At 41.8% G+C, this 46,845-nt stretch carries 40 protein-coding genes; 17 read left to right on the forward strand and 23 right to left on the reverse strand.

What is annotated here, in order from left to right:
- A partial coding sequence (locus tag V7K97_RS08345) for a right-handed parallel beta-helix repeat-containing protein (RefSeq protein WP_334800398.1) occupies window positions 1-614 on the forward strand: 614 nt, incomplete at its 5' end.
- Between the two features lie 18 nt (window positions 615-632).
- On the opposite strand, the gene V7K97_RS08350 is transcribed toward V7K97_RS08345, so the two are convergent.
- On the reverse strand, window positions 633-2,876 hold the full coding sequence (locus V7K97_RS08350) for a DUF1796 family putative cysteine peptidase (protein WP_334800399.1): 2,244 nt from the start codon (window positions 2,874-2,876) through the stop codon (window positions 633-635).
- 870 nt (window positions 2,877-3,746) lie between these two features.
- Between V7K97_RS08350 and V7K97_RS08355 the strand changes: the two genes are divergently transcribed.
- The 5 genes from V7K97_RS08355 (at window position 3,747) to V7K97_RS08375 (ending at window position 9,438) form a co-directional block, all read left to right on the forward strand.
- Entirely contained in the window at window positions 3,747-4,454 is a 708-nt protein-coding gene (locus tag V7K97_RS08355; RefSeq protein ID WP_334800400.1) for a biliverdin-producing heme oxygenase, read from the forward strand.
- Window positions 4,455-4,590: 136 nt separating this feature from the next.
- Window positions 4,591-5,973, forward strand: a complete 1,383-nt coding sequence (hemN, locus tag V7K97_RS08360; protein WP_334800401.1) for an oxygen-independent coproporphyrinogen III oxidase — start codon at window positions 4,591-4,593, stop codon at window positions 5,971-5,973.
- Between the two features lie 721 nt (window positions 5,974-6,694).
- Window positions 6,695-6,973, forward strand: coding sequence for a GlsB/YeaQ/YmgE family stress response membrane protein (locus V7K97_RS08365; protein ID WP_334800402.1), 279 nt, complete (start codon window positions 6,695-6,697; stop codon window positions 6,971-6,973).
- 156 nt (window positions 6,974-7,129) lie between these two features.
- On the forward strand, window positions 7,130-7,822 hold the full coding sequence (locus V7K97_RS08370; RefSeq protein WP_334800403.1) for a manganese catalase family protein: 693 nt from the start codon (window positions 7,130-7,132) through the stop codon (window positions 7,820-7,822).
- Window positions 7,823-8,496: 674 nt separating this feature from the next.
- Entirely contained in the window at window positions 8,497-9,438 is a 942-nt protein-coding gene (locus V7K97_RS08375; RefSeq protein ID WP_334800437.1) for a glycosyltransferase family 2 protein, read from the forward strand.
- A gap of 45 nt (window positions 9,439-9,483) precedes the next feature.
- Here V7K97_RS08375 and V7K97_RS08380 read toward each other — a convergent pair whose 3' ends face one another.
- The 9 genes from V7K97_RS08380 to V7K97_RS08420 form a co-directional block, all read right to left on the reverse strand.
- On the reverse strand, window positions 9,484-12,264 hold the full coding sequence (locus tag V7K97_RS08380) for a ParA family protein (protein ID WP_334800404.1): 2,781 nt from the start codon (window positions 12,262-12,264) through the stop codon (window positions 9,484-9,486).
- On the reverse strand, window positions 12,261-12,725 hold the full coding sequence (locus V7K97_RS08385) for a hypothetical protein (RefSeq protein WP_334800405.1): 465 nt from the start codon (window positions 12,723-12,725) through the stop codon (window positions 12,261-12,263). Before V7K97_RS08385 ends, V7K97_RS08380 begins: the two co-directional genes overlap by 4 nt.
- A 44-nt stretch (window positions 12,726-12,769) precedes the next feature.
- Window positions 12,770-15,298 (reverse strand): ATP-dependent DNA helicase RecG, encoded by a 2,529-nt coding sequence (recG, locus tag V7K97_RS08390; protein WP_334800406.1) that lies wholly within the window; start codon window positions 15,296-15,298, stop codon window positions 12,770-12,772.
- 77 nt (window positions 15,299-15,375) lie between these two features.
- Window positions 15,376-16,230, reverse strand: coding sequence for a hypothetical protein (locus V7K97_RS08395; protein WP_334800407.1), 855 nt, complete (start codon window positions 16,228-16,230; stop codon window positions 15,376-15,378).
- Window positions 16,231-16,463: 233 nt separating this feature from the next.
- Window positions 16,464-17,408 (reverse strand): translation elongation factor Ts, encoded by a 945-nt coding sequence (gene tsf / locus V7K97_RS08400; RefSeq protein WP_334800408.1) that lies wholly within the window; start codon window positions 17,406-17,408, stop codon window positions 16,464-16,466.
- A gap of 620 nt (window positions 17,409-18,028) precedes the next feature.
- Complete coding sequence (gene rpsB, locus V7K97_RS08405) at window positions 18,029-18,823, reverse strand: 30S ribosomal protein S2 (RefSeq protein WP_334800409.1); 795 nt, start codon at window positions 18,821-18,823, stop codon at window positions 18,029-18,031.
- A 223-nt stretch (window positions 18,824-19,046) separates the two neighbouring features.
- A complete protein-coding gene (locus V7K97_RS08410; RefSeq protein WP_334800410.1) occupies window positions 19,047-19,214 on the reverse strand; it encodes a hypothetical protein in 168 nt (55 codons plus the stop codon).
- A gap of 408 nt (window positions 19,215-19,622) precedes the next feature.
- The gene (locus V7K97_RS08415; protein WP_334800411.1) at window positions 19,623-20,384 is read right to left on the reverse strand and encodes a Uma2 family endonuclease; all 762 of its coding nucleotides are present in this window, start codon (window positions 20,382-20,384) and stop codon (window positions 19,623-19,625) included.
- A 185-nt stretch (window positions 20,385-20,569) separates the two neighbouring features.
- On the reverse strand, window positions 20,570-21,382 hold the full coding sequence (locus V7K97_RS08420) for an HAD family hydrolase (protein ID WP_334800412.1): 813 nt from the start codon (window positions 21,380-21,382) through the stop codon (window positions 20,570-20,572).
- Window positions 21,383-21,487: 105 nt separating this feature from the next.
- Between V7K97_RS08420 and V7K97_RS08425 the strand changes: the two genes are divergently transcribed.
- Window positions 21,488-22,309, forward strand: a complete 822-nt coding sequence (locus tag V7K97_RS08425) for a hypothetical protein (protein WP_334800413.1) — start codon at window positions 21,488-21,490, stop codon at window positions 22,307-22,309.
- Window positions 22,310-22,501: 192 nt separating this feature from the next.
- Here V7K97_RS08425 and V7K97_RS08430 read toward each other — a convergent pair whose 3' ends face one another.
- The 6 genes from V7K97_RS08430 to V7K97_RS08455 form a co-directional block, all read right to left on the reverse strand.
- Window positions 22,502-23,212, reverse strand: a complete 711-nt coding sequence (locus V7K97_RS08430; protein ID WP_334800414.1) for a DevA family ABC transporter ATP-binding protein — start codon at window positions 23,210-23,212, stop codon at window positions 22,502-22,504.
- A gap of 126 nt (window positions 23,213-23,338) precedes the next feature.
- Window positions 23,339-24,493 carry an ABC transporter permease DevC gene (gene devC, locus V7K97_RS08435; RefSeq protein WP_334800415.1) on the reverse strand — a complete coding sequence of 385 codons (1,155 nt, stop codon included), beginning with the start codon at window positions 24,491-24,493 and terminating at the stop codon, window positions 23,339-23,341.
- Between the two features lie 51 nt (window positions 24,494-24,544).
- Entirely contained in the window at window positions 24,545-25,969 is a 1,425-nt protein-coding gene (locus V7K97_RS08440; RefSeq protein ID WP_334800416.1) for an HlyD family efflux transporter periplasmic adaptor subunit, read from the reverse strand.
- Window positions 25,970-27,231: 1,262 nt separating this feature from the next.
- Complete coding sequence (locus V7K97_RS08445; protein WP_334800417.1) at window positions 27,232-27,495, reverse strand: type II toxin-antitoxin system ParD family antitoxin; 264 nt, start codon at window positions 27,493-27,495, stop codon at window positions 27,232-27,234.
- Window positions 27,496-27,782: 287 nt separating this feature from the next.
- Window positions 27,783-28,184 carry a type II toxin-antitoxin system VapC family toxin gene (locus V7K97_RS08450; protein WP_334800418.1) on the reverse strand — a complete coding sequence of 134 codons (402 nt, stop codon included), beginning with the start codon at window positions 28,182-28,184 and terminating at the stop codon, window positions 27,783-27,785.
- Window positions 28,181-28,540, reverse strand: coding sequence for a CopG family transcriptional regulator (locus V7K97_RS08455; protein ID WP_334800419.1), 360 nt, complete (start codon window positions 28,538-28,540; stop codon window positions 28,181-28,183). The genes V7K97_RS08450 and V7K97_RS08455 overlap by 4 nt, the downstream gene beginning before the upstream one ends.
- Before the next feature lie 204 nt (window positions 28,541-28,744).
- Between V7K97_RS08455 and V7K97_RS08460 the strand changes: the two genes are divergently transcribed.
- On the forward strand, window positions 28,745-28,903 hold the full coding sequence (locus tag V7K97_RS08460; protein ID WP_334800420.1) for a DUF4926 domain-containing protein: 159 nt from the start codon (window positions 28,745-28,747) through the stop codon (window positions 28,901-28,903).
- 150 nt (window positions 28,904-29,053) lie between these two features.
- Here the strand turns inward: V7K97_RS08460 and V7K97_RS08465 are convergent, their stop codons facing one another.
- Together V7K97_RS08465 and V7K97_RS08470 are read right to left on the reverse strand one after the other, a co-directional pair.
- Window positions 29,054-29,290 carry a hypothetical protein gene (locus tag V7K97_RS08465; protein ID WP_334800421.1) on the reverse strand — a complete coding sequence of 79 codons (237 nt, stop codon included), beginning with the start codon at window positions 29,288-29,290 and terminating at the stop codon, window positions 29,054-29,056.
- 600 nt (window positions 29,291-29,890) lie between these two features.
- A complete protein-coding gene (locus V7K97_RS08470) occupies window positions 29,891-32,104 on the reverse strand; it encodes a phosphoketolase (protein ID WP_334800422.1) in 2,214 nt (737 codons plus the stop codon).
- A gap of 189 nt (window positions 32,105-32,293) precedes the next feature.
- Here V7K97_RS08470 and V7K97_RS08475 point away from each other — a divergent pair, with 189 nt between their 5' ends.
- The 4 genes from V7K97_RS08475 (at window position 32,294) to crtO (ending at window position 36,905) form a co-directional block, all read left to right on the forward strand.
- The gene (locus tag V7K97_RS08475; protein ID WP_334800423.1) at window positions 32,294-33,676 is read left to right on the forward strand and encodes a cytochrome P450; all 1,383 of its coding nucleotides are present in this window, start codon (window positions 32,294-32,296) and stop codon (window positions 33,674-33,676) included.
- A gap of 101 nt (window positions 33,677-33,777) precedes the next feature.
- Window positions 33,778-34,074, forward strand: a complete 297-nt coding sequence (locus V7K97_RS08480) for a hypothetical protein (protein WP_334800425.1) — start codon at window positions 33,778-33,780, stop codon at window positions 34,072-34,074.
- A 276-nt stretch (window positions 34,075-34,350) separates the two neighbouring features.
- Window positions 34,351-35,106, forward strand: a complete 756-nt coding sequence (locus tag V7K97_RS08485; protein WP_334800426.1) for an LmeA family phospholipid-binding protein — start codon at window positions 34,351-34,353, stop codon at window positions 35,104-35,106.
- A 104-nt stretch (window positions 35,107-35,210) separates the two neighbouring features.
- A complete protein-coding gene (crtO, locus tag V7K97_RS08490) occupies window positions 35,211-36,905 on the forward strand; it encodes a beta-carotene ketolase CrtO (protein WP_334800427.1) in 1,695 nt (564 codons plus the stop codon).
- Between the two features lie 172 nt (window positions 36,906-37,077).
- Here crtO and V7K97_RS08495 read toward each other — a convergent pair whose 3' ends face one another.
- Window positions 37,078-37,323, reverse strand: a complete 246-nt coding sequence (locus V7K97_RS08495; RefSeq protein WP_334800428.1) for a DUF3891 family protein — start codon at window positions 37,321-37,323, stop codon at window positions 37,078-37,080.
- A gap of 315 nt (window positions 37,324-37,638) precedes the next feature.
- On the opposite strand from V7K97_RS08495, the gene V7K97_RS08500 reads away from it, so the two are divergent.
- The 3 genes from V7K97_RS08500 (at window position 37,639) to V7K97_RS08510 (ending at window position 39,567) form a co-directional block, all read left to right on the forward strand.
- Entirely contained in the window at window positions 37,639-38,382 is a 744-nt protein-coding gene (locus V7K97_RS08500; RefSeq protein WP_334800429.1) for a tetratricopeptide repeat protein, read from the forward strand.
- A gap of 78 nt (window positions 38,383-38,460) precedes the next feature.
- Window positions 38,461-39,336, forward strand: coding sequence for an SDR family oxidoreductase (locus tag V7K97_RS08505; RefSeq protein ID WP_334800430.1), 876 nt, complete (start codon window positions 38,461-38,463; stop codon window positions 39,334-39,336).
- 45 nt (window positions 39,337-39,381) lie between these two features.
- Window positions 39,382-39,567 (forward strand): hypothetical protein, encoded by a 186-nt coding sequence (locus V7K97_RS08510; RefSeq protein WP_334800431.1) that lies wholly within the window; start codon window positions 39,382-39,384, stop codon window positions 39,565-39,567.
- On the opposite strand, the gene V7K97_RS08515 is transcribed toward V7K97_RS08510, so the two are convergent.
- Window positions 39,564-40,484, reverse strand: coding sequence for an alpha/beta hydrolase (locus V7K97_RS08515; protein ID WP_334800432.1), 921 nt, complete (start codon window positions 40,482-40,484; stop codon window positions 39,564-39,566). The two genes, V7K97_RS08510 and V7K97_RS08515, sit on opposite strands and share 4 nt — an antisense overlap.
- Window positions 40,485-41,229: 745 nt before the next feature.
- Here V7K97_RS08515 and V7K97_RS08520 point away from each other — a divergent pair.
- A complete protein-coding gene (locus V7K97_RS08520) occupies window positions 41,230-42,864 on the forward strand; it encodes an alpha-D-glucose phosphate-specific phosphoglucomutase (RefSeq protein ID WP_334800433.1) in 1,635 nt (544 codons plus the stop codon).
- A 105-nt stretch (window positions 42,865-42,969) separates the two neighbouring features.
- Here the strand turns inward: V7K97_RS08520 and V7K97_RS08525 are convergent, their stop codons facing one another.
- Both V7K97_RS08525 and ctpB read right to left on the reverse strand, forming a co-directional pair.
- Window positions 42,970-43,959 (reverse strand): glycosyltransferase, encoded by a 990-nt coding sequence (locus V7K97_RS08525; protein WP_334800434.1) that lies wholly within the window; start codon window positions 43,957-43,959, stop codon window positions 42,970-42,972.
- Between the two features lie 257 nt (window positions 43,960-44,216).
- On the reverse strand, window positions 44,217-45,557 hold the full coding sequence (gene ctpB / locus V7K97_RS08530) for a carboxyl-terminal processing protease CtpB (RefSeq protein ID WP_334800435.1): 1,341 nt from the start codon (window positions 45,555-45,557) through the stop codon (window positions 44,217-44,219).
- A gap of 312 nt (window positions 45,558-45,869) precedes the next feature.
- Between ctpB and V7K97_RS08535 the strand changes: the two genes are divergently transcribed.
- A complete protein-coding gene (locus tag V7K97_RS08535; protein ID WP_334800436.1) occupies window positions 45,870-46,568 on the forward strand; it encodes a YdcF family protein in 699 nt (232 codons plus the stop codon).
- Between the two features lies 1 nt (window position 46,569).
- On the opposite strand, the gene V7K97_RS08540 is transcribed toward V7K97_RS08535, so the two are convergent.
- Window positions 46,570-46,731, reverse strand: a complete 162-nt coding sequence (locus V7K97_RS08540) for a Txe/YoeB family addiction module toxin (RefSeq protein WP_334800438.1) — start codon at window positions 46,729-46,731, stop codon at window positions 46,570-46,572.
- Window positions 46,732-46,845: the final 114 nt, after the last annotated feature.

Consider the following 46,845-nt stretch of genomic DNA (forward strand, 5'->3'; position numbering starts at 1 on the left):
ACAACAAGACCTACAACAATCGGATGTACATCCCTTGGATTGCAGTTGGAAAGATCACAGACGGGAATGGGATTATTATCGATAGTTCAAGAAATGAGAACAACCCAAAATTGGGTGCATATAAAGGACGGACTTTAGTTAAAAACAATCTGACATTTAATAATGGTGGATCGGGTATTCATGCATTTATAAGCGATCATGTTGATATTGTAAATAACACAGCCGTTTTAAATAATCAAAGTCCAGAAATTCAAGGAGGGCAAATATTTGCTCGGATGTCATCTGATGTAAAAATTCTAAATAACATTCTCTATGCTTTTCCTGGTAAGGATATTAATATTAATACTAGAAACCAAAACGTTACTTATGATTATAATATCTACATGAATACTTCTAAGATAAGTGTTAAGGGTCCTCACGATATTGTTGCAGACTCAGAGTTTTTAAGTAAGCATCCCACTCTACAAAAAATGTCTGGTGATTGGAAATCGCGGCTAGATAAACAAAATCCGCCAACGCGGACTTATGTAGAGCCTAAGTCAGCAGGTTTTGTTTGTGGGACACTGACTTATCGTTTGCAAGGGAAACTCATCAAAGTGGGATGTTCTCGTTAGCAAGAAGGCGATCGCCTCTCACTCCTTCGGTATTTTCGGTGGACACCAGAAGAGGTTTTTGCTGGACACCCCAAGGGATTCCAAAATTCCTCGCATCACCTCTGTACAGTACAGCCAGTGTCCCAAATCGTCATACATCCGATCGGGATTAAACTCGACATCGTAGTGCAGCACGTTGGGAAGGTCTAAAAACTCATCATCGCTTTGGGGAGAAAGAAGCAAGAGATTAAATGGTTTCCCCTGGCATTGTTTTTGCAGCTTGTTGAGCAGATCAATCACACCATTGCGATCGCTAATTCCTGTACGGACGAAAAGCACTTTGTCACAGTGTCGCAGTGCGTACCAAAACCTTTGGGAGCGTGCCGTGTACCGAACGCGCATCCGTTCATAGACGGGAGACATATCGCTCGTGGGGTCGTCTGTCTCTTCGACTTCATGGGCAAAAGATAAGCCTGACCACTGACTGTGGTAAATTCTACCTTCATCGGGACTGTAGTGTAGAAAAGCAGGGTTCCACATATCATCAAAACCGTGTTCGATGGCATCGGCAACATCTGCAATATTGGTGGTACGGGTTAGATCAAAGGGAAAGGCGGGTCCATCATACTCCATTTTATATAGCATCATGCGGATGGCACAGCGATCGCCAAGGGGAAGAATGGCCACGCGGCTGATATCCGATAATTTGCATTTGTATTGGAAAAACAGCGCAGATTTAGGTGGTGCTTTCACCCGACTTTCTAGCCCATTGTTACCAATCATCATGGTGTGAAAGGGGGCATTGGGATGAAACATATCTTCATAGACACCCGATGGCATAGCTTTAAGTGCGTTGCAAACCTCCGTCCACATTGGTTGGATGTTGTACTCGTTGTCTGATTCGTTGATCGCCCAGAGTTGGCGTTCACCCCCTTGTAAAATCCCCAGATCCCCGTCATAGAACAAAACTTGTGAGTTTTTCGGCGAAAAGAGATTGAAGGCGGTGTTATATTCTAGGTCGGCACCAGGGGGGATTTTTACTGTCGTTGCGATCGCGCCATCCTCTTGCACCGCAAAAAAGGGGAGCGTTCCTGGCTGGGTATCCTTGGCAATATAGATACCCGGTATCAATCCAGCCTGACTTTGCAGTACAGTTTGTAGTTCCTGCCAATCGGGAGCGATGGTGTAGCTGTATTGTGATGGATTAATGATTCGTAAACGCTTCTCTTCCATCCCGACAGAGATCCGAAAGCCGGCATTGTCAAAGTAGATGGGGAATTCATTCGGTTGTCGGCAGCGTTGTTTTTCTTTTGCTAATGCCTCTTTGTTGATGTCGAAGAGATTGTGGTCAATCTGTTGATACATCAGGCTATGACCGAGGGTGTTCGGGTGAGCCGGATCGAAGGATATCCCCGCTTTCCATCGTCCTTGACCATCATCTACAGCTGCCAACCAATCTAATATAGTCACGCCCCAAGTTAGCATCCGGTTGTGTGTGTTTCGGATCAGCGAGTAATGTTCTTGGGAATAGTCGCTATTGGGATAGACTCCGCCCAAAATGGCAATAGCTCCCATGTCTCGCGTCATTTTCACAAGCTGCTGCAAGCCACTTTCAAACCGTCGTTGTACTGCTCGCCGTTCGTGAGGGGGACAGTAGGCTAGCCCTTCGTTGCCCAGGGATAGGGCAATGATTACCACATCTGGTTGTTCTGGAGTGACAACTAAAGGAAATCGGGCGATGGTTCTGGTGACATTCGCCCCCACTTCCGACACATTCACCAGTTTATGCCCATATTTTTGCTGCAAAGCTTGCCCCAACAGCCAGACCCAACCTTTCAAAAACCAGGCTTTATGACCTAATGCGACGGAACTACCAATGACCATAATTTTGAGCCTCTCCCTCCCTTCATCCAGGGGCATCTTGACAGCAGGCTCCTCAATGTATCCAAAGGGGTAAGGTTGTAAATAACCGAATGCGCCATCATCCACAATAATCGTGCTGGAATGATTGTTAGCCTCAATGGGAATCCAGCGATTGGTATCTAGTAAGCTTTCCCATTTGGCGTTACCGTTTGCATCGAGACGCACGTATTTATACTCAAATCTTTGGCGATCGCCTGACTCTTGAATATCTATATCTGTCCACCATAAGGGATAGCGATCGGCACTTGTACGCAGGTGGACACATTTGGTAATGTCCCACAATCCCAACTCTGGAGTCGAACCGACAAGACCGATAGATTCACCCGTTTGCGTGTATGCACTGATATGGAATCGATACATAGAGTTTATCCTGATTTCGTGATGACGATACCAAACAGTCAGGCTGAATCCTTAAACCTACTTTGACGATATCACATAGAACTCTTAAGAATCCGGTATGAATCTTGTTAAGTATACTGAAGCTCTAATTTACATCACCCAAAGCTACCAGCACTCAGGCTTTTCCAAAAAATCAGATTTTTATAGAAGATTTAATACTAATTTAGTAAAATATATTGTATTAAAAGTCTTGGCACAACTAAGAACAAATCAAAAAAAGGATAAGATTAAGTTAAATTTTTCCTTCAATAGCACGGAATACTATTGAGGACATCGGTTAAGTTATTAAAAATAAATTGCGAGAAATAAGCTTGTATATAATAGACATCTCCAGAAATTAAATATCCGTTACGCAGAACCCTTGTAGAGACGTAGCACTGCTACGTCTCTACATTCTTTTTCACCAGATGTCTAAGAGGTTGTTTGAAAAGTCCTCTTCTTGGTAGCAAAACGTTCTAGATCCCCTTAAATCCCCCTTGAAAAGGGGGACTTTGATTCCGGTTCCCCCCTTTTTAAGGGGGGTTAGGGGGGATCAGTAAGTGCCTAAAATTACAGCCAACCACTTTTCAAACAACCTCTAATGTGCGTGAACATCAGCATCAGGAAAACATAAATAAATATTAATATCTTCATAGTTATATATAACTTAATAGTTAAATAATCTTAGGAGAAATAAAAATAGCTGGGATTTGCATCGACAGTAGTACTTGCTCGATAGAGCAATGCAGATCCTCTCTAAACCTAGAATAACAATTTTTTAACTGGTCTTGGCAGGCATAGTGAGTCGGTGACTGCCCAGAAACCTTGCGCTTGAACATTAAGGAAGCAACAATGAGTAGCAATCTAGCCATCAAACTGCGCTCTGGAACTCAACAAGCCCACACGTCGGCGGAAAATGTGGGATTTATGAAATGTTTTCTGCAAGGGGTTGTGGATAGAGACTGCTTCGCCAAGTTCTTAAGCAACTTGTATTACGTCTACAGCGAACTAGAAGCGACATTAGAGAGCCACAGAGATCATCCTGTGATTAGTGCAGTTTACTTTACCGAACTTAATCGCCAATCCTCACTCGAAAAAGACATGGTGTTCTATTATGGGGATAATTGGAGAGAGCAACTTACACCCTCACCTGCTGCCCAGAGCTACATTGACCGCATTCGGGAAATTTCTGCTACTGAACCAGCCTTATTGTTAGGTCATGCCTACACTCGCTACATGGGCGATCTCTCAGGGGGTCAAATGCTACAAAAAGTTGCTCAGTCAGCCTTGAAGCTTTCTGGCTATGAAGGCACATCCTTTTATAACTTTGAGCAAATTCCTGATAAAAAGGCATTTAAGGATAAGTATCGTCAGGCATTAAATGCCTTACCCATTGATGATATAACAGCAGAACGGATTGTTGCAGAAGCTAATAATGCCTTTGGGTTCAATTTACAAATGGCTCAGGAGTTAGAGGGAAGTTTAATTAAAGCACTTGGTCAAGTTCTGTTTAATAGCCTCACTCATTCTCAGAATTCAGGTAGCACTGAAATAGCTTAGTCATTTGTCATTGGTCATTTGTCATTGGTCATTGGTCATTTGTCATTTGCTCCCTCATCTCCCTCATCTCCCTCATCCCCCCCTACTCCCCACTCCCCACTCCCCCCTCCCCCCTCATTCATTGGAAAGCAACTCAATGGTTTTTCTATTACCTGGTGTCAAGTTTGATCTGGATTTGATTCAAAAGTACGACACTCGCGCACCCAGATATACCAGTTACCCGCCCGCTACAGAGTTAAGAGAAACATTCACCGAAACTGATTTTAAGGCCGCGATCGCAGCATCAAATCAACGCAAAACCCCTATTAGTTTATATTTCCACATTCCCTTCTGCCAAAGTGCTTGCTACTTCTGTGGTTGTAACACGGTAATTTCCAACAACAAGAATATAGCTAAACCTTATGTGGAGTCTTTGGTTCAAGACATCAAAAACACCGCAGCCTTAATCGATCCAGATAGAAAAGTGCTGCAAATCCATTGGGGAGGTGGTACTCCTAATTACTTGGAGCCTCACCAAGTAGAATTTTTATGGAAAAACATTAATCGCTATTTCAACATCGATCCACAAGCAGAAATCTCAATTGAAATTAATCCCCGCTATATCGATAAAAACTACATTTTCTTTCTGAGACAGATTGGGTTTAACCGCATTAGTTTTGGCATTCAGGATTTTAATCGCCAAGTTCAAGTAGCTGTAAATCGTGTCCAGCCAGAAGAAATGCTCTTTGATGTCATGAGTTGGGTCAAAGAAGCTAAGTTTGAAAGTGTGAATGTAGACCTAATTTATGGTTTACCCTATCAAACCCGCGAGACATTTCAAGATACACTAAAAAAGACTATTGAATTAGACCCCGATCGAATTGTAGTCTTTAACTTTGCCTATGTACCTTGGCTCAAACCTACACAAAAGAATATTCCTGAAGAGGCGCTACCCCCAGCAGAGGAAAAGTTAGAGATTCTGAAAATGACCATTGAAGAATTAACGAATAACCAATATCTATTTATTGGGATGGATCATTTTGCTAAAACTAATGACGAACTAGCGATCGCTCAACGTAATGGCACTCTAAAACGCAATTTCCAGGGCTACACTACCCACGCCGAGACAGAATTATTTGGCTTCGGTGCCACATCTATCAGTATGCTAGAAGATGCTTATGCCCAAAACCACAAAGAATTAAAGGATTATTACCAGACACTTGCATCGGGTGCTTTACCTGTTAGTAAAGGTATAAAGCTTACTCAGAATGACATCATTAGACGCGATGTGATTATGGGCATTATGTCTCACTTTCAGTTGCATAAACAAGACATTGAAAATAAATATCATATCAGTTTTGATGAATATTTCTCCGAGGAATTAGAGGCGTTAAAACCCCTAGAAGCCGATGGTCTAGTCAGTTTATCAAAAAATCAAATCCAGATTACAGACATCGGTAGATTACTAGTAAGAAATATTGCCGTTATATTTGATACTCATACAAGAACGCGAGAGACAAAATTTTCCCGCGCCATTTGATTTCACTCCTCCAAATGTTGCTGCCCAGATCCCCGACTTCTTAAAGAAGTCTGGGATCTAAATTAATCTGATATTTTTATTAACCAATATTTTGACGCATCTCCAAAAAGTTAGATAACGTTTTAAATCTTCAGATGGATATAAAAAACATACATAACATATATATAGGAATTGTATTTGATTTTTGAAATTATCTACGTAGGTGGGGAGTAGGGAATAAGGAATTAGGCTTTTCGAGTTGTACCGAGCTTTTTCAGAAATCAAATATTAGTCCTATACATATAGAAATCCGATTTGATTTCTGAAAAAATCTAAGTATATATAGGGTGTGTTATCGACAAGAGTACGGCACCAAAACATAAAGGATGGTGCGTTAGCTAGTGGCGTGGCGAGCAAAAAAATTGTGCATTAGACGTAGGTTGGGTGGAGCGGAGCGCAACCCAACATCGTGATATATGTTGGCTTTGGCAAAGCCTCCACCCAACTGACAATTTTTTTTGCAACATTTTAGCCTTGTCACGCCACTAGGTATATTTAAAAAATCAAATATGAGTCGTATATCTATACATAGATGTTCTATTACATCTAAAGTTTTCATAGTAGAAATATAAATTCTTATCCAATTTGTCTAACTTTTGGATTTAGCATTTATCCCATCTGGTAGAAAGAATTTTGAATCTGAGTTGATAACTTAGATACAAGTGAGATTGATGAGGCAGTTATGAGTATTATTGCTTGGGTAGTTTTAGGACTTTTGGCAGGTGCATTCGCTAAAGCTATTTATCCTGGTTATCAAGGCGGTGGAATTCTCTCCACAATGATTTTGGGTATCATTGGTGCTTTTGTCGGTGGAACTCTGTTTACCTTGCTACGAACAGGAACTCTGCAAATTACTGCGGCTGGCGCTGGTTTAACTATTCCTGGTATTTTAGTGGCTGTGCTTGGCGCAATTGTTGCTATTTATCTATGGGGATTAATCAGAAGAAGCAGCAATGCTTAATTGCGGATCAACAGTTATCAACCCACTCAATTTTATTACTCCTTTAGTTTACCAGTTTGAGAAGCTATCAAACATCAAATTAGCTCTATCTGGAAAAAATAGTAGGAGACAACTCAATCCATTCTCTAACATCATAATTTTTGGAAGTGTAAATCTATGTTTTTCCACAAGAAAGAGCCTATTCATGCAGTTAACGTTAGTGAAGCAAATCCTCGTTTTGCTCAGTTGCTTCTAGAGCAGTTTGGCGGAGCTACTGGCGAACTTAGTGCAGCTTTGCAATATTGGGTTCAATCATTCCATGTCGAAAATGCTGGAATTAAAGATATGCTCCAAGATATTGCGATCGAGGAATTCAGCCATTTAGAAATGGTTGGTAAGCTCATTGAAGCTCATACCAAAAATGTGGATCAAACAGAAGCTTATAAAAGTACCCTATTTGCAGTCCGAGGGATGGGGCCTCATTTTCTAGATAGCCAGGGTAGTGCTTGGACTGCAAGTTACTTGAATGAGGGGGGAGATGTAGTGCGTGATCTAAGAGCTAACATTGCAGCTGAAGCTGGCGCTCGTCAGACTTACGAAGCATTGATTAAGTTAGCAACTGACAAAGGAACCCAAGAAACTTTAGTCCATCTGTTAACACGAGAAATTTCTCATACCCAGATGTTTATGAAAGCTCTAGATTCGCTGGATAAGTTGACAGATCCATTCTTTGGTAATATTAAGCCAGATGAAACTGTTGCTCTCTACTACAACTTATCTACAAACGGTGATGGTAAAGATGAGCGTGGCCCTTGGAATTCTGAGCCAGCATTCAAATATATTGCTAATCCCCTAGAAAGCCACTCTTAATTGCATAAATTGCAGTTAGAGTATAGGTTGATTTGAAGCAAAGAGATTTTTGGCAGGTTCTGAAAAACTCCCAATTACCCGGTGAGTAAATAGGCTATCTTCTTTAGATATTGCTGGGCTGTTTAGCTACATCTTGTGAACAAAAATATTCCCGACTTATTATAAAAGTCGGGAATTTTGGCTAAGGGACTGACAAATAAAAAAATGTCCCAAAACTGACCCAAAAACCCTCTCTATTTCTCCTTTCTCTGTGTTGCGCCAGTTGCTTCTCCCGGGGGGAGACGGTACGCGTAGCAAGATCCCCGGAGGGGTACAAGTCTCTTAACCGCAAGAGCGCACTGGCAACTCTATTGTCTCTGTGCTAGCCTGCGGCAAGCCGCTATCGCGTCTACGTTTATTTGGATAATTTATTTCTTGTCAGTCCCTAAGTATTTGGTTATTACACTTAATTGACAGGGCTGGTGTAAAAACCTATTATTTTTAAATAAAAGCTGAGTTAATTAGTTTTTATCGATAAAACTTCTGAGTTGACAATAATTAAGCTTAGATTATATATTAATTAACTCAAAATTATTATCCCTTGCTATTTTCTCAACCAGAATCAAGTAAGGAACAGTGTCGGCGTCCCATCTGTCCTATCCTGGAGATGGGTAAATAGTGTTGTGGGTGAGACTGTGTTTTTCAGCGTTGTGATACCGACTTATAATCGCCAACCGATTTTAGAAAAATGCCTCCGCGCCTTGGAGGTGCAGAAGTTAAGTCAGCCAAGTTCGGTTACTGATTACGAGATTGTCTTAGTGGATGATGGTTCTACTGATGGCACATTGGAGTGGTTAGCAGTACACAAAGACGAGTTTCTCCATGTGCGATGGTTTCAGCAAGATCATGCAGGCCCTGCTGCGGCTCGGAATTTGGGGGTAAAACAGGCGCAGGGAGATACAATTATCTTTATCGATAGTGATTTAGTAGTGCTGGATAATTTCTTGCAAGCTCATGCTAATGCATTATTGCAGGGACAAGAGAAATTAGGGAGCGATCGCTTTTTCACTTACGGTGCAGTTATTAATACTTGTAATTTCGACAACCCAACGGCTGAACCCTACAAAGTCACAGATTTTTCAGCCGCTTTTTTTGCTACGGGGAATGTAGCAATTCCTAAACATTGGCTAGAGAAAGCCGGACTTTTTGATACCAGTTTTCAACTCTATGGCTGGGAAGATTTAGAACTAGGTGTGCGCCTGAAAAAACTAGGTTTGACACTAATTAAATGTCCCGAAGCCGTAGGATATCACTGGCATCCAGCATTTAACTTAGAGCAAATTCCTCGATTAATTGACCAAGAAATTCAACGCGGACGTATGGGAGTTTTGTTTTATCAAAAGCATCCTATATGGGAAGTGCGAATGATGATTCAAATGACTTGGCTGCATCGCTTACTTTGGGGAATTTTGTCACTTAACGGCGCACTAAATGAACGGACAATGGCTCCGTTATTGCAATGGCTAATTAACTTAGGTAAACCGCAATTAGCTTTAGAAATTGCCCGGATTTTTCTTAACTGGTACAACGTGAAGGGTGTTTATGAAGCCTATGCTCAAATGCAGCAAACATTGTGATTGAAAAGTGAGGAGTGCAGAGTTAGGTATAACACACAAATAAAATTAAAAAATCCCTTTTCCTAATACCTTACGCTTCAACACTACTATCCGAGGTCTTGCCCCTTTACCTGAAAAGCCTAGACCTTCGCGGAAGATTTCTGGCATATAAAATCGTCTTTCGTTATCCTTTTCCTTATCTTCGTAAATAACCCCCATTTCCTCTAGCATTCTGACTGTTAGCTGATCCATCTCAAACTGTTCCACTGCAAAAGGAATTTTTCGTTCAGAAGTGGGATATTTAGGTAGTATTTCCTCAACCCAAATTTTGAAAGATGGATATTCTTCCTTGGCTTCTTCCACTTTCTGTTCACTACACGGTTTAAGGGCACGGCGGATTGCTTCAGGAGGTAAAAGGCGGCTATTAGACCACTTTTCAAATTGCACTTCTTTAGCTCTATTTACTGTAATTTCTGCTGCGTGGTACAAGAAGCGGACAATATCTCTTGCTTGAAGCCTTCCATTAAAATCTGTTAAAGCTGCAAATATCCAGAAAGCTGTGTAAGCTTCTTTAGCATTATCTGATCCCAGTCTTTTACCCCATAAATTTTGTAGTTGTTCTGTAATATCCTCTCGACTTAAATTGTCAATACTAGATTTTTCTGCACCTATTACTTCAGACTCACTGCATATCCAAAAAACTAACCGTACAAAAGAATCTTGATCCCAAGATAAATCATAAGAACGGTAAAGGTTCTCAAACTGCCTCAAGTTTTGCGTAATTGTGTAGCGCAGAAAATCACGGCGCAGGAAAATTATCACTCCCAAATTAGATTCCCTGATTTCCGAAAGTTTATTTGGCAAGTCTTCAATCAAAGCTTTTAAGGCTATCTTCTCTTGATTACTAGAGGCAATATTCTGAAAAATATCTTCTAAACCATCAAAAAGAAAGACTATACGTAATGCTTTATGTTTTAACTCACGATTTATGCTGCTAAGACTCTTAGCAGTTTCTGTGTTGGAGTCAATACCTACAGTTCTAGCAATTTCTTTAATCCAAAATTCCGTCCATTGCGGCTCACTCCAGTTTTCTTCTGCAAGTACCCTTTTAATCCTATCTACATACTCAGAATGTATAAATTCATGAACACTATGAGATAAGGTTGCTCTAACCTCACTTCTAGCTTCATTAATAACACGCCTAGCATTATCACCCAGTTTTCCTGATTGAAGGAGAGGAAAAATATATATTTCTGGTTCTAATTCTGGATCTTTCCTATGTATACGATTTAAAAAACTTTCCCAATATTTAAAGCGTGATAATTGAATGTAATTAAAAGTTTTGCCTGCTCCCTTGGCACCAATGGATACTACACGAGGCAATTCCTCTCGAAAATTAGTTGCTAAATTTCTCAGGGGTTCTGTGACTAATAAATCTTCCCCTTGCCCTTCTTCAGCATATTCGTAACGCTGGCATACATCCCTAAGTTCCCGAGCTTCTGCAAGTATATCTTTTTCTTCAGTAGGTTTTAACCTTGAGTCCCCACTCATAGTAGTTACCAACTGTCCTTCTGCCCACTCTCTGGCAATTCTCATAAGTGAAGTTGAACTTAGTTTTGATCGTGCCTCATCCCACTTATTTATATAAAGTAATTCCTCAGCAAAAAAAGTTTCTTTTATCTGCAATCTTGTAGAATCTACACTATCTTTTTCTGACTGCAAATAAACCGATTCCAATCGCTCCAATTCATATTCAAATGCAGGTGATAATCTCAACTCTTCCGTTAGCATACTAACGATCAAAGATGGATCGTAATATCTTTCATCATCTACACTTGCCTCTGACGGTGCTACTCTAGCAATTTGTTCCAGAACTAAGCTTGTACCTCTTACAGATTGATCGTTGATTGTGGTGACAATAAAACGTTGAATTCTTGAATCAAAAATGATAGGACTTGATATTTCACTTAAACCTGCTCTCAAATCAATTAATACATAGTCAGCACCAACAGCCTTACCTAAACTATGAATAGCATTACCATATTCCCAAGCTCCATCTGGACTTCTTACCAAGTGTTCAGGCAGAATAGGTGTATCTAGTAGTTCTTCATCTTCAATACAAGCAGGTAGAAAATAAACTGTTGATTTCCCTTCGTACTTAGCAGATTTTTCAACTTCCCGTGCAAATAATGAAAGCGCTTGTTCTCTTTCAATAGGAGAATAGTGGTAAACTTCGAGAAAATCAATGAAAGAAACTGCTGGTTGTTGTTTTTCAAAAGCGTTCCAATAAGTAAGCCCAGGAGCTTCTAAATCAGCATCAATAACTAATACAGTTGTAGACCTATCTATTTCTTTAGCTCTATCTAGTAAGGCAAAAAGATGCGCTGATAAATTCAGTGTTCTACCAACACCACCTTTAAAGGAATAGAAGGCTACTACACTAGGTTTTCCAATATATGGTTCTGGAAGTTTAACTTGTTTTACTCTTACCGCTTCTACCTCTGATTCACTATCTAAATAAGCAATTTCCTCCCAGAATGGACGCACATCCACATCACTTTGGTAAACTTCTTCTCCAGAAAAAAATTCTACTGGCAATGTAGCATTGCTAAGTGTAAAATAAATAACAGACGATTCTTCCTGATACCAATCCTTGAACCATTCCTTTAAAGCATTGTCAGCATTTTTTCTGTTTTCTTCACTAAGAAGATATATTTCTAAAGCATCTGAGTAACAGCGAATTTTTACTACCCCTTCTGGTAATTTAGTACCATAATTAGTTTTATGTCCAATAGTTCTCTTTACATCAAGCCATGTGAGTAGTTTTGGCGATTTTGGTGCATTCATAGTCTTTCAATTTCTCCCACAATCCATTTTGATATTGCTAATAGCTTATTCTCTATATCTTCATCGCTTGCTTTTTGTTTTTGAGTAACTATAGAAATTACTTTTCCTCCATACCGCCACATTTGGTTAATCTGTCCACTATTTAATTTTCTCTCTTCCTTATTATTCCTAGTATCGAATACTTCACTAATAAATATTTCAGGTAGATTTAAAGACCCTCCTGCGCCTAAACAGTCTAATAACTTATTTATATTATGTTGACATTCAGAAATATCTTTACACGAATCACTACGCTTATGCCCTTTCCTCTTCATTAAGATTGCCTTAAGACCACATTCAACGGCATAAAATAAGAGCAATCGATGGGCGTTAGTTCGAGATGTTTCCTGAGAATTTTTATAAGCACACAGATTTTGAGACCATGCTTTTTCCATTTCCCGATCTGTAAAAGGTATTGCCATTAAGGTATTTTTACTTCGCTTAAATACAAAGTTACTTAGATATATTATGTCAAAATCGCCCCACCCATTAACCGCTCATACCGATACTTCAACTCTTCTTTCATCAAATACCAGCGCTCTAAAGTAACATCCATCTCTATTATTTTCTCCGCCGCTTGCCGCGCTAAAAGTAAAACTTCCTCATCCTCAACCAAACTCGCTAAGGTAAAATCTGGCACTCCCGATTGACGAGTTCCCAGTACTTGCCCTGGCCCACGAAAACGCATATCCATCTCAGAGATGAAAAAACCATCTTGCGAGTGTTCCAATACCTTCAACCGTTGTTGAGCATCAGGACTTCTGGAACTGCTCATCAACAAACAGTAGGACTGAGCCGCGCCACGACCAACACGCCCTCGCAGTTGGTGCAGTTGTGATAAGCCAAATCGCTCCGCGTTTTCAATGAGCATAACTGTGGCATTAGGTACATCTACGCCTACCTCAATAACAGTAGTAGAAACCAAAATTTGCGTTTGGTTATCACGAAATTTGCTAATCGCTTCATCCTTCTCGGCTGAACTCATGCGACCGTGCAGTAACCCCACTTGAAAGTCGGGAAAAATGCTTTCTTGTAGCTTTTGATGCTCCTCCACAGCCGATCGCAGATCCAGTTTTTCTGATTCTTCGACTAAAGGCAAAACTACATACACTTGTCTACCTTGGGCAATTTCTCGGCGGATCAAGTCGTAAGCATGGTTGCGTTGCTGACCTGACAATGCTGTTGTCTGAATCTTTTGTCGTCCTGGTGGTAACTCATCAATTTGGCTGACATCCAAATCCCCGTGTATTGTCAGTGCCAAGGTTCGGGGAATCGGGGTAGCTGTCATCGTTAACACATGGGGTTGTTCGCCTTTTTGCTGTAAACGCGCCCGTTGTTCTACCCCAAAGCGATGCTGCTCATCTATCACCACTAACCCAAGTTGATGGAAGTTTACAGGGTCTTGAATCAATGCATGGGTTCCCACTAACAGAGGTAATTCACCAGTTCCTAACTGAGAATGTATTTGTCTTCGTTTAGCAGCTTTTGTGGAACCTGTCAGTAATTCCACTGGTAAATGCAAGAGGTTAAACCAACTAACCAACTTACGATAATGTTGTTCTGCTAAAACTTCTGTGGGAGCCATCAGCGCCGCTTGATAGCCAGATTGAATTGCTGCGAGGATAGCCAGCACAGCGACAACCGTTTTACCGGAACCGACATCACCTTGCACCAAACGATTCATTGGTGCAGGTTTTTGTAAATCGTTGAGGATGTCGTTGAGGACTCGTTGTTGTGCGCCAGTGAGTTGAAAAGGTAGTATTTCGTAGAATTTCTCTACAAGTTGACCTCGTGGGACAAGAATGGCGCTGGTTTGAATCGCTCTTGCTTGCTGTTGACGTTGCAGTAACCCAAGTTGGAGGTAGAAAAACTCGTCAAAGACTAGGCGACGACGGGCAACTTTCAAAGCGTCACTATCGCTGGGAAAATGGATGTTAGCGATCGCATCTTTCAATTCCATCAAATCATACTTCTTCCGCAAACCACTTGGTAGAGGGTCTTTCAGGTTAGCCGCAGCAGGTAAAGCCGCAATTACCGCCTGTCGCACTGTATTCGCCACCACACCCTCTGTCAGTCCATAAATTGGCACCACTCGCCCAATATTCAGTGACTCAATGGAATCTCCTGGATTTGCCAAAACTTCTAGTTCGGGATTATCCAATGTCAAGCCGTATTTACTTTCTTTCACCAACCCACACGCCGCTAGAATACTACCTACTGCATAACGGCGTTTTAAACTTTCTTGCCAAGCGCGACTACTAAAGCGCGTACCTGCGTAAAACCGACCAATTTTGATTTCACCGCTATTATCTTTTACAACTAATTCTAAAATTGATAATTTCTGATTTTTAGGACTGGTAAAGCAGTTGCAACGCTTTACTGTCGCCACTATTGTCACCGTATCACCCGCCTGTAACTCGCGGATATTCACCTGACGTGCATAATCAATGTGGTCACGGGGATAGTAAAAAAGCAAGTCGCGGACGGTGTGTAAACCAAGCCTGGCCAAATTATCAGCTTTTTTAAAACCTATTTCTGGCAAATCACTGAGTTTTTGCTCAATGTTCGGTGCCAGCCTCCGACTCACCTCAGCAACAATTGGAGATTTTGGGTCGCGCCTTTGGTGCGCTGGAAGCGCAACTTGAATTTTGAACTGATTAATTCTCCCCTGCTCCTCTGCTCCCTGGTCACTGAGCGCAGTCGAAGTGCTGCTCCCCTGCTCTTCTTGCTGTAGTTGTGAGAGATACCTGCGAGTTTCTGCTACTAAATGTTGTCTTTCTTCAAGTGCTAGATGTGGGTAACTGGCAAATTGCACCGCTAGTCCTTGCCAACGGCGGCGTTCAGTTTGGGGCAAGCCTGTTGGGAATTTGCCCAAAGTTAGGCTGAGAAATTCACTGAAGCGGTATTGTTTACCCACCAAGTCTGTAAAGCCACGTTCGGCTTCTATGGCCAAGGCTTTTTGCAATCGTATCCAATCTGGTTTTTCATTAGTCATTGGTCAGCAGAGTGAGGAGTGAGGAGTTAGCAGTTAGGAATAAATAACTCATAACTCATAATTCATAACTCATAACTTCATTCAAACCAACTAGCACGCCATGCTGCTTCAGCTTCAGCGATCGCTCTTTCCCGATGTTTCTTTTGATACTCTCGTCCCAGCTTGTTTAGCTGAACTAAGATATTGCGGATTTGCCTGCGCTCAGACGAGAGTTTTACATCAGCAAATTCAATTTCCCCTAGCCGTAGGTTAATAGCCATAATTTGCGTCAGTCTAGAATCTTCTGACTGCTGCTCATTTTCAATTTCAATTACTAAGTTTAATAAATTGGGTGGTCCCGGCATTACCTCCCCAGATGCTTCTGATGCCGCAGCCGCCGCAGCTGCTAAAATCGGTTCTGGTAATTTTTTGGGTAATACCCCAGCTTTTTGTAACAAAAGATTAGCATCATGGGAAAGTTTTTTCAGTATCTCTTGCGTCACCTCTTCTAAATTCTGTTGCCATTTTGCCAGTTCTATAGGATTAGATGTGTCGGCGCTAAGAGTTTGAGAATTAGAGGTGTCCATAAGTCCAGAAGATGAAGAGGATGTTTCTACCTCATCCCCCTCATCCCCCTGATTCCCCTCATCTCCCTCATCTCTCCCAACTTCCTCATTTTTAATACAAACGAGCAATTGCTCCGCTCCCACTTGACCTAACTTGCGGATGCCTTGTTGCAATTGCTGGCGCTGATTCAATGACAGATACAGAAACTTTTCGGGATACCCATGTGTACAAAGGTGGTAACTCGCCAAAATCAACTGTTTTCGTACAGCTATACCCAAAGTGTCTAGATAACTAGCATAAGCGCTTTGTAATTCTACTGCGATCGCGCGGATCGCTTCTTTCAGTGCTGCAATATCCTGCTCAATTCGCTCAATTGCTCTTGCCATATCTTCTCGTTATTGCCCATGTGAACTATTACATAGTACAAATGTACGAATTTATTTGAGGATAACTTTCCAAAGAATTTTATATTTTAAATTAAATGCGATGTTTCGCGTCTGTACTAAATAAAATACAGGTCAGGCTATTTGCTTGACCTGTTTTGTAAAGAGTCATTAGTCATTAGTCATTAGTCGTTGGTAAAGACTAATGACTAATGAACAATGACCAATGACTAATATTACTTGCCGCCCATTTGTGCAGCGACTTCATCAGCAAAGCTAATTTCTTGCTTGTCAATGCCTTCGCCCAGTATGTAACGGACAAAGCGAGTCACTTGGATGTCTCCGCCTAATTGAGCCTTTGCTTGCTTCAAGAGGTCTTCCACAGAAATACTCTGATCGCGAATGTAAGGCTGATCGAGCAAAGTCAATTCTTTCAGGCGTTTTTCAATCCGTCCCTGAACGATTTTTTCTTTGATGTTATCTGGCTTGTTCGCCAAATCGTCCTTGCCCATTTCAATGTCTTTTTCTTTTTGGGCAACTTCGGCAGGAATTTGGTCTACGCTCACATACTCGACATTTGGGCAAGCCGCAACTTGCATTGCAGCATTCCGTGCCAAGGTTTGGAACTCGGAATTAGCAGCCACTGACTCAAACTGAGTACCCAGTTCTACCAATACACCAACTCGACCGCCAGTGTGAATGTAGCTGTCTACTACACCTTGTGTGCCCTCTGCTATTGCAAAATTAACAAAGCGACGCACTTGGATATTTTCACCAAGGGTGGCAATAGTTTGCTTGATGAATTCTTCTACAGTCCCAGTTTCATTCTCAATATAGGGTTGAGCTAGCAAAGACTCAACACTATCAGCTGTCGCTGCTTGCTTTGCTAAGTTCTTAACTAAAGCTTTAAAAGCCTCGTTACGAGCAACAAAGTCGGTTTGGCAGTTGACTTCTATGAGTACTCCCACTCGACCACTAGGTTGAATGTAAGTTTCTACCAGACCTTCTGCCGCAATGCGATCGCTTTTTTTACCAGCTGAAACTAAGTTCTTTTTTCTTAGCCAGTCGATGGCTTCATCTATGTTGCCATCATTTTCTATCAGCGCCTTTTTGCAGTCCATCATGCCGGCACCAGTTTTTTGGCGTAGCTCTTGGACGAGTTTTGCAGATATTTCCGCCATGTTGCCTCAATTCCTAACTTGACCTCGAGTTGTAATCGCTCACGGGTGTTGAGTATTTCTATCTTACTCAGGGCTGGGGAAGAAAAAATAATGAAATTATCAGGTATGAGTTGTTCGCTTCTACCTTCGCCTCCCATTTGCCGCAGACTAGGGCAATTGCTGCAATTCTGCTAGCAACTGCCCTCCCTCGGACATTTCCTTCACCCCGGCTTTACCGAAAAATTGGGTTTAAAGCCCCGTCGTTCTACGAAGGCTTTGAATTAATTAGTGTACCAACAAACTATACTAATCATAGTGGAAAGGTAATTAACCACTTAAAAAACCTAGCTGTCGAAAGACAAAGCACTGAACCTTGATAATTGAATCTATGCGGTTCTACTGCATTCTTCTAGTTTCCTCCTAGCAGTAGGTAAAAGGTTCATAGGAGCTAGACGACTCAGATTTTTGAACCTATTGGTTTCAAACTAAACAGGACTTGCAGCAATGCAACTAGGGTAGGGCATACCCAAAGTTAATGCTTGGGGAGAGTCCCACCTCTGGGCTAGGTAACGCAAGGAACCTATTTTAAGTGGTCTCGTTGAACCAAGAATCCCCGTCCAATTTATGGCGGGGAGTGTCAATTATGCCTCTGTTTCCTCGTCGGGAATTACAGCGTCAGTATATTCGCTTTCTTCGTAGTCTTCGTCATACTCACCACCGTCGTAATCTTCGTCATACTCTTCAGCATCCAGCTGACCGTGACGACCTTCATAAATCGCATCCGCTAATTTTCCAACTATCAGCTTAATTGATCTGATCGCATCGTCGTTTGCTGGGATGGGGATATCGACTACATCTGGGTCACAGTTTGTATCCAACATGGACACAATGGGAATATTCAGCTTTTGGCATTCTTGAACTGCATTATATTCCCGTCGTTGGTCTACAATTACCACGATATCGGGAACTTTCCGCATTGTTTTAATACCGCCCAAGTATTTCTGAAGCTTCGTCATTTCCCGACGCAGCATTGATGCTTCTTTTTTCGGTAATAAATCTAGTGCGCCATTTTCCTCACGGCGTTCTAAATCTTTTAGGCGGTCTACCCGTGTTTTGATGGTTGCCCAGTTGGTCAACATTCCGCCCAACCAGCGTTGATTAATGTAGTGGGAACCACAACGGGTAGCTTCTTGGGCAATAATTCCGGCTGCTTGCCGCTTGGTGCCGACGAAAAGGAACTTCTTCCCTTGTTCTGCGTGCGATCGCATATAGTTATAGGCACTATCCATCAACTGGGCGGTTTGCACCAAGTCGATAATATGTACACCATTGCGGGAAGTGTAAATGTAAGGAGACATTTTTGGGTTCCAACGCCGGGTCTGATGCCCAAAGTGAACCCCTGACTCCATCATTTGAGCCAATGAAACGACTGGCATATATTTTCTTACTCCGATTCGGGTTAAACCTCCATCCAAGTGCATTTCCCAACTGGGAAACACCCGAATTCTCAGATGTGCGAGATTAGTTAACCATACTAGGTTAGCATATTCTGAAGAGTTGTAGTTGGTTGACAGAGTGATGGCGAGAAAATAGCGCTGCCCACTCAACAATTGGGCAGCGCTATTTTTGTAGTGATGAAAATCTTAGTGTTTTAAAGGTCTACTGGCGGTCTTCTCGATCCTTGGGTTGGGATTTTTTCCGCCGTTGTTCAACCTGATCGTCAATAGTTTCTCTCATTTTGCGATCGGCAGCGTCCATCGCCGAATACTTAAAGCGGTTGATTATGCCACTGAAGAAGTTGCTAAAGAATCTTTCAATTTCTTGCATAATTTAATACCTCGGTATTTAAAGGTAAATTCTTGACTTTACATTGATCTTGCACTTTCTAGTGGAAGTGGGAAATAAAACTCTAACCTGTTATGGAAGTATCTTTTAGTCTCTTAGCGTCTCTAAGTGCTTACAAAGCTGGCGGTTTATTTATCCTTTGAACAGTTTTATTTGTGAATGACTGTATAAAACAGTCTCATCAATTACATCAGTATTGTTGAGACTTACAAGATTGAAACGCTGTGAACGTTTATATATTGTATTCTGTCCAAGGTAATAAATGTGTCAAAGACACAGGTAACAAATTGTCTACTTCTTTGTAACAATTTTTCGATTTCATGCCAACTTACTGCTTAGTACCTTAGTGTGATTTATAGGACTAACGGTTAAGTGACGCAACTTATAGAATTACTGAATATTATCGGGGTCTACATTGAGCGAACGCAACCTCACCTTTAATTTTTCTATCTGCAATTCTGCCTGTTCTGCTCGTTGGCGTTCCTGTTCTGCTCGTTGACGTTCTTGTTCTGCTCGTTGACGTTCTTGTTCTACCAGTTCTTCTGCTTGTTGTCTTGCTAAAACTTCCTGCCCTAAAGCCTCTGCCAGTTCATTGGGGAGCAGTAATTTTTTCCCCGTATCCTCTTGATAAAACCCAATTAGCCTTCCCTCAACCACCAAGCGCAGTTGTAAGGGTTCACTACGTCCATCTTGTATAGGTTCGTAGATTTCTCCTCGGAGGCGATAGCCACGTAACTGTTGTTCTACCCACTCGCCTTTAGGGTCAAATAGCCAGTATTCCTTGACACCTAGCTGCTCATAGAGGGTCTTTTTGAAGATTTCGTCTTGTCCCTTTGTCCCAAAGGATGTCATTTCAAAAATAACTGTGGGTACTTGACCCTCTTCCCAGATTTTATAGTTGTCCCTACCACCGGGTGCAACATCAAAAATCACCATCACATCTGGGGCTACCCGCAACTTGGGAAAGCCTTGTGCATAATAAAGAAATTGATTTGCCAATACTGTTGCCTGACGATTTGCCAAATACTGTTTCAGTACTTCCAAAGTAGTTAGTAAGGCATAAAGGTGGTCGTAGGTTTCTGCCACTGGTTGACCATCAGCACTGGGGTAGAAGATTTCTGATTCGACACTAACAGGTAAAGTAGCCGTCATGGTTGTAAAATCAGTGCTACGAGATTATTGTAGAACAACTCTAGCTCTCTCTAACTTGAGATGTGCAAGCTTTGCAAAATACGCCATCTGCGACTTTCTCTCAAACCTAACCCCCAACCCCTTCCCTACTAGCGTTGGCGAGCAAAAATCAAAGCCTCTCTCCTTTTAGGAGAGAGGTCAGAATATTAAGTCGCACATCGCGTCAAAATATAACTAGATAACTCACAAAATCCTTCCCCTTCGGCAGCAGTGGTAATGTAAGCAGGGTGATATTTCAACTGATTCACATATTCCAGCACGTTGGCCACACCTACAGAAATAGGAAAATAACGATCATTAAATAAACTTTCATCATTGGGGCTATCGCCAACAGTGACAATTTGTTCTGGTGAGTACTGGGGCAAATATTCGCGCAATACCTGCAACAATCCCACAGCTTTATCTTGCCCTTGAGGTTTAATGTGACACTGCACGTTGCTATAGGTAAATCCCCAGCCCATTTGTTGACAGAGATTATCTAGGGTTTGTAGTTCATCTTGGTGCAAACCAGCTACATCAAAAGTCCAGTCGGTGATGCGAAAGCGATTATCAGCAGATTCTTGGATTTGGGGAAATTTAGTTTGTAAATTCTCAAAAGTCGTAGCCAAGTGCTGGCGATGTTGAGCTAAATCGGGAATGGGTGTTAAGACTACTGGTTTTTGGTTCCCAGAGGGAAAGTACAAACCGCCATTTTCTGCGTAGGCGTAGCCCGCCGTAGGCATCGCACCTGCTACTGGCATCATCGCACTTAATCCACTCACCCAGCCAGCAGAACGTCCGGTGACAATCATTACTTTAATGTCAGCTGCGGCTAAATCCTCTAAAGCTTGCAGCAGTGCAGCAGTAAATTTTCCTCGTCTAGTCAGGGTGCCATCCATATCTGTGGCTATCAGACGAATATGAAGAAAGCTTGTACTTGAAATCTCAGACGGGCTAGGGAGGCTGAAATGTCTGGACATAGGCGGTTTGTAAAAAGCTGTAAAAAATATCCATAATACAGCAATATGGGATTGAATATTTGGGCATCCTAAACATTAGGAGTCAAGTTTTTCAATTTCCCAATCATGCCCCCTTTGATGTTTCTTGCCCAATCCCCCGTGCCAAAGACTAAAAAGGCATCCCACGAAGTGCCAGCAAGTAATCCTCAAATACCAGTATTATTGCTGGCAACTTCTGGAGGACTGGCTTTAGTGGTGATTGCTTTGATTGTATATAGTAAGCTCCAGATGAATAAGCTGGAGAAAAAAATTAAGTTTGAACAATTCCGGGCGCGAGAATTAGAGAAAAAGTTTAAGCTGGCGCTGGAAACAATTCGCAAAATGGAAACTAATCCCGATTTGGTCAACTCACGGGATTTTAACCTGGATTATCTGCGAATGCGGATGTCAGAGGAGCTGTTTCATTTTGCGATTCTTAATCAAGTGAAGATTCAGATCAAAGAAAAAATTTCTCAAGCCCTGCGTCCCAATCAAGCTCAACAAGGATCAGTCGGAATTGCTAATAGCGCTGGACGACAAATAGATGAAATTTTTGATGTCGAGTATGAAACTGGTAGTCCTGGGAACTCTGCTAAACGAGTGCTGTTTCGCATTCAAGTTAGGTTAATGAAGTTACCCACGCAAGCAACTTCTGCAACTATTAGTCAAATTATTGACTGTATAGAAACTTACCTAAGCCCCATAGAAGACGAAGATAGTTGGCAACCAATAATTCAAGGGCGGATTGCTACTATGCATTGGGATCAAAAGGCTAAACCTACGCCTCTACTGGTGCTAGAGCAATCGAATGAAGGGGTGAATGTGACTTTTCGTACTACTCGCCAACCAAATACTCCACCTCCGCCCAACTCACCTGGAATTAAAAAATCAGGCTCGGCTAGACAATAAATCATTAGTCATTGGTCATTAGTCATTAGTCATTAGTTATAGCGGTTCTCAGCCCTTGTGAGGTACAAGAACCCCACCCCCAACCCCCTCCCCGCTCTTCGAGAGGGGGCTTAAGATGTACCTCACTAGATTGAGAAACGCTATATTGGTCATTCACAAATTTGACTTTGGACAAATGACTAAGGACTAAAATCATGACTGAATAGCTACATTTGGAGAATTACGGGTTAAAATACCATCTTCCATTTCTATGATGCGATCGGCTATGTCTAAAATGCGGTTGTCATGTGTCACTAATAAGATAGTAGTTCCCTGGTTTTTGGCTAGACTCTGCATTATTTCTACAACATCGCGTCCTGATTGTTTGTCTAATGCTGCTGTTGGTTCGTCTGCTAGCACCAGTGGGGGACGATTTACTAGGGCGCGAGCGATCGCAATTCTTTGTTTTTGTCCACCAGAAAGGTTGTCTGGATAGTAATCAACTCGTTCTTCTAGACCAACTGACCCCAGCATGGCTTTTGATTTAGCCACTGCTTCTGTTTGAGAAATATTATTATTCAATTCTACCGCCATTTGCACATTTTGCTTGGCTGTCAAGAATCCTAACAAATTATGAGCTTGGAAAATATAACCAATGTTGCGTCGCATCTGCACCAGTTTGTTTTGACTGACCCCAACGAGTTCTTCATCTAAAAATTTTAAACTTCCCTCTTGTACAGACCGCAAGCCACCAATTAAGCTCAGTAATGTTGTTTTACCTGAACCTGATGGCCCGGTCATAATGACAATTTCACCAGAATAAATTTCTAGGTTGATGTCAAATAATATCTGTTTTTTCAGTGCGCCTTTGCCATAGTAGTGATTGAGATTTTTAATGGCAATTACAGGTTCTTGTCTCATCATAAATTTGTTAGCTATAAGTGAGAATATTTGAAAGGTAACTCTAGTGAATACCAAAGACAACCTTTTCTTAATTGACAATTCTAAGATAGAATTATTAACAACATCTTTTAATTAATATTCAATTAATTAAAAGATATCTGCTGGATCGGCAGAACGTAATTTTCTGACTGCGATCGCACCGGAAATAATACACATCATTATCGTCAAAAACAACACCATTACCGCCCGATCAAAGCTCATAAAAACTGGCAGAAGCGTTGCATCCCTGGCACTTTTATACATAAATAAAGCAAAAATAATTCCCGGAAAATATCCTAACACTGCTAATAATAAAGCCTCCTGAAGAATGACTGTCAATAAATAGTTTTGTGTATAACCTATTGCCTTGAGAGTAGCGTATTCAGCTAAGTGATCTGCAACTTCTGTATAAAGAATTTGATAAACAATCACAGTCCCCACAATGAAACCCATAACAGTCCCTAATGTGAAAATAAATCCAATCGCTGTACTATTTGCCCAATAATTCCGCTCAAAATCGATAAATTCTTGCTTAGTTAAAACATTTACCTCATTAGGTAAATACTTTCGTAGTTCTTGGGCAACAACGTTAGCATCGGCTCCCGGTTTTAATCTAATTAACCCAATATCAATTAATCCTTTTTGACGATTGTTGAATATCCGCAGAAAGTTTATATCACTTGTAATTAAATTACCATCTGCACCAAATGATGCACCTAATGTAAATAGTCCTACCACTTTAATTCGCCGTCTTCGTACTTCTGCTGTTACAGTCTTTCCTTGGTCATAATTAGCGGCAATTGGGCCATATTCTACCCGAGAAGAACGGTCAAATAGAACTACATCAGGTAGTTTCAGTTTATCTAAATTCTCCTGAACTCCAGGTAAGTTAACTATGTTAGTTTCTGGGTTCATTCCATATATCAGGATACTCCGAGGGCGGCCGGTTACAGGATTTTTCCAGATTGTAAAGTCCAAATATATCGGATGTACTGATTGGACTGCGGGTAACTCTAAAGCTTTATATAACCGCCGTTGAGAAAAACTCCTCATCGCCAGGATAGCGCTAGATTGACTATTAATTAAAACAATATCGCCTTGCAAGCTGTTATGGAATCGAACGTTACTATAATACAGAGCATCCCGGAAGCCGAGTTGCATAAACATCAAGATATCAGCGAAACCAATTCCCGCTAAAGCTACAGCTAGGCGAGTTTTTTCTCTGGTTAGTTGTAGCCACGACAGAGGGATTTTTTGAGTCATTTTAAGTGATTTTAGATTTTTCCTTCAGTCAATTAAGTGATACCAACCTAATTAGTTATTAATTTCGACAACAACTTTGGCGTAAGTTAAACCAGAAACTTTCTGGCTATCTGCTGGAGGTAGAGCAATTTTCACTTCTACAACTCTGGCATCCACATCTGCTGCTGGATCTGTATTCAGCACATCTTTTTTGCCAATTTTTCTGCCAATTTCAGTGACAATTCCCTTTAATTCGCCGCTAAATGCTTCATTGTCGCTGGTGATAGTGGCGTTTTGACCAATACGCACTTTACCAATACTGTCTTCGGGGACTTCTGCGATCGCAAACATTTGGCTGGTTTGACCAATTTCAGCAATGCCATTTGCACCGATGGCTTCGCCTGATTTGGTGTAAACCTTTAAAATCTCTCCAGTGATTGGTGCTTGAACGTAGCTTAATCTCAATTCTGCTTCGGCTTTTCTGACATTGGCGATCGCATTACTAACTTGAGCTTGGGCTACTTGCACGTCGGTAGGACTAACATCTAAAATTTTGCTCAGTTTGGCCTTTTCTTCATCAATTTGTCTTTGCAAAGTTCCTAAAGTTTTGTCTCGGTTAACTTTGGCTTCGATTAACTGCTGTTGTAATGTTGCTAAATTTTGGATTTGGTTAGCTCTAGCCTCAGCAAGTTGCTGTCGCAGGGTTGCCAATGTCTGCTTTAAAGTAGCTTGGCTTTCAGCCACTTGTTGATTAGAAGTTACTGCACTCAAGCGTCTAGTATCCCGCTCTTGCTGAGAAATTGCACCTTCTTTGTATAAAAAATCATAGCGTCCGGCATCAACTTGGGCATTGCGCTGTTGGGCTTGGATACGTGTAAGCGTTGCTCTGAGAGTTTCTCTTTGCCCACTGAGTTCAGCTTCTAAGCGATTCACAGTTGCTTGTTGAACAAGTTTATCACCACTTAACTGGGCTGCAATCCGAGCGATCGTTGCTTGTTGACCATCTCTTTCCCCAAGAAACTGCGCTTGTAAGCGAGCAATAACTGCTCTTTGAGCTTGAATATCTCTTGGAGAACCAGCCCTGACTTGCGCTAAATTCGCACGGGATTCTTGCACTTTGGCTTTCGCCTCTTCTAGTGCGGCTATTTGGGTATCGCGGTTGTCTAAAATTGCCAGAATTTGACCTTGCCTTACCTGTTCACCCTCTCTCACCAAAAGTTGCTGAATTCGTGACGATGGTGCTAATCCTGATGATGGGGCGGACAATTTAACAACTTCGCCTCGCGGCTCCAAACGCCCTACAGCACTAATGCTATTGGTAGATGGCATTACGGGTGCAGATGTAGTTAGTTTTCTCAGCTGCTCAATTTTAGCTGTACCTAATATGCCAGCCGCGATTACTATTGGTACGGCTACAGCAATACCCCACCAAATCTTCGGTTGTTCACGATTAAGTGTTTGCTCACTTGGCTTTGGCTTTTCAGTCACCCTTGACATAATATGTTGCCCGTTTACCTGAATTGTGCTGATGGAAGTAAAAATAAAAGGGTTTTTTATCAACAGCCAGCCGCTTAGGACAAACAACAGTGGTTTAAAGCTGGGTATGGCTTAAAATCTATTGCGTGATGAACGTTCAATATGGCTTTACAAAATGGTCTTTTCTATAGTGTTTCTCGTATGCAATACACTTTGACCCCTTTGCAAACCTCTCTCCTAAAAGGAGAAAGGCTTTGAGGCTTACTCCCCAACGCTAGTAGGAAAGGGGCTGTTCTTGTTAGGTCTGTATTCAAACGGAGAAACGCTATAGTAGCTGGCTATTCAATAACTCTGAGTATTATTGAGACATGAGTGCAATGGGAGTGAACAGAATTTACAAGCAGTATGAATCCAGATGTAGAGGTGCGATAGATCGCACCTCTACACAAAATCCCAAATTAGTATGATGCGGTACTTTACTGCTACATTCATTACGGCTACACTTAGTCACAAAATTGAAAAGAAACATCAAAAATAGACTGTTGCCTTTGTTGGATACAATCTTGCTACAAAATTGAGTCTTCCTTAAGTCAATCAATGATTAACTAACTAAAAATATCTGTTCACCCTGAGCGAAGTCGAAGGGTCAACTTGAGCGTTCTTAACATCAGAGTTTCCTTAACTTTTTGGTCAATGAGTTAGAGAGACGCGATAAATCGCCGTCTCTACAGAAAATTTATTCGTCAATTAGTTCTTCACAGACTACTAGTTGCTTGTACCTACCAAGACAAGAAACCATTTTGTGATATTTGCTTTAAAGACCTTACTACTTTCTCGGTTGCTGCTTTGGGACTCCATTAAACTCTCGTTGAATGAATTCTACATTTATCCGTTACGCGAAAACGTAACGGAGCCTACAGATGGGGGAAATGGGAGTCTCGCAAACCAAGCAACCAAGCAAAGGTGAACCCCCCAGCATTAAGAAAACAAAAGATCACAATGTTGGTTGTTGCTAAGTCTATTAATACCAATTTTTTATGAAGCTGCATATAATTCGATCCCCCCTAACCCACGCCAGTCGCTCATGGGGGAAACCCCCTTGGCGTTAGCCTCTCCCTTTGGGAGAAGACCTCGCTGGCTCCCTTGGGGGTAACCGGAAAACATCTATCAAAGTCCCCCAATTTATCGGGGGATTTAGGGGGATCAAGATATGTGCAACTTCACATTAAATTGGTATAAGTCCCGGATAACTTGAGGTCTTTTTTTTATTTCAAACATCACGGCTAAATTGCATCTTGATGTTTGTTCATTCTTTCTCGGATTGTTTGACGGATATCTTCCCAATCTTGAACAGTCATTTCTGTTGCATTCCCAGAGTTTAATCCTTCCAGAAGCATTGTTTCTAGACGTTCTTGAGCTACTCGTTTTTGATCTTGTCGCACTAATTCACGAAAATATTCGCTGACACTGCTGTAACCACCTTGAGCTACCTGTTCTTCTATATAAGTTCGCATGGTGTCAGGTAAGGAAATATTTATACTTTTCACAAGTGTTAGTTTTGGAATCTGTTTTTCTACGTTATGGGAGTTTTTGCCATTTTCTGCAATTGGACAGAAGATGTTAAGTAAGTGGGCGTGAATAATTAAAGGTTTGTAGTAAGGGCTTCAGCCCTTAAAATAGGGCTAAAGCCCTTACTACAAGCTAATTTAATTAATTTTGCATTACGTAACATAGTTTTATTTATTGTTGCCCACTTACTTATTAGGGATTGAACTGATAATGCTGGGTTAGGGACAGCATAATACAGCCTACAGGACTAACTAATGTTGAGTTTCTAAGGCAGAGTCCAGTTTTCTAGTTTTAATCGGTTTATGCGTTCGTAATGACGAGTATTGTTTGTTACTAAAGTGTAACTTTCTGCAAGTGCGACACTAGCAATTAGTAAATCAAATTCAGCGATTGTTTGTCCTATTCTGCGGAGTTCTGCCTTTAATTCACCATACTTTCTGAGAGCAGGATCAGTTAAAGGTAGAACGGGTAAGTTTTGAATAAAGTCTTCTGCATTACTTAAGTTTTCTGAAACTCGATTAGAATTGTATGCACCATAATACAATTCAGCAGCAGTGATGACACAAATGCATACTTCATCCCATCCGACTGCTAATAATTTATCTCTGACTGGCTGACGACCGTTAAGCCAATAAATACACATATCAGTGTCGAGTAAATAGTTCACAAGCTATAATTGCGATCGCTTATAGTACGACTTGAATATATTTCATCAACAATTTCTTCTGCGGTGCGTGTATCTTCCCAGCTTCCAAAGGTTTGTAAAAAACCTTCTGATGCATTGGGTTTTGGCTGCTCCTCAGATGAGAGAATGATTTCATTCACTATCAATTGATTTGCTTCTGGAACTCCTAATTTTTTGGTTTCCTCTTTAGCTATAACCATAATTTGCATCAACGTTATAGCCTGACGCAAAACATCACTTTTACTTCCGCCTATTTTTTTTGCTAGTTCGTCTAGTATCTGATTTAGTTCAGGTGACAAATCTAAATTTAAGCGAACCATCTTTTGAGTGTTAGTCATGGTTGCATCCTTGTGTAAAATCTTAAGTACATTATAGTTGGCTTCTGTTGTGTTAATTGCTTAAACAGTAAAGGTTTGCTCATATATTTCTTCTCGATTAAATTTGTAATCTGGAGGAAGTAGGAAAGAGTAATTATTGACTTTGGATAGTTGAGGTCTAGAATAAATATAACGCTCAAAAAGGTGATAAATACGGAGAGAACAATGATTCAAGAACTTGATAGGGTTATTCTAACTAGTGATCTTCCAGAATATAGTTTAGAACAGGGTGATATAGGCACAGTTGTTTTAGTACACCAGGGTGGGAAAGGATATGAGGTTGAATTTGTCACATTAGATGGGGAAACCGTGGCAATTGTTTGACTCTACAGCATACAAGTACGTCCCATTGCTAAAAGAGAAATTGCGCGATCGCGGCTGATAATCTAATTTATAATGGCATACAGCCAAATAATATTTTAAAATTTATTAGTTAATACCAGAGGCTAGAAAAAATGACCATTGAGGAAAATATTATTGCTCATATATTTCTTCTCGATTAAATTGGTAATCTGGAGGAAGTAGGAAAGAGTAGTTATTAACTTTTTCTAAAAGTTGATAGATTTTGGATTCTCCATCATTAATTATTTGAGTAGATTGAGTTGGTTCCAAAATCACAATTTGTATGGTTTTACCTTCTAATTCGGGGCTAAGTTTTTCACTCAGAACTAGTTCGCCATTAGTGCAGGTTGCTTGGATAATTTTGAGCATAAAATTACTGAAGATGAGAAGTGACTATATTGATGGCTAATTAATTGCTACAGAAGACGTAATTAACGATGATAAGAAAGTAATTATTTCTTGGATTAATGGATGTTGTTGTAGTATCCTAATTTCTTCATCATTTATATTGCTGAATATTCTGTCGTTTATTTGTTGATTATTACCAAATACTCACTTAGGTAGGTGTATCATATAATATTATATCTCTTCAGCTTTAATCCACTAACCCGATCGCACTTTTTGTCAACGCTTCAGCAGTCAAACCATTAGCACTCGTAGCACTCGCTGAATTAGGTTTCTGACTCGTAAACTAACTTTTGCGACTCGTAAACCAGCTTTTGCGAATTGTAAACCAACTTTTGCGAATTGTAAACCAACTTTTGCGACTCGTAAACCAGCTTTTGCGACTCGTAAACTAACTTTTGTGACTCGTAAACTAACTTTTGTTAACGGATTTCAGCAAATTTACCCCCATTGTTTCTGTCTGCTAAGTTCTCTTCAATAAAAAAACGCAAATATACGCATTCCAACGCCATTTTCAGCGTTTATATACGTATAAATGCGATTAAAGTAAAAACAATTTTAGCTTTAATGGACTAAAGCGATCGCCCTCTTTGTCAAAGCCTCCGCAGTCAATCCATTAAACGCCATCAACTCGCCAGCACTGGCTGTAGTTTCCCCACGCTTCCATGCAAAGGTGTCACGCTTCGCTGTACTCCGTAACACAATCGGTTCTAGCATCCCCGCAGCACCACCAGTCACAGCAATTAGCGCATCACCATCAAATAATTCGGCAAATTTGGCATCATCTAAGAAACCGCCTTCAGGTTCAGAACAGGTATCCCACGCAGTATCATGACTACGGTATAATTGCCGAGGATTGATGACAGTAACTATCTTCACGCCAATACCTTCAGTTTCTAAGAAAGCAGCAGCTTCAAATACTGGCATTAATGTTAAATCGCCAATCACAGCAAATACAACTTGTTTATCACCAGCAACTTCATGTAATAACACTGCACCGTCGCGCAACCCTTGACGAGTTTGTTCTAAAGTGGTGCGAATTGGTAATGGCGTTTTACTTGCAGTTATCACAATTCCCTTATTCTTAGTTTTCAACGCCCACTCATAACAAGCTTGAATACTATTAGCATCAGGCGGAAATAATGGAAAAACATTACCATTTCGCATCAACGAAGCAAAGTAAGCTTCAATTTCTGGACGTTGGTGAGTCCAACCGTTGCGCCCTTGCTCTAATGCCCCGGCTGTGAATAAAGTAATAGTCGAAGGAGTTGGACGGCGCAATTCTGCCATTGCTTGGGTAACAGTTTGCCAAATTGGTAATCCGTTGATGGCAAAAGATTCGTAGGAACACCACAAAGTTCTCGCACCCATTAATGCTAAACCGGCAGCTAAACCGGCACAAGCATCTTCACTCAATGGTTCATAAACTTGTCCATTTGGTGCTTGGAAATATAAGTCGTCGGTTGTGGGGTGGATAATCTTTAATGCTTGGTTGATATTGGCAATTCCTGATGCTTCATTACCATCGGCGTTGGTAACAAGGAAATTTCGATCTTTATTTCCAACTATTCCTACCAATCGTCCCATCGCGGTTGTGGAAACTTTGGGTTCGCCACCAACTGCATATTCTTCTAAAGGTAATTCGCCTAATTCTGGTAATGGTAATTCAAATTCTGTAACTACAGTTTTTGCTGCTGGGCCACCGCCTGCGCGTTCGGCATTTGTTCTGACTAATTGCCAAGCTTCCGCAGACAAAGCACGGGTTTGCAATGCACTAATAATATGAGCTGCATCCAACGTATCTTTAGGATAGAGGTTGTGAGATTTTGCACCCCGCGCATGGACTCCTGCACCTTTGAGTTGTTTAATAATGAAAACGGTAAGCTTACCGCCGAGTGCAAAACGCGCTGCTTTATCCACACCCGAAAGTACTGCTTGCGTAAATGCTAGGCGTTTCTCAAAAGAAAAGGCGGTACTATCAACGTAATCCCCTGACTGGTTTTGATCGTCGAAATCTTTGGCATCCACTAACACCACTTCATCAAAACCGTTACCTTGCCAATATGCTTGCATCTGTTCGTTGGTTTTCAGGGAAACCATGCTGTGATGTTCTTGGCTGTAACCGTTCCACACCAGCACTGGTAAGAAGTTGGTGACAGCAGGATAAGCAGTATGGAAATGCGCGATCGCACTGACAATATAAGGCTCACCCAATCCACCATCACCAACTGTAAAGGGGAACAACTTATCTTTGTGCAACAGTGCAGCCGCCATTGCAAAGTGTTGCCCTTGTCCCAAAGGCCCCGCAGGTGCGAGAATACCGGGGATATAACCAGAAAGGTGTCCTAAAAGTCCGTGCTTTTCTCGGAAGCGATCGCGCAATTGTTGGACTGTAAAAATTCCCATATCCTCTAGCGAACGATCCAAGAACATGGCACTATAAAATCCGGGGGCGTGGTGTCCGACTTCGGTGAGAATGTTCTTGTATCCCAGCATGACAAGAGATGCGTAAGCTTCTGCTTGGCTGGCGAATCCGCCGGGATGTCCAGAAGCCTTACTGCCGGTAACTTGCAAAGTCAGGTAGCGTAAGGCATCGGCAGCCAGTAAAGTTTGATATACTGCTGCTTTATCTGTGGGAGATGCGATCGCTATTTTGCCCGACTCAATAGCAGGTGTTGCACCAAAAGTTTCAAAATCTGGTAACGCTTCACCAAAATATTGAATACCTTCAGAAAAATCGGGAAGCGCTGAAGATGCCTTTGGGGAGATTGCAGTCATGCTGAGTACCTTGTGACGATGAGGTGAAACTGTAGATGCTCGTTGAATTTAACCAAAATTTTACATCTTTCAGGTTGTAACAGTTTATTGCTTTTTTGCAACCTCAGTATAAGTAACTTCAATCAACAAAAATTTATGAGGTTCAGTTAGTTAAAGTAGAAACAATACATAAAGTAACAAAAGAATTTTATGAAATTACCAAATGGACCCCAAAGCCCAGCAGTTTTACAGATGCTACGCTGGATTACCAGCCCCATGTCATTTATGGAAACTTGTGCCGAAAGATATGGGGACATGTTCACTGTCAGGTTAGCAAGCAAATCTCCGCCATTGATATTTGTCAGTAACCCGGAAGTGCTAGAGCAGATTTTGACAAACGATACCAAGGGGTTAGAAGCACCTGGTGATACAAATCTGGTGTTTGAATCTTTACTTGGTAAAGGTTCTGTGATTACCATCAGTGGTGCGGAACACCAACGCCAACGGCAGTTGTTATTGCCACCCTTTCACGGTGAAAGAATGCGAAGCTATAGTCAAATAATTAGTGATATTACCGAGAAAGTCATTAGCCAATACCAGATAGGGCAACCCTTTAATATCCGGTCTGCTGCCCAAGCTATTACCCTGCGGGTGATTATGCAAGCTGTCTTTGGGCTAAATGAAGGGCCACGCGCCGAAAAATTACAGCATTTTTTGGGTGAAATGCTGGAAAAGGGAAGTTCTGTGTTAAGTGTCGCTTTCCTTTATTTTCCAGCTTTGCAAAGGGATTTTGGCCCGATTAATTTCTGGGGAAAGCAGATGCGCCGACAGCAGGATGCTGACAAACTTATATACGAAGAAATTCAGGAACGTCGAGAACAACCAGACCCATCACGCACAGATATCCTCAGCTTACTCATGGCTGCTAGAGATGAAGCAGGTCAACCCATGACCGATGAAGAGTTACGCGATGAATTGATGACTCTGTTAGTCGCCGGTCATGAAACCACAGCAACAGCGATCGCATGGGCATTTTACTGGATTCACAAAATACCATCAGTACGCCAAAAGTTACTGCAAGAACTAGATAGCCTGGGTGATAACCCTGACCCTAGCGCCATTTTTAAATTACCCTACCTCAACGCTGTTTGTTCCGAAACCTTGCGAATTTACCCAGTAGCGATGCTGACCTTTCCCAGAGTAGTCAGAACACCTCTATCTCTGGGTGGCTACGAACTTGAACCAGATACAAGCGTTATTGGTTCAATTTATTTGACCCACCAACGAGAAGATTTATACCCGGAACCTAAGCAATTTAAACCAGAACGCTTTTTAGAACGGCAATTTTCTCCTTATGAATACTTGCCCTTTGGAGGTGGTGCAAGACGCTGTATTGGTTTAGCATTTGCCCAGTTGGAAATGAAGCTAGCACTTGCTAAAATCCTTTCTAGCAGGGAATTAGAACTAGTTGATAATGGTGACGTGCGACCTAAACGCCGTGGTTTGGTCACAGGGCCAGATCGTCCCATTGAGATGGTTGTCACCAGTCAACGTCAGGTGAAGTCTTCTGTTTTACAGACAAGCACTGTTTGATGGTTGCGTTCGGCAAATTTTTAAGAAACCTAACCCCCAATCCCTTCTCTACTAGCGTTGGCGAGTAAGATTCAAAGCCTCTCTCCTAAAAGGAGAGAGGAATGGAAGTGAGGTCAAACTGTATTGCATACAAAGAGCGTAGGCGCAGCATTAGAGGTAGCTTGGGTGGAGCGGAGCGCAACCCAACAGATATCAGGATGTTGGCTTTGGCAAAGCCTCCAACGCCACTTGCTACAACGCGGGAAACCCGCGCAATGCAGTGGCTCCCCAACAAAGCAATTTTTTTGCAACATTTTAGCCTTGTCACGCCACTACGTATATTTCCAAAATCAAATATGAGTCCTATAGAGGAGCGACGCCGAATAGTCCGTCGTAGACATCACTATATATATATTTAGAGAGATTTTAAACCTAATTCATAATTAAAAGGGTTTGCGATCGCTATTTAACAATTTGGCAAATTACGAATTATAGCGTTTCCTAATCAAATGAGGTACACCATATCCCCCTCTCGAAGAGCGGGGAGGGGGTTGGGGGTGGGGTTCTTGTACCTCACTCAACTGAGAACCGCTATACTTTAATTCCACAACTTAGATATATCCCAATATAGATTTACTCTTCAAGATTAGCCTTTACAGTCAAGAATAAGAGGAAATTTAGGAGATTATTGACTCATGCCTGATGAGCATCGATTTGAAGAGAAATTTATATCCCAAGAAGCTGAAAAAAGAATATCCGAAAAGCTAGATGAAGTCGAAAAAATCGAAATAGATGTACAAACAGATTTGTTGAAAATAGCTCAGGGACAGGCGCATGGGGTTTCTGTTGCAGGCCAAGGATTAGTGATCCAAGAAGGCATTCGCGTACAGGAAATAAAACTGCAAACCGATAGTATTGCCATCAATCTCTTCAGCGCTCTTTTTGGTCAAATAGAACTCAATGAGCCGGTAAATGCTATAGCTCGAATTATACTCACAGAAGTAGATATTAACCACGCCTTGGCCTCAGATTTTATTCGCACCCAGATGCAAAACTTGGAGTTAAATGTAGATGGGAAAATTGTGAGTTTTGAGCCGCAGCAAATTCAGGTATTTTTACCTGGTGATGGCAAAATAGAATGTAGGGGAAAAGTGCTGTTAAAGGAAATGGGAAATACTCGCCCTTTTGCTTACACTGCGATCGCCCGCCCACGGACTCATTCACAACCCGCCATGCTGGAGAGTTTTAACTGTACTGAGGGAGAGGGGATTTCAATAGAATTAGTTACAGCATTAATGCAAAAAGCTCAAGAACTGATTAATATACCATCTTTTAAATGGGATGATATAGCGTTTTCTATTAAAGATATAGAAGTAGGAATCGGTAGTCTGACACTTATAGTAGAAACTCAAGTGACGCAAATACCATCATTAACTGCACTATCTCCTTAGTAATATTGATCATAGTTTAAGATAATTTTTGTAACTAGGGAGTGATGTGAATTTATGAAAAGTTTTATAAGCTTTTAAAAGCTACTTATTTAAAAATTCCAACTATGCAAGAGTATGATGTTGTCCTGATTGGTGCTGGACATAATGGGCTAGTTTGTGCGGCTTATTTGCTCAAAGCTGGTTATAGCGTTCTGTTACTAGAAAAGCGTTCTGTACCAGGGGGTGCAGCAACAACTGAAGAGTGTTTACCCCAAGAAGCACCCGGATTTAAATTTAATTTGTGCGCTATTGACCATGAATTTATTCACTTAGGGCCAGTTGTTGAAGAATTAGAACTAGAAAAATACGGCTTGCATTATTTGGAGTGCGACCCAGTTGTTTTCTGTCCTCATCCTGATGGCAAGTATTTCTCAGCACATAAGTCAGTGGAGAAGACTTGTGCAGAAATCGCCCGTTATAGTGAACGCGATGCCAAAAAATACGCAGAATTTGTAGACTTTTGGCAGCGATCGCTAGGTGCAATGATTCCGATGTTTAATGCACCGCCAAAATCAATTATAGACATCCTTGGTAACTATGACATCACAAAACTGAAAGATTTATTTTCGGTTATTGGTTCTCCCAGCAAGACGCTGGACTTCATTCGCACCATGTTAACCAGTGCTGAAGATTTACTTAATGAGTGGTTTGATGAGGAATTTCTGAAAGCGCCACTAGCCAGACTAGCATCAGAACTGGGTGCGCCGCCATCACAAAAAACCCTTGCTATTGGTGCAATTATGATGGCAATGCGTCATAATCCGGGGATGGCCAGACCTCGCGGCGGAACTGGCGCACTTGTGCAAGCTTTGGTGAATTTAGTCACAAGTAAAGGTGGCGTTATTCTCACAGATCAGCACGTTGAAAAAGTTTTAATTGATGATGGAAAAGCTGTCGGTGTGCGGGTTGCTGGGGGTAAAGAATATCGCGCTAAATACGGGGTTATTTCTAATATTGATGCCAAGCGCTTGTTCTTACAAATGACTGATAAAAGCGATGTTGATGGAGCCGATCCAGATTTATGGGAAAGATTAGAACGCCGCATCGTTAACAACAACGAAACCATCCTCAAAATAGATTTGGCTTTAGACGAACCATTGCGCTTTCCAAACCACGATCACAAAGATGAATATCTCGTTGGTTCTATCTTGATTGCAGATTCCGTGGCTCATGTAGAACAGGCTCATAGCAAATGTACCTTGGGAGAGATTCCTGATGCTGACCCATCAATGTATTTGGTGATGCCTAGTTATTTAGATCCCACTTTAGCACCACCAGGTAAGCACACGCTATGGATTGAGTTTTTCGCCCCTTATCAAATTGCCGGCGCAGAAGGCACTGGTTTAAAAGGTACTGGTTGGACAGATGAATTGAAAAACAAAGTTGCAGATAGAGTGATTGATAAGTTAGCAGACTACGCACCAAATGTTAAGAGTGCAACTATCGCCCGTCGTGTAGAAAGTCCAGCAGAACTAGGAGAAAGATTAGGGGCATACAAAGGGAATTATTACCATATTGACATGACCCTAGATCAGATGATCTTTTTCCGTCCCTTGCCAGAAATAGCGAACTACAAAACGCCAATTGATAATCTATTTTTGACTGGTGCGGGGACTCATCCAGGTGGTTCGATTTCGGGAATGCCGGGACGCAATTGTGCGCGTGTATTTTTGCAGGCAAAACATCCCATTAGTCAAACTTTGAAGGATGCGCGGGATTCTATTAAGTCAACTGTCGAGTCAGTGTTTGGCATTAGTTAGGTTTAAGGGGGGCAAAAACCTCTCAAAGTCCCCCTTTTTAAGGGGGATTTAGGGGGATCTCCAAGGGTTAGGTGTATATAAAAAAACCTTTCAGACATCCCCTAACCAGAGTAGCCATTAGATAGCAGTAAACGTCAGCTTCATAGCTTCTGCACTAGGTTGCTAAATGCATCTAGCTCTTAACAAATGTCCACTCCAGCACCTTGATGGGGGCTGATTGAAGTGCTTGAGTCAGTTCGGCATTGCTTTCAAATTTTACCTGCAATATGTCATCATGATGAGAAATTGCAGCTATTGTTTCATATAACCGTGCTGGTGCATCTTGACGTTTCCACTGTCCTGCCAGTTGAGCGGCTAACAAAGCATGGGCGCGGTGGTAAATAACTTTCCAACCATAAGGTGTAGCGTTGACAATCACAAATCAATGTCCTTTTTATTCTACTGTCCATTGACTGCCATGATTTTACATCTGACTTGCGATATATCCTGTGTCATGCCAATTTTATTTATGTCCGGCTCTAACCAGTTTGCCCTGAAATAGACTCTAAGCAATTGCTTTGTGTATATTTAATATGATAGTGTAATATACGCTTGATTTTAAGAAGCATCTATGCGTTGTCAACAAAGTTCTTTCTGAAATATAAGTAAATTAATGGGTAAAACTAGTGTATTTTGATAATACTCAAAAAACAAACGGATTTTAACATCATTTTATAAGTTTTGTAGGTACAGCATGGTTTTTCGGCGCTGCTTCGTTGCATCTAACTTAATAGTTCTCTTCGCATTTGGCTGTAGTAGTGGGGCAAACTCATCGATAGAAAATACTACACAAGTCGTCCAAGAAAGTAATGTAACCCAACTTTTCATAGAAGCAAAGGCTACCCAAAAAGCAGAAGATTTCTTTCATCAAGGCAATCATTTATTAGATGGACAACGTTACGAAGATGCAATAAAAGCTTATGATAAAGCAATCGCCATCAAAGTTGAGAATCCTGAAGCTTGGATTAACCGTGGTATAGCCTTAACATCGTTGCAACGCTACCAAGACGCGATCGCATCTTACGACAAAGCCATCGCCATCAAACCCGACAAAGATGAAACCTGGTATAACCGTGGCATTGCCTTAACATCGTTGCAACGCTACCAAGACGCGATCGCATCTTACGACAAAGCCATCGCCATCAAACCCGACAAATACGAAGCCTTAATTAACCGAGGCATTGCTCTAACAAAGCTGCACCGCTACCAAGATGCGATCGCATCTTATAATAGAGCGATCGCCATCAAGCCGGATTTGCACCAAGCATATTACAACAAAGCTTGCTCTTATGCTTTAGAAAGCAATCTGAAATTAGCAATTGAGAACCTAGACAAAGCAATTAAGCTTGTTCCTGATAAATATAAAAAATTAGCAAAAACTGACCCAGACTTTAACAAAGTGCGTAGTGAAAAGCAGTTTCAGGAATTACTGCAATAGTATTTTGTCATTACCACTCAGTGTAGAATATAAACTTGCTGTAGCAAGGATTTTTTGTTGAGCGGTTTACGATTAGACATGAAAAAATTGTTAATTACCGGAGCAAGTGGTTTTTTAGGATGGCATCTTTGCCAGCTTGCCAAACCAGAATGGGAGATTTATGGCACTTATTTATCCCATCCTTTAGAAATTCCTGATCTGAAAATGTTAAAAGCAAACTTAACAAATTTTCAGGAATTGAAACGTATTTTTAATGATGTCAACCCAGAAGCAGTTATTCATACTGCTGCACATTCGCAACCAAATTTTTGTCAAACGAACCCCAAAGAATCACACGCAATTAATGTTATAGCATCCTGCAATATTGCCGGACTTTGCGCGGATAATTCTATTCCTTGTGTTTTTACCTCAACCGACTTAGTTTTTGATGGCTTAAATGCCCCATATCAAGAAACAGATGCCGTGTGCCCTGTCAATCTTTACGGTGAGCAAAAAGCGATCGCAGAAGCAGATATGCTAGAAAGATATCCCATGACCGCAGTCTGTCGAATGCCGTTGATGTTTGGTGCAGCAACACCCACAGCTAAAAGCTTTATTCAGCCATTTATTCAAACTTTACAAGCCGAAGAAGAACTAAGTTTATTCATAGATGAATTTCGCACGCCCGTAAGTGGAACAACTGCCGCCAAAGGACTTTTATTAGCATTAGAAAAAGTTAATGGCATCATTCATTTAGGTGGCAAAGAGCGGATTTCGCGTTATGATTTTGGACAGATATTAGTGGAAGTATTTCAACTCCCCGCTAGCGGACTTAAATCCTGCCGACAACAAGATGTGAAAATGGCAGCACCTAGACCGGCAGATGTTTCTTTAGATAGTTCCAAAGCTTTTGCATTGGGGTATCAGCCTTTATCTGTAAGGGAAGAATTGCAGGAATTAATCAATAGTCAATAACTAAGATTGTATTTCTTGTGTACCTAACCAGTGACGGAAGCTGGAATGATAAAGACCATAATGGATTTTTCCGTCAATTTATTCTTGGGTAAGAATTCAAGCCAACTTTCTAGAACTTTTTCAACTTCCTATTTATCTGATCTGGCTAACAGACATAAAATTATTTTCGCTCAAAGTGGTGAAGCGATCGCACTTGTAGAAAAACTTTGCGATCCACGTACTGAAAGCTAAGAATTAGGAAAATCTAACTCAGCGTTTCCCCCTGCCAACTGTGCCGTCTGAGGTGGTAGGTGTAGCTCTAACCAATCTTCCAAATCAGCCAGTACCTCGCGGTAATTTAGGTCATTCTGAAGCTCGTGATAGGCTCCCGGATACTCGATTCTCAGCTGATCTTTGCAATTTACCCGTTGATAAAAGATTTCGCTTCCCGCAGGTAAAGCAACTCGGTCTGCGCCACCGTGGAGAATCAATAATGGTAATTGCCAATCAGCTGCATGAGCATTAATCCAATCAACTGTTGCAAAGAATTCTGTCGCTAGACGGGCCGTAGCACGGGTATGTCGCATTGTATCTTGGGCATAAGCGGCTAAAACTTGCTGATCTCGTGAAGCAGCGCTGATGTCAATGCCTGTATTCAGGGTGAAACGCGGCCATACCCGTGAGAGCATTTTTCCTAAAAGTACCCGAACAGTTGAAACCCCAACTTTCCCCAAGGTTGGTGCGATCGCGATCGCACCCTGCAATAATGATGCTTGTTGGGGATAGCGCAGAATATAATCTAAAACAATCACTCCGCCTAAACTATGACCCAACAGGAAAACTGGGCATCCAGGATTCTGAGTTTGAATTAACTGTAAAAAGGCTCCCAGGTCTTCACGAAACTCACTCCAAGCATTGATATAGCCTTGCTGACCTGGTGAGCGTCCATGACCACGCAAGTCTAAGGCGTAGACAGCGTATTGCTTGGGTATCAAATGCTGAATTACATTATTGTAGCGATCGCTGTGTCCTCCGAGTCCATGCGAAATGGCTAATATTGCCCCTACTTTACCTTCTGGATGCCAGCTTTGGTAATACAGGTCAAGTTCTCCAACACCCGGAAATGTGCCTTCTCTATGAGAGGCTATGCGATCGCTATAGTCAATCATCTGGTTAATTTTTTACCTATTTTCCCAGCAACCTACTAACATGTCAATATCCATATAAGCTTGACATGCCAGTAGGGTGTGTTAGGACGGAGGCCGTAACGCACCAAAACCTTCGGTTAATGCCGTACTTTCTGCTAACGCACCCTACGTGTATTTCAAAAATCAAATATGAGTCCTATAGGTTATTAAAAAATATCTACCAGCTTATCTTTATTTTCAGCACTTGATACCCTGGCATAAATCGCAACTCTAACAGCACCCCCTGGCATTTTTTTTGGGTCGTAATCAACAATTACCGAACAAGGCAAAAGTAAAAAGTAAAAAGGCACTCATCAAGAAAAAGAAAAATGGTTTGAGAGCAACTAAATTTATTTATGGAATGAAATAAAAACATTTATTTCGAGACGAGCAGCGCGAGAAATAAGGTGTCCTTATTAAATCCCCTCAATTTATTTATGGGGATTATCTTTTTACTTTTTACTTTTTACTTTTTACTTCTTAACGTCCCTGTGGGAAGTTGCTCTGTTGGGTATGGTATTTTACCTGCTTTGTAATGTCGCCAAGCTGTCAGGTAGGAAATCCCCAAGGTTTTAGCATAATCAGACAATTTCATTAGGACGGGGTTTTAGACTATATCTGACTATGCTAGACTATATTCTGTTTAAAGTTTTATCATACGTGGCAATTTTTTTGGTAACGAACTTATGCAAAGCTGTAAGAGAAAATGCCTTGTTAAACATTACCTATGAACATCCGTAAAGTCTCTACTACTCCCTTAAGCGACCAAAAGCCTGGTACTTCTGGACTGCGGAAAGCAGTTAAGGCTTTTCAGCAGCCCCACTACCTGGAAAATTTTATCCAATCTATCTTCGATTCTGTAGGGGACTTGCAGGGGCAAACCCTAGTCCTGGGTGGTGATGGTCGTTATTACAATCGCCAAGCCATTCAAATCATCTTGAAAATGGCTGCGGCTAATGGGATTGGGCGGATTAAAGTTGGTCAACGCGGGATTTTGTCTACTCCTGCAACTTCCGCTATTATTCGCAAGTACCAGGCTATTGGCGGCATCATCTTGTCTGCTAGCCATAATCCGGGCGGACCAAATGGTGACTTTGGCGTGAAATATAACATTAGCAATGGTGGTCCAGCACCAGAAAAGGTGACAGAGGCTATTTACGATCGCAGTCAGGTAATTGATAGCTACCAAATTCTGGAAGCACCAGATGTAGATTTAGAAACTTTAAGTGAGTCCAATTTGGGAGAGACGGTAGTTGAGGTGATTGACTCCGTACATGATTATCAAGAGTTAATGGAGTCTCTGTTTGATTTCGATCGCATTCACCAACTGTTAACAAGAGGAAATTTTCAGATCAGCATCGATGCCTTACACGCAGTAGCTGGCCCTTATGCCCATGCCATTTTCGAGCAACGTTTGGGCGCACCAGTGGGAACTGTGCAAAATGGTATACCCCTAGAAGACTTTGGGGGCGGACACCCCGATCCAAATTTAGTTTATGCTCATGAATTGGTGGATATTTTGTACGGAGAGGATGCGCCCGATTTTGGGGCAGCTTTTGATGGAGATGGCGATCGCAATATGATCTTAGGGCGTAAGTTCTTTGTTACCCCTAGTGATAGCCTCGCAGTGTTAGCGGCAAACGCCAAGCTAGTCCCTGGCTATAGTTCGGGTTTAGCCGGGGTAGCGCGATCGATGCCTACTAGTCAAGCAGTGGATCGAGTTGCGGCTCGGATTGGTATTGAATCATACGAAACACCCACTGGCTGGAAGTTCTTCGGCAATCTCTTAGACGCGGGTAAAGCTACCCTCTGCGGTGAAGAAAGCTTTGGTACCGGCTCTAACCATATCCGCGAAAAAGATGGGCTATGGGCTGTTCTCTTCTGGCTGAATATCCTAGCAGTGCGACAACAATCTGTTGAGCAGATTGTACGGGAACACTGGCAGACTTATGGACGCAATTATTACTCCCGCCATGACTATGAAGAGATAGAGACAGCACCAGCTAACACCTTAATAGAAAGACTGCGTTCCTTATTGCCAACTCTTAAAGGCAAGCAGTTTGGTAACTATCAAGTTGAATACAGTGATGACTTTAGTTATACCGACCCTGTTGATGGCAGCATTAGCGAAAAACAAGGTGTTCGCATTGGCTTTACCGATGGCTCCCGCATTGTGGTGCGACTTTCTGGTACTGGTACTCAAGGTGCAACCCTAAGAGTATATCTAGAAAGCTACGAGCCAGATCCCGCCAAACATGACCTCGATCCACAGCAAGCACTTGCTTCATTAATCACTCTTGTTGAGGAAATAGCCCAGATCCGCGAACTGACAGGAAGAGAACAGCCAACTGTGATTACTTAGTGCTGAGTTAGGAGTTAGGAGTTAGGAGTTATTTTCTCCTTCCCTACTCCCCATTCCCCAAAGAAAATAATTATGACGACATTGCTTGACAGACTACTAGTATTGTTACAGTCGCTCAATTATCTTGGCATTCTCTGGTAGCTTGGCATCTCTTTGCCCAGCAGTACGCGCCCTAGCTGTGAACAAACCAATGGGAGTATTTAAGAAATCTACTAGGGTGACTTGACCCGCGATGCCTGGGTTGGGCTGCGCCAACGCCTTTTTAATATCTCTTGGTATTTCTTTCAATAACCAACGTCCCAAACGATAGCCGCATTCTTTAGGTGTCATCTCTGGCATTAAATCGACACCGTGCAGTTCGTGCAGATAGCGATTTGAGTGTCCATAGCGCCGCCATTGACTTTGTAGTTCTTGAAGTGTAGCGCGGTGGCGGTGCTGAACGATCGCATTGGGGGCAAATTCCAAACGCCCGATGTTTTCCCCCAAAATCCGCCAGCAAATATCGGCATCGCCACCAGTGGTAAGATAGGGACGAAATAAACCCGCTTTTTCTAAGGCTATGCGTCGAATCGCCAAATTAGCCGTTTGACCATAGGGACGAAAGGAATGGTTAAGGGTATGCTTTTGCGATAAGGTTTCTTGACGGTCTGCGTGTTGTTCTAACAGAGTTGTGCCTGGTAGTGCCAAAATTTCACCAGCGACAATTACCGCTTCTTTATTGACAAAAGGTTGAATTAATGCATCTAACCATTGTGATTGTGGGCGACAATCTGCATCGGTAAAAACGATAATTTCACCCGTGGCGGCGCGAATCCCAGTATTACGAGCAGCATAAGAGCTTTGAATTTGGTTTTCACTCAACGGGTGAATTGTAATTGGGCAATTTTCGGCAGATGTTTTGAGGTTGATGAGAGTGCGATCGCTACTATTATTGTCCACCAACAAGTACTCTACCTGGTCTTTTGGATAAGTTTGAGACAACAGACAATTTATTAACTCTGGTAAATCTGCCTCACCGTTATAAATAGGAACAACCACCGACACCATTGGTAAAAAGCTGGTGGCGGTGGTTGCATCAACTGGCTGATGATTCATAAATCTGAGATTTTGGAGATGGGATTACTAACTATTATTCCCAAACCAAAATCCGGGAACGATGAGAAGAAGTCAGAATTAATTACTGAGGGATTGTGGACTGGGGGAATGGGAAGATTTAGATGGGGATGCAGACCCCCACCAAATCGTTACTCATATTTTCTCACCCAGTACCCAGTACCCAGTTCTGGAGCGCCCATTACTCACCTTTCTTGGCTGCGCGGAAGTTGCGGAATCCTGGACGCGATCTGTTGAAACTAAAATTTCAAGTTACCAGCGCTGCTCATGGGTCGATTGGGCTGATTTGCCGGCGGCTGGGCAAAGTTGTTATTTGATAGAATTGCGATCGCCCGAGCATATTGGGGATCACTCTTAGTTCCGATTAAATCTGGATTAGAGGCCAACTGACGCTCTTGTGCTTCTGTCAAGTCTAGCTTGATATCTGGCGTAATCCCTTTATGGTTGATATCCGTGCCCGCAGGGGTATAGTAATGGGCAATGGTGACAGCCAAACCGGAACCATCTGCGAGTTCATGAACTGACTGCACTAAGGCTTTACCAAAGGTTTGACCACCAACGACTACCGCCCGCTTATTATCCTTAAGTGCCCCTGTGAGGATTTCGCTAGCACTAGCTGAATTACCATCTACTAAGACCGCCAAAGGACGATTTGTAAGAGCAGTGCGATTGGCTGTAGTTTCCTCACTGGTGCCCACACGGTCTATTGTTTTCACAATTCCGCCATTATCGTACCACATTCGGGCAATTTCAATGCTCGCCTGCAACAACCCGCCAGGATTTCCTCGCAAATCCAAGACGTAAGAATCAACTTTCTTACTGTTCAAATCGCGGATGGCTCGTTGCATTTGATCTGCGGCGTGGGCGCTAAATTCCCGCAAACGGATATACCCAACGCGGCGATTTCCTTCTTGTCTGAGGGTATAACGTACCGTTGGCACTTCAATATTTGCCCTCGCCAGTTTCAACTCAAAAGGATTTTGTCCCGTTCGTCCCAGTCGGAGCTTGATGGGAGTACCCGCTTTGCCACGGATTAGTTTAGAGGCGTCATCGACTTTCATTTTGAGAGTGGATTTGCCATCAATAGCCAAAATTTCGTCGCCTGCTTTGATCCCAGCTTTCAGTGCTGGAGAATTTTCTATGGCTTCGACAACAGTGAGGCGCTGAGTTTTTTCGTTCACTTCCATCCGAACGCCAATGCCAGAGACTTCCCCAGATGTTTGGCTAGTCAGAGCTTCAAACTGCTGGGGGTCCATGAATCGAGTGTAAGGATCTCCTAATTTTTGTAAAGCTTCGCGGATGGCAGTGTATGCTTCTTCACGAGAAGAATAGTCTTTGCTCAACAGGCTTTGCCTGGTTGCTTGCCAATCTTGTTGATTAAATTTACCATCAACATACTCATGATTCACCAGTTGCCAAACTTGGTCAACTATCACTTTTGGGCTGTCTTGCAGGGCTAGAGCGGCACGGACATCACGAGTCCAAGCCGGGCCGAATACAGACATCGTAGCAGTTGTGGCGATCGCTCCACCAATCAAGGCTACTTGGAGCGGTGAGTAACTTTTCGCAGATTGGTTCATGTATACTTAGCTGGAATAATTGTGTTGTTGACAGTTTAGCAATCAGGCTTTCCAGAAATTTTTAAGTTTTTATACCCCAGAATTAACTATGCTCCTTCATCATTTTCATCGTTGAATGATGCCAAAAATACCGCATTAGTTATTAACAATCATTTCTCAGCTTGTTAACCTTCTCCGGAAGGTGATACTGATCGTATGACACTTTGATTAGCGTCATATTTGCATTCTAGATTACTTTTACAAGATAGCACTTTGTTCACTGAATTGCAGCACTGTTAGAGAGCCATTAAATCAGCTTTTTTTACCTAAGTCATGAAACGCAAATTTACCATCAAACCATCAATTTCTCTTAAAAAAAATTTTACTAATCTGTGGCAATTGTTACAAAAACTAACTCGTGGATTATACGTTATCCTGGGTGTCTGGCTGATTTTTACTACTATAACCTTAGTTTTTGCTTCTTCGCGGCCAGTAGATGCCTTCTTTGTGCTTGGTGGCAGTATTAGTCGAGAAACTTATGTTGCCCAACAAGCAAAACAATACCTGCAAACCCCAATTTTAATTTCTCATGGTTCCCCAGATCCCTGTATACGGTTAATTTTTCAGGCGGAATTAGCAGACTTACAAAACGTTTGGTTAGAAAACTGTGCGAATTCTACCTTTGAAAATTTTTATTATGGTATTCCAATTCTGCGGCGTTGGGGAGTGCATAAAGTCATGTTGATTACCTCGCCGAGTCATTTACCCAGAGCTTTATGGATGGCAAAGATTCTTTTGGGTGCTCATGGGATTTGGGTAGAGCGAGAGATTGTTCAGGAGTTGGGTGTTCCTGGTAATAATGAATCTTGGTCTAAAACGGGATTAGATTTAACACGTAGCTTATTTTGGGCAATTTTAAGTCAAATTATTCAACCGCAATGCTCAAATATTACAAGGCTTACTGAAGTAGATATGCAAGCTTGGAAGCATCGAGGTTTTCATTGTGAACACCAAGTGGGGGTGGGGAGATAACTTACTCGTAATGCGTCCACATCCGAATTATCTTGACTACTTGCTCAGATTCGATGACCTCATATACTAACCGATGCTGTATATTTATCCTACGAGAATAAGCACCTGATAAGTCACCAACCAGCTTTTCATAAGGTGGAGGATTTTGAACGTATCGCGGCAGTCCCTACCCTCAACTCTTCGTAGGGTAGGGATCAGAGCGGGTTATTGGAACGAAGTGGAAATAACCAATCCATATTTATTCGATTGGCGCATCTTGATCTTTAATATATTGTTT

The sequence above is a fragment of the Nostoc sp. genome (assembly GCF_036917815.1).
GTDB lineage: Bacteria > Cyanobacteriota > Cyanobacteriia > Cyanobacteriales > Nostocaceae > Nostoc.

Excerpts from the sequence above, each read along its gene's own strand:
- V7K97_RS08475 (WP_334800423.1), top strand. The coding sequence starts at position 32,294 with ATGAAATTACCAAATGGACCCCAAAGCCCAGCAGTTTTACAGATGCTA.
- V7K97_RS08505 (WP_334800430.1), top strand. The coding sequence starts at position 38,461 with ATGAAAAAATTGTTAATTACCGGAGCAAGTGGTTTTTTAGGATGGCAT.
- V7K97_RS08355 (WP_334800400.1), top strand. The coding sequence starts at position 3,747 with ATGAGTAGCAATCTAGCCATCAAACTGCGCTCTGGAACTCAACAAGCC.
- V7K97_RS08500 (WP_334800429.1), top strand. The coding sequence starts at position 37,639 with ATGGTTTTTCGGCGCTGCTTCGTTGCATCTAACTTAATAGTTCTCTTC.
- V7K97_RS08350 (WP_334800399.1), bottom strand. The coding sequence starts at position 2,876 with ATGTATCGATTCCATATCAGTGCATACACGCAAACGGGTGAATCTATC.
- V7K97_RS08425 (WP_334800413.1), top strand. The coding sequence starts at position 21,488 with ATGCCCCCTTTGATGTTTCTTGCCCAATCCCCCGTGCCAAAGACTAAA.
- V7K97_RS08395 (WP_334800407.1), bottom strand. The coding sequence starts at position 16,230 with ATGGCAAGAGCAATTGAGCGAATTGAGCAGGATATTGCAGCACTGAAA.
- V7K97_RS08365 (WP_334800402.1), top strand. The coding sequence starts at position 6,695 with ATGAGTATTATTGCTTGGGTAGTTTTAGGACTTTTGGCAGGTGCATTC.
- V7K97_RS08460 (WP_334800420.1), top strand. The coding sequence starts at position 28,745 with ATGATTCAAGAACTTGATAGGGTTATTCTAACTAGTGATCTTCCAGAA.
- V7K97_RS08415 (WP_334800411.1), bottom strand. The coding sequence starts at position 20,384 with ATGACGGCTACTTTACCTGTTAGTGTCGAATCAGAAATCTTCTACCCC.
- rpsB (WP_334800409.1), bottom strand. The coding sequence starts at position 18,823 with ATGCCAGTCGTTTCATTGGCTCAAATGATGGAGTCAGGGGTTCACTTT.
- devC (WP_334800415.1), bottom strand. The coding sequence starts at position 24,493 with ATGACTCAAAAAATCCCTCTGTCGTGGCTACAACTAACCAGAGAAAAA.
- V7K97_RS08440 (WP_334800416.1), bottom strand. The coding sequence starts at position 25,969 with ATGTCAAGGGTGACTGAAAAGCCAAAGCCAAGTGAGCAAACACTTAAT.
- V7K97_RS08510 (WP_334800431.1), top strand. The coding sequence starts at position 39,382 with ATGATAAAGACCATAATGGATTTTTCCGTCAATTTATTCTTGGGTAAG.
- V7K97_RS08385 (WP_334800405.1), bottom strand. The coding sequence starts at position 12,725 with ATGGCAATACCTTTTACAGATCGGGAAATGGAAAAAGCATGGTCTCAA.
- V7K97_RS08520 (WP_334800433.1), top strand. The coding sequence starts at position 41,230 with ATGAACATCCGTAAAGTCTCTACTACTCCCTTAAGCGACCAAAAGCCT.
- recG (WP_334800406.1), bottom strand. The coding sequence starts at position 15,298 with ATGACTAATGAAAAACCAGATTGGATACGATTGCAAAAAGCCTTGGCC.
- V7K97_RS08370 (WP_334800403.1), top strand. The coding sequence starts at position 7,130 with ATGTTTTTCCACAAGAAAGAGCCTATTCATGCAGTTAACGTTAGTGAA.
- V7K97_RS08455 (WP_334800419.1), bottom strand. The coding sequence starts at position 28,540 with ATGACTAACACTCAAAAGATGGTTCGCTTAAATTTAGATTTGTCACCT.
- V7K97_RS08430 (WP_334800414.1), bottom strand. The coding sequence starts at position 23,212 with ATGATGAGACAAGAACCTGTAATTGCCATTAAAAATCTCAATCACTAC.
- V7K97_RS08410 (WP_334800410.1), bottom strand. The coding sequence starts at position 19,214 with ATGCAAGAAATTGAAAGATTCTTTAGCAACTTCTTCAGTGGCATAATC.
- tsf (WP_334800408.1), bottom strand. The coding sequence starts at position 17,408 with ATGGCGGAAATATCTGCAAAACTCGTCCAAGAGCTACGCCAAAAAACT.
- V7K97_RS08470 (WP_334800422.1), bottom strand. The coding sequence starts at position 32,104 with ATGACTGCAATCTCCCCAAAGGCATCTTCAGCGCTTCCCGATTTTTCT.
- hemN (WP_334800401.1), top strand. The coding sequence starts at position 4,591 with ATGGTTTTTCTATTACCTGGTGTCAAGTTTGATCTGGATTTGATTCAA.
- V7K97_RS08420 (WP_334800412.1), bottom strand. The coding sequence starts at position 21,382 with ATGTCCAGACATTTCAGCCTCCCTAGCCCGTCTGAGATTTCAAGTACA.
- V7K97_RS08465 (WP_334800421.1), bottom strand. The coding sequence starts at position 29,290 with ATGCTCAAAATTATCCAAGCAACCTGCACTAATGGCGAACTAGTTCTG.
- crtO (WP_334800427.1), top strand. The coding sequence starts at position 35,211 with ATGCAAGAGTATGATGTTGTCCTGATTGGTGCTGGACATAATGGGCTA.
- V7K97_RS08515 (WP_334800432.1), bottom strand. The coding sequence starts at position 40,484 with ATGATTGACTATAGCGATCGCATAGCCTCTCATAGAGAAGGCACATTT.
- V7K97_RS08485 (WP_334800426.1), top strand. The coding sequence starts at position 34,351 with ATGCCTGATGAGCATCGATTTGAAGAGAAATTTATATCCCAAGAAGCT.
- V7K97_RS08535 (WP_334800436.1), top strand. The coding sequence starts at position 45,870 with ATGAAACGCAAATTTACCATCAAACCATCAATTTCTCTTAAAAAAAAT.
- V7K97_RS08525 (WP_334800434.1), bottom strand. The coding sequence starts at position 43,959 with ATGAATCATCAGCCAGTTGATGCAACCACCGCCACCAGCTTTTTACCA.
- ctpB (WP_334800435.1), bottom strand. The coding sequence starts at position 45,557 with ATGAACCAATCTGCGAAAAGTTACTCACCGCTCCAAGTAGCCTTGATT.
- V7K97_RS08480 (WP_334800425.1), top strand. The coding sequence starts at position 33,778 with ATGGAAGTGAGGTCAAACTGTATTGCATACAAAGAGCGTAGGCGCAGC.
- V7K97_RS08380 (WP_334800404.1), bottom strand. The coding sequence starts at position 12,264 with ATGAATGCACCAAAATCGCCAAAACTACTCACATGGCTTGATGTAAAG.